Here is a 57671-nt window from a genome sequence, read left to right on the forward strand (position 1 = left end):
CAGAACACGGAAGCCGAGGGACATGCCCAGCTTGATATGGCCCTGGCGCATGGCATCAATTTCATTGATACGGCCGAACTTTATTCCATTCCCCCGCGTGCCGAGACCTATGGCGCGACGGAGCGGATTGTCGGAAGCTGGCTCAGGGCACGTGGGGGACGTGAGCGGCTGATCATTGCCAGCAAGGTGGTCGGACGCGGAACCATGCCATGGTTTCGTCCCGGTGGGGAAGAAACGCGCCTGACACCGCAGCAGATCCGCCACGCGCTGGACGGGTCGCTGCAGCGACTGGGTACGGATTACATCGACCTTTACCAGTTGCACTGGCCCGACCGGAAAGTTGGCCTGTTCGGGGCAGGGGGCAATACGTTCACCACGCCGTCCGATGCGGATGAGGTGCCGATTGCCGAAACACTGGGCGCGCTGGCCGATCTGGTGAGGGAAGGCAAGATCCGCCATGTCGGCCTGTCGAACGAAACTGCATGGGGCCTGTCGCAATATCTGGCCGAAGCCCGCAATGGCGCACCGCGCGTCGTGTCCATCCAGAACGCCTATAACCTGCTGAACCGCACGTTCGAAATCGGGCTGGCGGAAATGTCGCTGCGCGAGGGCGTGGGCCTGCTGGCCTATTCCCCGCTGGCGCAGGGCTACCTGACCGGAAAATACCTTGATGGTGCCCGGCCCGCCGGTGCGCGCACGACCCTGTTCAATCGCGGGCAGCGATATGAAAAACCGGGGGTGGATGATGCCATCCGTGCCTATGTCGCACTGGCGCGCGAACATGACATCGACCCGGTCCAGCTTGCCATCGCCTTTGTCACATCGCGACGGTTCGTGACATCCAACATTATTGGCGCGACCAGCGTGGCGCAGCTTGAGACCATTCTGGGGGCGGAAAACGTGACCATTACCCCCGAACTTGAAGACAGGATCAATGCGATCCATCAGGTCCATTCCAACCCTGCGCCCTGATCCTTTCCCGGCACCGCCTTTTAATCCAAAGGCGGCGTCACCCGATGCTGTCTGAAAAAAATCTTCGTCAGAAAACTTCATCCCGATGGCCGGAATGATCAGCCGCCGTGAGTGTCGTCCTATGGCGGGATCATGCCTTTTTTATCAGCATCCCGGGACAAAGTATAAATGACAGGGATGATCCTGTCTGATTAAACATATCTGTACAGACTTATAAAATGACATGCTATATTGTCTGCCGGTCATTTTATGGGTGTTCCGGTGATTTTGTTTTTTTCTGGCCTGATTGCGCTTGTTCTTCTGGTCGCGCTGAATATTTTCATTTCACTTTCCGAAATATCATTTGCGGCGGCGCGCGATGCGCGGCTGCGGTCCCGCGCCGAGGCGGGTGATGAACGCGCCACCGCGTTCCTGAAGCTGCGGCGCAACAGCGGGCAGGTCATGACCGTCCTGCAGATATGCCTTAACGGTGTGGGCGTGCTGGGCGGCATGATCAGTTCGGAAATGATCGCGCCCTCCCTTACCCATGGGCTGATGGGGTGGGGGCTGCCCCGTTCCACGGCGGAAACGCTGGCCACCCTGTTCGGTTTTGTGCTGGTGACGGGCCTGTTCGTGCTGTTTGCCGACCTGCTGCCGAAACGCGTGGCCATGAACGCGCCGGACAAGATCGCGCTGGCTGTCGGCTGGTTCCCGGCGCTGGCGCTGAGGCTGCTCTATCCCATTGTCTGGGTGTTTTCCAAACTGTCCGACGCCATCCTGCGGGCGCTGAAGATCCCGGCGGCCTCGGCTGTTGAACCTGTCACGCCAGAGGACCTGCGCGCCATCCTTGCCGCAGGCACGGCGTCCGGTGTCCTGCTGGAACAGGAACACCAGATGATCCAGAACGTGCTGGGCCTGCAGGACCGTTCGATCACATCCGCCATGACGCCGCGCGATGAAATCGTGTTCCTCGATCTGCAGGAAACCATCGAGGAACAGAAAACCAAGGTCCGGGCCAAGCCCTATTCACGCTATCCCCTGTGCAATGGCGGGCTGGATAATGTCGTCGGTTCCATCCGCGCCGAGGACGTGCTGGCGGCCGTGGTGGACCGGGACCCGGCGGAAGTTTCCCCGCCGGGACCGCAGGGCGTGCTGTCCAGCGGGAATGCAATTTTCCGGGTGCGCCGGGATGTCCTGTCCGTGCCCGAGACGATCAACCTGTGGGATACGCTGGCGCAGTTTGACACGCATGGCGTGGGATTTGCGCTGGTGGTGAACGAATACGGGCTGGTCGTGGGGCTGATTACCTTCAAGGACATCATGGGTGCGCTGATGGGCGGGCTGGCCAACCCGTTCGAGGAACAGCTGATCGTGCGCCGGGACGCCAATTCATGGCTGATTGACGGTGCCGCTTCCATCGGTGACGTGCGACGCGAACTGGAGGCCGCCGATCTGGATGAAGGCGGCCCCTTTGATACCATCGGCGGGTTTGTCATGCACCGCCTGCGCCGTATGGCGCGCAAGGCCGACCGCGTGGATACGCTTGGCTTCCGGTTTGAAGTGGTTGATGTGGAGGGCTTCCGCATCAACCAGCTTCTGGTCACCCGGCTGACCGGGGCGTAACCACGCCACGGGCCGCAGGATTACGGCCCGCGCATGCCGCCGCCCATATAGGGACCCCGTCCCGGGCCGCCGTACCCGGTGCCATATCCCCCGCGGCCATAACCGTCATCATGTGGGCCACGGTGATGGTGGTGATAGCGACCGCCATCGTGGCAGGCCGCAACGGACAGGCCGATGGCCAGAGCGCAGAGCAGTTTGGTGATACGTGTCATGTTTGCCTCCTGTAATCGCATGACAACGTCACGGCGGCGCGAAGGTTTGGGCGAAACGGCCCGCCATTCCGCCTAACGGCTGCTGCGTTTCCGGACGATCCGGGTATGCATGGCGCGGACTTTCTTCAGAATGGGCTGGAACGTGGCGCGATCTGTCTGTGCAAGGTCGGTCAGCAGCGATGTGGCTTCATGCACCGTATGCAGCGCCCCATCGTATTCCTTGTAGGTCATCAGGTACTGCGCAAGGTCAAGCAGGCACTGCGCAAGCCGCGGGCGGAATTCCTGCGGGTGGTCCGTGGCAAGGGTGCGATACAGGGAAAGTGTCTGTTTCAGCGCAGCTAGCGCAGGGTCCAGCTGTTCCAGCCCGTTATGGCATAGAAAGACCTTGTACAGGCTGTCCGCGTAACCGGCACGGTACCGGGCCGGATCGGCATCATACAGCCCGGCGTAGATGGACGCCGCGTCCTGCGCGGATTGCAGTGCATCCGCCAGCTGGCCCTGCCACTGATATGTGCACAGCAGGACAAGGAAGCGGGCCAGATCGGGCCGGAACCGTTCGGGTCGTGCCGCATCCAGCTTGCGGTACAGCGCCACGGCGTCGTGCATGCAGGTCAGAAAATCATCGCGGCCCGTTACCAGCTGCCGCAGCCGGGGCAGGGCCTGCAGGCACTGGGCAAGGGCGGACGGCTCCACATCATCCGGGTCATGTCCGGCAATCCTGTGAAATACGGCCATGGCGTCCTCGGCCGCCTGTAGCGCGGCCTTATGCTGGCCCAGTGTTTCATGCAGGGCTGCCGCACGGGTCAGGTTTGCCGCCAGCGCGGGTTCGTGCGCCTCCATGCCAGGCAGCAAGTCGGGCGGAGCGTTTTCGATCAGCGCGCGCAGCAGGGCTACGGCACGATCAGTGGAGGCCAGCGCGCTGTCGGCCTGCCCCAGCTGCATCTGGCACACGGCAAGCATGCTGTGTTTCCTGGCCAGTTCCCAGCCAGAGTGCGGCTCCCCCCTTTCAACCAGCTGTTCATGGATGGCGAGCATGGCTTCGACGATGCGCCGCATGTCATCATACCTGCCAAGGGCCCTGTAGATATGGGCCAGTATGTCCATGCTTCGCGCCAGTGCGGCATGGCGGGCGCTGTCATCAATGATCTGCTGGTCCAGACGGCCGTGGTGGATGGATATGGCGTGCTGGATGACCTGTAACGCCGCCGCGGGCTGCCCGGTCTCCACCAGCTGGTGCGCCATGGTCTCCAGCGTGCTGATCAGGGGCGGGGTGAAGGTTGCCGGGTGCCTGTGGGCAAGGGGCTCAAGGCAGTCGATGACCTCACGGTACAGCACCATGCATTGCGCCGCAGGCTGCCCGTCCCGCCTTGCGACATAGGACAGCGTCTCCAGCGCTTTCCTTACGTCCCCGGCAAATGTTTCCGGGTCCAGGGCGGCCAGTTTGGTCCTTATGCGCAGCCCCTCCCGCCATGGTGCGAGGGAGAGTTCATGCCGGCCCAGTTCCATCTCCAGCCCCGCACGCCATATCAGGATCGTACCCAGCTGCGCGCGCTGCTGCATGTTGTCCGGGTTCCGCGCCACGATGTCACGTTGCAGGTCAAGCATCTGCCCCAGCATGACGGTCAGGTCATGCATATGGCTGGTGCCCGCCATCAGGTCCGCCAGGTCGCTGAATGCGTCAGACAGGGCGGCGTGGACAGCATCGGGATCGCGCCGGGCCAGATCCATGTATAGCCGGACCGCGGCGGTGGCGCTGCGGATCGCGTCCTCGATCCGGTCATGCCTTTTCTGGTGGTGTGACAGGGCCATAAGGCTATGGGCCAGCGGGCGTGTGAACCGTTGGGCGTCGTTGTGCGCCAGAGCGGTGTACAGGTCGGCGGCTTCCTGCGCCGCCTGCATGTTTTCTGCCGACAGGACCGGGTTGATGGGCGACATGTCCGTGCTGAACGTGACCAGCGTGCGGGCCAGCGTGGGACGGAATACCTCTGGCCCATCTTCAGCCAGTGCCCGGCACAGGCGCACGGCTTCCCGCAATGCGTGATATGCCTCTTTTCCCCGGTCCATGGCGTTCTGACAGCGTGACAGGGTGATCAGGCTGTCCACGGTTTCCGGCATGCCCGCGTCGTGCCGTTGTTCCGTGATGGCGGTCTGGAGTGAGAAGGCTTCTTCAATGGATTTCAGCGCGGCAGCATGCTGGGACAGCTCAAGCTGACGGAGGGCAAGCTGATGCAGGCTGCCCGCAAGCGCGGGGCGGAATGCATCCGGGTGGCCGTGGGCCAGCGTGGTGTACAGGATAACTGCATCCAGCGCCGTCTCGCGCGCATCGTCATGCTGCTGCATGCTGGCCTGACACGATGACAGCAGCACGAGAGCTGCCGCCAGCCCTGGCTGAAATGTCACCGGGCTGTCATCCGCCAGAATGGTCAGGATGACGATGGCGCGGCGCACTGTTCGCATTGCCGCTGCAGACTGCCCCAGCGCATGCTGGCTGCGTGCGACCTGAAAAAGCCCTGCTGCCCGACCGGGGCGGAAGGTTCCGGGATCATCATCGGCCAGCGCGGTGTAGGCCGCCAGCGCCTGCCGCGCCATGGGCAGGGCCACAGCCGGATTGTCCAGCCCGTTCTCATAGGCTGCGATGTCATGCAGGGTGGCGGCCAGCGCGGGACGAAATGTAGTCGGGTCCCGTGTCGCAAGGCGGTTGTGGACCGACAGCACATCCTGCGCCGCCCTACGTGCCGCGCCGGCATGCCACAGGTCCGCATGGCGGTGGAACAGGGCGGTCAGGACACGGCCCAGTGCAGCCGACTCCTCCCCACCATCACGCAGGGACGTGGCCAGCCTGTCCACTGCGTCCAGCGCGGTGGTTCCGGCCACCGCACCATGGCGGGGCAGGAGGCAGGCAAGAAGCCGGAGGGTATCACGCTCCTGTCCGCACAGGTGCAGCAGGCGGTCCAGCCACGCGATGGGCTGCGGGCCATCCGTCCTGTCCCACAGGCCATGGCAGGCACGGCTTATGCCCGCGACCAGCGGCAGGCGCACCTGCGGGCACGCCCACAGCCGGTCCAGCGCTGAGGTCCCATCGGGGGCGAGCAGGTGTAGCCCAAGCGCCCCGGCGACCAGATCGGGCAGGGGGACGAGCATGCACCCGTCATGCCCCGGCTGGACCAAACGAAGGGCATGCAGGCATGCATCGGCCACAGTAACGGCGGACAGGGACGTGGGCGGCTCATCCGCAATGTCGTGTTCTGCCACCTGCCGCAGCACGTCCGGGGGCAGCCCGCCACACAGCAGGCTGATGCCAAGCAGGTGCAGCGCCCGTGGCCATACGGTTTCGGGCACGTGGCCATCGTGCCAGATGGCCCTGATGCGCCGGATTTCTTCATTGACCACGCGCGACAGGAGGGAGGGAACATCCAGCGTGCGGGCGACCAGCAGCCCTTCGCGTGCCGCGACGGTTCCCAGCGCGGTCAGGAACAGGGTCGATCCCTCACGCGCAAGACTGTCCAGCCTGTGGCGCAGCATGCGTGCGGTCTCGGCGGGCGGGGCCTTGCCCACCGTTGCACGATAGGCGGCGCTAAAAACCGCATATTGCGCGTCCATGTCGGTCAGGGGGGCAAGGTCGGGCCATTGCGCGGTGGACAGCATGGCAGGCAGGGTGGCCGTCTGCGCATCATCGGGTCCGAAAATGTCATTGACCCACAGCGTATCCAGCCCGGCGCGTTCCAGCAGGACAATACGGAACGGGTGGACCGCGTGGGGCTGGTGGCCCAGTTCGTGCAGCCAGGCGCGGATGGGCGTAGTCAGGCTGGCAGCATTGTCGATGATGACCAGCGTGGGCTGGTGCCACACGGTCGTGAAGGGATCATCGTTAAAAACATGCGCGCACGCGGGCGACAGGAACCCCGCCATCCAGCCCTGTTCACGCGCGCGGGCAGCCAGTTCCATGCCCAGCCGCGTCTTGCCCATGCCCGGCCCGCCGGTCACGATCTGGACGGATACGGCCTGCGTCGTGTCCGCCATCCACTGGCCAAGCGCATGAAGTCGCGCCCTGTGCCCGTAAAAGGGGATGTCATGGCCGCGGCCGGGAGGCAGGGCAGGGTCCGTGTCGAACGTCAGGCGCACGTCATGGCTCATGGGGGACGCCGTGGGCGTGGCGCCATTGCGGAGTATTTTCAGGACCGTGTTTCTGGTCCGGGACTCAGGCATGCGAGGGCGACGGCTCATTGCCTGAATATATCCATGGATAAAAGGCGCGATAAGGATTCTTTACATATGTCCCGGCGCTGCATGGTCCTGAAAAAACGCCTGCCCGTAACGCAAGGTTCAGTCACGCGGGGCGGGGGCGGATGATACGGTATCGACCGGCGTGCACCCTTCGGGCGGGTTGTCACGCAGGAAGCGGGCGAATTCACTGAAGGCCGGGCCACGTGGGTCGGACGTGCGCCAGACAAGGCCGATCGTGCGATAGGCTGACGGAAGCGCGGTCACGGTGATCAGCCCCTCCCATGCGGCCCGGTGGCGCAGGGCGAGACGGGGGATGAGGGAATATCCCTCGCCCGCGCCGATCATGTGCCATAGCATTTCCAGGCTGGTGGCCAGACGCGGCTGGTCGCGCTGGGGCGGCATGCCACACAGCGTCAGCGCCTGATCACGCAGGCAGTGCCCGTCTTCCAGCAGCAGCAGGTCCGGTCCCCGCAGGTCGGGCATCGCCAGCGTCCTGCGTTGCGCCAGCGGGTGACCGGCGGGAAAGGCGGCAAGAAAGGGTTCGCGGAACAGGGGCGCGCATTCGAACCCGTCCCCACCGACCGGCAGGGCCGCGAATACCACATCCAGTTCATCATGCCGCAGCATGCGCAGCATCGTGTCCGTCAGGCTGTCGGTCAGCTGCAGCTTCAGCTGCGGATAAGCGCCGCGCAGCAGCGGCAGCAGGTCGGGCACGTAATAGGGGCCAAGCGTTGCAATGACCCCCATGCGCACCAGCCCCTCCAGCGGGCCGGTGCGCACGCGCGCGGCCTCGATCATGGCGCGGGCGGCGGCCAGCACGTCGCGCCCCATCGCGATCAGGCGCGCGCCATCGGGGGTTACGGTCACATGGCGGCGGGAGCGTTCAAACAGCACAACGCCCAGCAGGGATTCCAGCTTGCGCACCTGTTCCGACAGGCCGCCCTGGCTGACGCCGCAGCGTTCGGCCGCGCGGGAGAAGTTGCGCAGGTCATCCACCGCCACCACATATTCGATGTCGCGCAGCGACAGGCCGGAAAGGGGAATATAGCTCATGTCTATAGATAGGACCGATTTCGGGGTGTTTGTAAAAAGGTTTTTCCGATCACACCCATTGACAGAAACGGTTTCTCCCCATTTCGTGTTTGTGGGACAAATGGCCCGTCAACACCTGACAAGCCAAAGTAAGGAGCATTCCGCATGGCACGCATTAATTCATCTCTGAAGCCGTTTGAGACAGACGCTTTCCACAACGGAAAGTTCATCAAGGTGACCGATGCCGATGTGAAGGGTAAATGGTCCGTATTCTTCTTCTATCCGGCGGATTTCACCTTTGTCTGCCCGACGGAACTCGAAGATCTGGCTGACAATTACGAAGCGTTCCAGAAGCTGGGCGTGGAAATCTACTCGGTTTCGACCGACAAGCATTTCACCCACAAGGCATGGCACGACACGTCGCCGGCCATCAGCAAGATCAAATACGTCATGCTGGGTGACCCGACCGCGCACATCGCACGTAATTTTGATGTGTATATCGAGGAAGCTGGCGTGGCTGACCGCGGCACCTTCCTGATCGATCCGGAAGGCAAGATCCAGTACATCGAAATCACTGCCGGCAGCGTGGGCCGCAGTGCCGCCGAACTGCTCGCCAAGATCGAGGCTGCGCAGTATGTCGCCTCCCACCCGGGTGAAGTCTGCCCCGCGAAGTGGAAGGAAGGCGGCAAGACGCTGACCCCGTCGCTGGACCTCGTCGGCAAGATCTGACGCCCATGGTCATGGTCCGGCCCTGCGGGGCCGGGCCAGCCATGCCACCTTTTCCCAAAGAGCGGAGTCCATTCCTATGTTGCAAGATCCCATCAAGACGCAGCTCAAGGGTTATCTGGCCAGCCTTGCGCACCCGATCGTGCTGGAGGCCAGCCTGGATGACACCCCCAAATCGCGTGAGATGCACGAACTCCTGCACGAGGTCGCCGCCCTTTCGGACAAGGTGCAGGTATCCGAGGCAGGTCAGGCTACCCGCCGCCCCAGCTTTGTCATTCGTCGCGATGGCACGAAAACGCAGGTCACGTTCGCCGCCATTCCCATGGGGCATGAATTCACGTCTTTCGTGCTGGCCATGCTGCAGGTCGGCGGTCATCCACCCAAAATCCCCGATGACGTGGCGGCCCGGATCCGCGCCCTGCCGGGACAGTACAGTTTTGAAACCTACGTCGCCCTGTCATGCCAGAACTGCCCCGATGTGGTGCAGGCGCTCAACGCCATGTGCGTGCTGAACCCCAACATCCACAATGTCACGATTGATGGGGCGCTGTTCCCTGATGAAGTCGCCGCGCGCAACATCATGTCCGTGCCGCAGGTGTACCTGAATGGCAAGCTGTTCGAGACGGGGCGCCTGGAAATCGAGCAGATACTGGCCCTGCTGGATGCCGACGCCCCCCGGCAGGCCGCCGAAAAGCTGAAGGACATCGCGCCGTTTGATGTCCTGATCATCGGGGAAGGGCCCGCCGGGGCATCGGCTGCGGTCTATGCCGCGCGCAAGGGGCTGCGCACCGGGCTGGTGGGCGACCGTTTTGGCGGGCAGGTCATGGATACCGCAGGCATCGAGAACTTCATCTCGATCCCTGAAACCGATGGCCCGAAACTGTCTGCGGCACTCGAGGCCCATGTACGACAGTACGATGTGGACATCATTTCCGGCCAGCGTGCAAAGGAACTGTTTCCCGCACCCCAGCCCGGCGGCCTGCATGGCGTGGTGCTGGAAAATGGCGCGGTGCTGCATTCCCGCACGGTCATACTGGCGACGGGCGCGCACTGGCGGCATCTGGGCGTGCCGGGTGAGGAAGAATACCGCAATAAAGGCGTGGCCTACTGCCCGCATTGCGATGGCCCGTTCTACAAGGGCAAGCGCGTGGCCGTGGCCGGTGGCGGCAATAGCGGGGTGGAAGCGGCAATTGACCTTGCGGGTATCGTGGCCCACGTGACGCTGCTGCAGCGCGGGTCGCACCTGAAGGCGGACAAGGTGTTGCAGGACAAGCTGCATACCCTGTCCAACGTCACGGTCCTGACCGAAGCCCTGACCACCCGGATCGAGGGCAATGGCCGCAACGTGACGGGCCTGACCTATCGCGGTGGCGATGGCGCGGACCATCATATCGATCTGGAAGGGGTGTTCGTGCAGATCGGCCTACTGCCCAATACCGGCTGGCTGAAGGGGACGCTGAACCTGAATGACTTTGGTGAAATCATCGTGAATGACCACTGCGCCACATCTATCCCCGGTGTGTTCGCGGCGGGGGATGCGACAATCACGCCTTACAAACAGATTGTCATTGCCGTGGGCGAAGGGGCGACGGCCGCGCTGTCTGCCTTTGATTACCTGATCCGCGTGCCTGCGCCCGCGCCCGTGCCGGAAAAGCTGGTTACGGCCTGATGATCGATCCGTCCGTCCCGACCAGATCATCATGAAGCGTTCCGGATGCCGCCTTTTTTAAAAGGCGGCATTTTTCTTATGTGCGAATGCCACGCAACCCGTCTGCCTCCGGGCCGTTTCGCAGGGGCAGGCGGCATGAAGGTGGCGTTGGTCGATAGGAACCGCGCGGCCGCATGAACCACGCCTGTTGCCTCATGATCCCGACGGAGACAGGCCAATGGCGTACAAGACAGTCAATCCGTTTACCAACGAAACCGTTGCAACATTCCCCGATCTGAAGGATGCGGAACTGGCGCAGAAGCTGGACCGCGCCCATGCGACCTACAGGGACTGGTCGAAACTGCCCTTTGCCCGGCGCGCTGCGATTGTGGGCAAGGCCGCTGATCTGCTGCGCGAACAGAAAGACAGGTATGCCCGCCTGCTGACGCTGGAAATGGGCAAGCTGTATCGCGAAAGCCTGGCGGAAGTTGAACTGTCCGCCGATATCCTGCAATATTATGCCGATAATGCCGAAACCTTCCTCGCGCCGCAGAAACTGACGGAAAAAAGCGGGCGCGGGGACCAGGCCATGGTGGTCAGCCAGCCACTGGGCATCCTGTTTGCCATCGAACCATGGAACTTTCCCTACTATCAGCTTGCCCGCGTGGTGGGGCCGCAGTTCATGGCGGGCAACGTGGTGGTGGTGAAGCATGCATCCAACGTGCCGCAGGCGGCGGCCGCCTTTGAACAGCTGTTCCGTGATGCTGGCGCGCCGGAAGGGCTGTACACCAACCTGTATGCCACCCGTGACCAGACAGCGCGCATCATTGCCGATGACCGCGTGATTGGTGTCGCCCTGACCGGCAGCGAGGGGGCAGGGGCCATTGTGGCGTCACAGGCGGGCAAGGTGCTGAAAAAGACCACCATGGAACTGGGCGGTAGCGACGCCTTCATCGTGCTGGAAGACGCGGACCTCGAAAAATCCGTGAAATGGGCGGTCTGGGGGCGCATGAACAATGGCGGGCAGTGCTGTGTTGCGGCCAAGCGCATTATCGTGGCCGAGCAGATTGCTGATGCCTTTCTCGATCGCTTTGCAACCGAACTGGGAAAACTGGTGCCCGGTGACCCGATGGATGAAAAAAGCGGGGTTCCGCCCCTGTCATCGCAAGGGGCCGCCGACCAGTTGAATGAACAGGTGGAACTGGCGGTAAAGAATGGTGCGAAACTCATGCGGGTTGGCCCCACGCCCCCCAACCGGGGCGCGTTCGTGCAGACCGGCATCCTGACCGATATTGCCCCCGACAACCCGGTGTTTCATCAGGAACTGTTCGGGCCGGTGGCCATGTTCTTCCGTGTTCGTGACGAGGCGGAGGCCATCGCCCTTGCCAATGACAACCCATACGGGCTGGGTGGCTCGGTCTTTACGTCCGATCCGGCGCGCGGCATCCGGGTGGCGGAACAGATCGAAACGGGCATGGTCTATGTCAACCACCCCACATGGACCACGTCCGACCTGCCTTTTGGTGGCGTCAAGCGCTCGGGCTTCGGTCGGGAACTGTCCTCCATGGGTATACAGGAATTCGTCAACAAGAAGCTGATTGACGTCGTGCCGATCGATGCGGGTCCGTAAAAGATGTTTCCGGTGAAGCCGTATTGTTTTTCCAGGACCGGATGATTCTAAAACCTTTCCGTTCAGCCCGTTACGACGGGTTGGCCGGGGCGGCTGGTCCCCGCGTGGCATCAGGTGCCGGTGCGGCGGTGGGGGCGGCCGGCGCAAGCTGCGACGTCCGGGTGTCGGGCGTGGCGGCCGTGGCCACGGCAGGCAGCCATCCCCCTTCAAACCCTGCGCGTTCCAGTCCCGCGCGGATATAGGGATTGCGCTTCATGACAGCCCATACCAGCCCGCTGCGCCAGTTTTCGATCATGAGCAGGATCGGCCCCTGGTCGATGCCCAGATATTCCCTGTCGGTCCAGAAGGTCTGTCCGTTGCGGAAACTGGGGTTGAACGCATCGACGAAACCGTAATGGCCGTAAATATTCTGCCCGTATCTGTTTTTCATGTTGCGCAGCGTCGGCAGTACGATTTCCGGCGCGAATGCAATCGACCCGGCAGCAGCGGTGGGGGCTACGGTGCCATCATCCTGCGTGTAGTCACGGCCCGCGCCACGGGCGGAATAGGACAGGAAATGCCGCGACTGCCCGTCAATCTGCCGTGTGACATCACCGGGACCGTCACATGCGGTCAGGCCCCACATCGTGGCACTGTAATCATGCCATTTGCCGGGGTTGGCAATGGCATAGGCCTGCTGGGCGTAGACGGCGCGGCGGCTGTTTTCAAAATAGTCGATCTGTTTTTCACGCGCCCATGCATCCCGCACGCCACGGAAATCGATCCATGCATGGGTGTACTGGTGGCCGAACAGGGGGGCGAAATTCAGGAAGGTCTGTCCGTAATAATCCCCCCAGCGCTGGTTGTTCGTGGCCAGCCACGCCTGCCATGACGTGGGCGCAAGCGCATGGGTGGGCGACCCCAGGCCAAGGATGTAGGCCATCATCCCCTCGCTGTAGCCTTCCCAGTAGCTGGGAATGAAGCCGTGTTCGGGACTCCATCCCATGCTCAGCCGGTTGTCGGGGCGGGTCATCCACTGCCAGTTGACGCGTTTGTACAGCTGGTCCGCCAGGGTACGGATCTCGGTTTCCTGCGGGGTATCGCGATCGAAAAAGGACTGTGAAAACAGCACGCCCTGCATCAGCAGCGCTGTGTCGATGCTGGACAGTTCGATATCATGGCTGAATCGCAGTCCCGTGTCCTTGTTCAGGAAGTGATAGTAAAACCCCTGATACCCCATTGCCCCGTCTGCCGTGTCGTTCTGGGGTCCATCCATAAGGTAGCGCAGGGTGGCAAGCGTCCGTGTCGCGGCCTGCGTGCGGGTGACATAGCCCCGGCTGACCCCGATGCCGTAGGCCGTCAGACCGAACCCGATGGAGGCCACGCTGCTCAGTGTCTGGGGGGATGGGTACCGGTCTGGCACCAGCCCGGTCTTTGGATCGCCTGCATCCCAGAACCAGCGGAACGTCCGCCGTTCCAGATCGTTCATGAGCGCAGTATCCGCAGTGCTGGCAGCGGCATGAACAACGGATGGCACCGCCGCCGCGCTGGCCGTTACGCCATCGGCCGCCCGTGCGGACAGGGTGGGGGAGGATGAGGCAATAATCAGGGCTGACAGGATGGCACGCGCGTGCCGCCCCCTTGGTCGAGAATGCAAAACCCTGTCTCCCGCCCGTTGCCGTTCGGCTTTTATGAATTCAGATTCGGGCCGTGGCAATATCCCGGCAGGCATCCGGAGGCAGAAGTTTCATTGCGAAATGTAACTGACGAAGCGGGCAGGGCAGTTTTTAACGCCCCGCCGTGCGGACTGTCGCGGGTGACGGGGCAGCGGACTCCCACCCCAGGCCAAGTGCCTTCTGCACGGCAATATAGTCATTGGTCATGCTGGCCTGCGCCTGTGCCTGCTGCTGTTCGATCTGGATGCGCTGGCGCTCCACATCCAGCGCGTCAATGACTGACAGGGTGCCCGCATGCTGGCGCTGCTGCGCCAGTGCCCATGACCGGTCGGATGCCCCGCGCGCTTCATGCAGTTTCAGCACGTATTCCCGCTGGTGGCCAAAGCGTGACAGCGCGCCTTCGGCATCCTGCAGCGCGGACAGGACGACGCCCTGATAATGGGCAAGGGCGGCATCACGCCCGCCCTTTGCTTCGCCCACGCGCGAATTGGTGCGGGCAAAGTTCAGGATGCTCCATTCCAGCGTGGGGCCGCCCATATAGGAAAAACTGTCGCCCGAGAAGAAACGCTGCCCGTTGGCGGCGGTGAAGCCAACCGTACCGAACAGGCTGACCTTGGGAAAATACTGCCCGATGGCCTGCCCGATCTGGGCATTGTTCGCGGCAATGTCGCGTTCGGCCACGCGGATGTCGGGACGCCTGCGCAGCAGGTCGGCGGGGTTGCCGACGGGCACCACGGCAGGCGGCAGGGGAACCGGTGCAGGTATGGATAACTGCGCGTCAAGCTGCCCCGGCTCACGCCCGGTCAGGGTGGCCAGCGCGTCCATGTACCCCGCCTGCTGGGCCTTCATGGGGGCAATGGCTCCCTGGACCTGCGACAGCTGCCCCGCGAAGCGTTCGACGTCTTCCTGCGATGCCGTGCCCTGCGCCCGGCGCTGGCGGGTCAGGTCCAGCATGTTCTGCTCGATTTCGACGGAACGCTGCATAAGCTGGAGCCTGCGCTGCACATCACGCAGGCTGACGTAATTGCGTCCCACATCTGCCGCCAGCCGGACACGGGTATCGGCCAGCTGCGCCATCTGGGCCTCGCTTTGCGCGCGGGCACCTTCGTATCCGCGCCGGTTGCCGCCAAAAGGGTCGATTTCCCAGCTGGCGTCAAATCCCGCGCCATAGGAATCCGACTTGATGGCAGGCGGCAGTGACATGGCTTCCGGTTGTCCGCTGCCCCCCAGGACCGAGGTAATGTCACCTGTGGGCAGGCGCGTACGGTCCCAGAACGCGGCCATGCCGCCGCCGGGGAAGAACCCGGCGAAGCGTTCACGCTGGGTTGCGCGTGCGGTATGCAGCCGGGCCGCCGCCTGCTTCATGTCGGGGCTGTTGCGCAGCGCGGTGGTGACAAGGTCGGTCAGCACCCGATCGTTCAGCCCTTCCCACCAGTGCGACAGGGGGGCCTGCGCCGTGGTCAGCGTGGGGTCTGCGCGATGGAAACCGGCCGCGTGTTCGGCCACGGGGGCGACGTGCGGCGGCCCCTTGTAATCGGGGCCCACGGAACATGCCGCAAGCATTGTGACCAGGGTAATACAGGTAACGGTGCGGCATGCGCGTGCATGACGAAGGGAGGGGAAAGGGATCATGTGCGTCATCCCACCGTCATGCCGGCGTCTTTGGGCATGGGCTTGATAAGAATTACAAGGGGCATCATCACCAGCAGGGCGATGCCGAATATCCAGAACAGGTCGCCATAGGTCATGACCGTGGCCTGCCGCGTGATCAGGGCGCTTAGGCGTGCCAGCCCGTAATGCTGCACGAATTCCTGCCCCAGCGGGGAATTGGCGGTGATTGTTTCCTCGATACGGGCGGTATGCAGGTCCATCCTGCGGTCATGCAGCGTTGCCACCGCCGCCAGCCCGAACGATCCCCCAAGGTTACGCGCGGCGTTGAACAGGCCAGATGCATCTTCCGCATACTGTATGGGCACCGCACTGGTCGCCGCCTGGTTGAGGAACAGGAGCGAGAAGAACTGCGCAAAGCCACGCACCACCTGCGACCAGAAAAAATGCGGTCCCGCGCTGTCGGGCGACAGGTGCGCGTTCATGAAACAGCTGACGACATACAGGAACATGCCAAACGCGATGGCCAGCCGGATATCAAGCTTACGCACCAGAATAGGAAACACCGCCAGCATAAGCAGGGTCGGAATGCCGCTTATGGCCGCGATGATGCCGGACTGTTCGGAATTGTAGTCGGGAACGGCGGCAAGGAACTGCGGGATCAGATACAGGATGCCATACAGTGCGCCACCCACCCCGAGGCTGAGGACAAACACCCCGAAAAAGCTTTTCTGCAGCAGGATTTTCAGGTGGATGACCGGCTGGCGCGACCGGAACTGCCCTACCACCAGCAGGATCATGCCAAGCAGGGACATGATGCTGAGTTCGCGGATCATGTCGGATTCAAACCAGCGTTCGCGCTGCCCTTCTTCCAGCACCACGGTCAGGCCACCCAGCCCCAGTACCAGCCCGGCAAGGCCGTAATAATCGGTGTTGCGGAATTCGCCCCAGTCGATCCTGCCCTTGGGCAGGCCGACAAACAGCAGTACCATCAGTCCGATGCTGATGGGCAGGTTGAGGAAAAAGGCATAATGCCAGCTCAGGTTTTCCGTCAGCCACCCGCCAATGACCGGCCCGATCACCGGGCCAAGGACCGCGGTCATGCCAAACAGCGCGATACCCACCGGCCGTTGCGCCGGTGGCAGGCGCGTGGCCACGATGGTCATGGCGGTCGGGATCATCGCCCCGCCCGTAAAACCCTGTCCCACGCGGCCGATGATCATGTGCATGAGGTTGGGCGACAGTCCGCACCACATGGAAAAGATGGTGAACAGCACGGCTGCGATCAGCAGGAAATTGCGCAGCTTGAATATGCGTTCGAACCAGCCCGCCAGCGGGATCATGACAATTTCGGCCACAAGGTAGGCCGTGGTGACCCATGTGCCCTCGCTGCTTGATGCCCCGATCTCTCCCTGGATGGTGGGCAGCGCCGAATTGACGATGGAGGTATCCAGCGTCGCCATAAGCGCGCCGATGGTGCCCGCGGCCACCGCCAGCCACGCCGCCGCATCCGCTTTCTGCGGGGGCGTGGGACCGCTGGCGTCTGCTGGCTGCGTGCTCATGATCCGCCACCGCCGGGGGCCGGGTCGGTGCCGGCTACCAACGTGTCGACCGCCGCCGTGACCGACAGGCCGGGGATCAGCACCGCACGCTGCGCCACATCGGGCTGGATGTGGATGCGCACCGGCACGCGCTGCACCACCTTGGTGAAGTTGCCGGTTGCGTTGTCCGGCGGCAGCAGGGCGAACTGCGCACCCGTGCCCGGCGCGAAGCTTTCGACCGTGCCGTGTATTTTCTCACCGCCCAGCGCATCGACCGATACCGTGACCGGCTGGCCCGGGCGCATGCGGCGGATCTGCGTTTCCTTGAAATTGGCGACAAGGTAGATGTCCTGCACCGGCACGATGGTCATCATGTGCGTGCCAACGGCGGCATACTGCCCCACGCGGGCGCTGCGGTCGCCTACGCGCCCGTCCACGGCGGCGCGGATGGTGGTGGCGTCCAGATCCACCTGCGCCGAGCGCTGCTGGGCTATGGCCTGTTCAATGCGGGCCTGCGCCTGCAGGATCTCGGCGCGGAAGGTGGCGATCTGGAGCTGCGCGGATTTCAGGGCGGCGGTGGCCTGCGCCAGCTGGGCATGGGCCTGCGCGCTGCTGTTGCGCAACTGATCGTAATGTTCGTTCGTTTCCGCCCCCGTGGCGGCCAGCGCGCGGTAGCGGGCAACCTGCCGGTCGGCAAAATCGACCTGTGCCTGTGCCGCATCGCGCCGGGCCTGCGCCTGTGCGATTTCGGCATTCTGCGCGTCGATCTGGGCCTTGGTCTGGATGATCGCGGCATTACCCTGATCCGCCATCGCGCGGGCCTGTTCAAAGCGCGCGCGGGGGTCGCGTTCATCCATGCGCACCAGTAACTGTCCCTTTGTCACCGCCTGGTTTTCCGCCACCAGAACCTGATCGACAAATCCGGCCACGCGGGTGGACACCGTGACCTGATCGGCCTGCAGGTAGGCATCGTTCGTGGACTGGATGAACCGCCCATGCGTCCACCAGTGGACCAGCCACACCACGAACGCGATCAGGGCAAGACCCGCGATGCCTGCCAGTACCAGCCGGCGCATTGCGGTCCTGCGCGGGTCCGCCGGTTTTTCCGGTGGGGTGTCCGTTGTCGCACTGTCTGGTGCGCGCTGGCCTGAGGAAGAAGGGTTGGTCTGGTGTATATCAGGCATGCGCCACCATCATATGGAACGGTTTGGTACTGTTTTGTTAGGTGGACATCACGATACGGTCAAGCCATCCACACGTTGTGACATCAGTCGGCCATATATACGCCGGAAAACTGCGATCCCGGCCATTCTCCCGACCCGCGCCAGCATGAAACAGCCGCCACCGGCCGTGTCGCCCGGCTTCTGGCAACCGTCTGGCCATTTCCGGGCATATCATGGCGTTGTCGGGACAATCGCCGGGAATGGGCGGATCAGTAATGGTGCGTGGCCCGCGAGCCGCAGGATGCCGTTTGCGTGCGCCCGGCGACCCATGGGTACGGATCACGACAGGTCAGTTGTGTTTTGCAAACGCACCGGCAATGATCAGCGTGACGGTATCGCCCGGTATTGGCATATAGGCCGTGATCCCGAATTCACTGCGGCGGAGTGTGGCCGTCGCCTCGAACTTCACGGTATTGGCCGCTGTTCAGCGGGTTGACGCCCGCGCCGACATAATGGACCTGCAGGACCATCGGGCTGGTCACGCCATGCAGTGTAACATTGCCTGAAATAGCTGCGCCATCCGTGCCAGCGGGCACGACCGATGTGGCGGTCAAGGTCGCATCCGGGTAACGGTCCGCGTCAGACCAGTCCGCATATCCTTCTGTTCCCCGGTCAGCCTGTTGCGGGTGGCCTGAAGGCTGCCGATTGGCACGCTGACCGTCAGCCGCGCGGCGGATGGATGCGCCGGATCAAGCTGCAATGTACTGCTTGCACCTGAAAAATCATGCCTGAAAACATGCCCGAATAATGCGTGAACTCCATGTGCAGCAGGAAAAAGATGATCTGGGTATGGGCTGGATCAACCCGGTAGCATCCGGCCTGTAGCTTCCCCACAGGTGGCACGGCAGCAGCAGGGGCCGCCAGCAGCATGAAGGCTGCGGTCATGCTGGTCATGTAGCGTGTTATGAAACCACTCCATGGACGGGACATCCGCCCCCTTCAGCCAAACCGGAAACCCGACAGCGCCTTGCCCATCACGGTATCGCTGTAATCGCGCACGCCCCGGTCCGTCCCGGCAGCCCCTGCCGCGAACATGAGTGGCAGCAGGTGCTCGGGCCGGGGGTGGCAGATCCGCGCACCCGGTGCGTGCATCCACTGTGTCAGCGCTTCGGTCCGTACGTCCGGTGGGGCTTCCACCGCATGGGCCAGCCATGTGTCGAATTCCCGTGACACGACGTTGGACTGCGGGTTCTGGCCCATGAAATGATGCAGGTTATGATACGTCATGCCCGTACCTACGATCAGGATGTTCTGGTCGCGCAGGGGACGCAGCGTCGCCCCGATCCGTATTTCCAGTGCGGCGTTCAGGTCGCGTTGCAGCGACAGTTCCACAATCGGGATGTCCGCCTGCGGAAACGCCAGCAAGAACGGGATGAACACGCCATGGTCAAACCCGCGTTCGGGGTGCTGCGCGCAGGCAATGCCCGCCCTGTCCAGCAGGGCGCACGCACGGGCCGCGAGTTCCGGCGAACCCGGTGCGGGGTACCGGAGCTGGTACGTATGCGGTGGAAAGCCGGAATAGTCATATATCAGCGCGGGATTCATGCCGGATGTCACCGTGGGCATCCCCGTTTCCCAGTGGCTGGACACGACCACGATTCCGTCCGGACGTTGCGGCAGGCCTGCTGCCACCCCACGCAGGTAGGCCGCCATACGGTCCCACGTATCGGGCCAGTCCATGAAGAAGCACGGCCCCCCGCCATGTGGCAGGAACAGGACGGGCTGGCGGGGCCGTGCCGTTTCGTTGCTGGGGCTTGGGTGCTGTTCCATGCCGGTCACCTTCCTGTTGTGGTCGTCATGATCCCTTCATATCGGGATCAACGCCCCATATGCGCATCCGTTACGGGGCAGGGGCCGCATGTCGGCTACTGGGGCACGGCTGCGTGTGGATGGGGAACGTCAGAATTTTATCTGGAACATCGACATGACCGCATGAAAATGTTCAGGCATGTCACCGCCCGTAATCTGCCCGTATTCATACTGTACGGTCGTGCGGATGATCCCCGTGGGCCACCAGTTTATGGCCAGTGATCCGGTCTGCTGGTCACCGCCGTGTATGGGGCCGGCATCAAGGTCCGCCTGGGAATAGCGGGCCGCGACCTCCAGCACGCCATAGCCGTTGCATAGCATGCTCTGCTTTCTGTCGCATGACGGTGAGGAAAACGCCGCCGTGCGCCCCTTCCACTCCCGTCCCTTTCCATTGATGGTGTAGCCAAGCTGCCCGTACCACCCGTGGAAGCGCAGTTGCTGGCTGCTGCTGTTGACGTGGCTGTTCAGCACGATGTCATAGGCTTCACCCTGAAACAGCAGTTTCTGCCATGATACGGCGGCCTCCACCCCGAAAGCGCCCGCGCTGTCGGACTGGATTTTTCCTGTATTGAGGTATTTTGAAACCGTTCCGGGATTGATTTCCGGGTTGTCGGACAGCGACAGCATGGGGGCCGCATTCCCCGCGGAGGCCGGGCGGAATATCCATTCCCCCGAAAACCCCAGATGGAACAGCAGTGAGCGCGTGCGTACCGGCAGGCCGACCAGTCGGAACGCCATGGCGCGCTGGTTGCCGTTTTCGCCCGGGCCTGCGGTGCCAGCCGTGGCGGACAGGGCAAAATGATATCGTTTCCCATACGTTTCCGCCTGCACCGCCTGCCGTTCGATACCCGTGGCCAGGTTGCGGGTCAGGGTGGAGATGCTGGAACGTTCAATAAAGACGGTATCGCCCTGCGCCTGCATGGATTCAAGGCCGAAGCTGGGTTTGAAAATACCCGCCGTAAACACGAAATGCCGCAGCCCGATATAGGAAACCTGACCTTCAAACAGGCGCATCGGCCCGCCGGGCGCAGGCCCGAAATCCCATATCGCCCCGATTTCGACCTGTTTATGGATATTCAGCCGCACGCCATTGCGCAGGCGCGCGCCACGTGCCCCCGTGCCCGGACGGGCAGGCGACGCGCCGGGAAACCCGCCGACATCAAGCTGGTCCGTGGCGTAGGGTTTTATGGTTATGCCGTGCAGGTCAATGGTGGGAACGTTCTGGGCATGGGCCGCGGCTGCGCCCATCATCACGACGGTGCACAGTGCGGTTCCGGCTTGCAATCGGCATGACAAGGGGCAGTGCTCTCCACGCAACGTCATGAGGCGGGTTTACAGCCCATAGCATGGAAAGGCGGGGGGAGAAGCCATCAAATCTGTGCAGCGGCGCGTTGCCCATCAGGGAACAGGGCGTGGCGTTCACCGGGCATGGTCCTTCGTGCGCATGACCCGGCCAAAGGGAACCTGTCCAAAATCATGGGTATAGCCGCCATCGGTCCACGCGGTCCGGCCTGCGATCATGACATGGCGCACGACGCCGGGCGGCCGGTTGATGACCTGACGGCAGCCGAATGCGCTGCGATACACGAACTCATAGGTTTTTTCCGGATCCCACCGGTGCAGGGCACCGGGGTCGATGACGCACAGGTCCGCCTGTGCCCCGATCTTCAGCACACCGGTATCAAGGTTGAAAAAGGCCGCGGGCAGCCCGGTCAGCCGATGGACGGCAATGGCCACCTGCTGCGGCCCGTCAGGCTGGGCGATCTTCAGGGTGCGCAGGTTGCCGTCATAAAAGCCGATATTGGCCAGATGCGCCCCACTGTCATTGAATCCCGGTAGCGTGTGGCGGCTGAACAGCAGTTTTTTAAGGGTGACCGGGTCGTTGTTGGCAATGACCGTTTCCCACCGCAGGTCCGTATCCCACTGCCGCAGCAGGTGTATGAAAAAGGCGGCGTCATCCTCGATGGGGTTGGGAAAGGTCGCGAAGAACGCGGCTTCCGCCGGGTTGGCGGCGCCATGGCGGCCCCGGCCTGCCTGCCACCGGCGCAGGCGGTGATAGGGCTGCTGCAGCGTCTCGCCTTTCCAGTGGGGCAGGGGGCATTCGGCCACCCGCATGTCCGACAGTCGGCGCGTCAGCACGGTGTCCTCCAGCCGCAGCAGCCGTCGCAGCCGTGCGATGGACCATCCCGCCTTGCCCTTCATCCACATCGCGCGAAAGGCCGCGATCCATTGCGGGCTGTCCAGAATACGCAGGCGTCCCGCCCGGTCATCAAGTTCCAGTTCATTCAGGGCGCGCAGTTCGGGAATTTCATCCGCAATGGGGTTGATCGCCCCGTCGCTCCATATCCGGAATGGACCTGGCAGCACCTGAAAACGGAAGATGCCGCGCAGCAGCTTTGAATTGAGGATGGCCGACAGCATGAGGCACATCGTGACCGCCGCGCGGTTGGTGCGCAGATCGATTGCCGCCAGCACCGTGGTCCGCAGCGGCCGGCCATACAGCCGCCCACTGCTGAGCAGGAAGGTGCGCACTGCCCTGAAGATATGATCCTTGGGTGGTGTCGCCTGCCATACGCGCCCGTAGCGGCGCACGATGCGGGTCAGGCGCGACAGTTCGCGAAAACTGGCGTACTGCGTGGGGATCCGGCGTTTTTTGTGCGGGGCATTGGCCAGGAAATGAAAGGGCAGCGCATCGGTGGAAAACCCGGCATAGCCCTGCGCCATGCCAGCCTCAAGCAACTGCGCCATCTTCGCGCGTTCGCGGCGGCTGGGCCGGCGTTCAATGGACCGCCGCAGCCCCATTACCGCAATGCGCAGCATGGAATGGGGAATGAGCGGCACGACATTGGCACCCAGCGGCAGGCGGGACAGGTGATTGAGATACCCCTGTGAATCCGTCCATGTGCAGGCATCCGCCACCCGGGCCAACACGGATTTGGGCATGTTTTCCACCCGGGCGAAACAGTCCACTATGGGGTCTTCCCCCCCATTGCGCAGGTGCCCATAGGTCACGCCGATGGAACAGTTGCCGATGACGACCGTTGTGGTCCCGTGCCGCACGACCTCAGGCAGTTGGGGGGCCAGTTCCAGTTCAAGGTCAAGGTGTGTGTGGATATCCAGCAGCCCCGGCATCAGCCACAATCCGGTGCAGTCCACCTGTATGGCGTTTTCATCCCACTGCAGGTCGGGTGAGATCGCCGCGATGCGGCCATGGGATACGGCAATGTCTGAAATGACGGGACAGCCACCGGTCCCATCAAAGAAAAGCGCGTTGCGGTAAACGGTATCGGGCACGCGGGCCTCCATGCATCAGGGCGCAGGTACGACCGGGTATGGCCTGCGTCCCGTCTTCTGTATGACAACAGTATGGCGCGGATGCGGTTGCGTTACGGTTTGCCGGGACGACATAAAACCCGGCCCGTACGGGCGTGTACGCTCTGGCCATATCACGCGCCCATGCGTATGGAGATGCCCCACATAATCATGACGCAGGTCCGGCCATCCCGCATGGCCGGGCAGCACGGCGCAGGTGAGGAAATGATGCACGCACGGAAAATGACATGTCGGTCCTGACGCGGCTGTTCCCGCTATGGGCGGTGCTTGTTTCGGTTGCAGCCATTGCCTATCCCGCGCCGTTTCTGGTGCTGACGCCCGCCATCACGCCACTGCTCGCCTTCATCATGTTCACCATGGGGGTGACGCTGACGGCAGGGGACTTCGTGCGTATCGCGCGCAGGCCGATGCCGGTGGTGGCGGGGGTCGTGCTGCATTACCTCGTCATGCCACTGGCGGCGTGGGGGATCGCGCATGTACTGGGCATGCCGCCCATGATCGCCACCGGCATGATACTGGTGGGCTGTGTGTCCAGCGGCACGGCGTCCAATGTCATGATCTACCTGTCACGTGGTGACGTAGCACTGTCGGTCAGCATCAGCACGCTGTCCACGCTTGTCGGTATTATCGCAACGCCGGTGCTGACGCGGTTTTACGTCTCGTCCGGCGTCAGTGTCGACAGTTGGGGGCTGTTTCGCAGCATTATTGAAATTGTTGCCCTGCCGGTCATGGGCGGGGTGATTGTCAATACCATGTGTGCCCGACTGGTCCGGCGGATTGAACCGGTGCTGCCGCTGGTGGCCATGGTGTCGATCATGACGATCATCGGCAGCATCGTAGCCGGCGTACGTCCGTCACTTGCGGCGGTGGGGCCGCTGGTGCTGGTGGGCGTGGTGCTGCATAACGCGATCGGGCTGCTGGGTGGGTACTGGGGCGGGCGACTGCTGGGGTTTGACGAGGCCGTGTGCCGCACGCTGGCGCTGGAGGTCGGCATGCAGAATTCAGGTCTGGCGGCGACATTGGGGCGTCTGTATTTCTCCCCGCTGGCGGCCCTGCCGGGGGCGGTGTTTTCCGTCTGGCATAACATATCGGGTTCGGCCCTGGCCGCCCTGTGGGCGGGACGGCCCCCGCGCGACGGCCGCCCATGACCCCCTGACGCGCCACCATCATGGCGGCGGCGCGCTACCAGGCGTATGCAGCAACAAAAAAAGCGCGATGACCAGCAGGATGATCGGCAGCAGCCCGAGGCCGTTGAAACCGGTTCCCCTCGGGCCGCCGTACCAGCCGGAGCGGTAACCATAGCCACCCCCGCCAATGGCGAAGATGATAAGGGCAATGATAAGAAGGGTCAGCATGGGATATACTCCACAGAATGCCTGCTGACCCAACGACCCATCAGGGGGATGGTTCCTGTATTCGGCCCCGTTCTGCCGGACTGTTTTTGCCGAAAGTATTTCACGATAACCCGGCGGATGGGAAATAACCGGCGATTCAGGTGTATTTTTTCTGAAATGACAGTGTTTCCAGATGCTTTTGGAAAAAAGCTTCACCAGAAACTTCTGTATGCCCCGTGCTGGATTTCATGCGGATCCGTTTCCATATCTACCTGACCTTCCGTGTTTCATGTGTGCCGAGGTGCTGGTGTGATCCCGTTTTCCGTCCTTGACCTTTCCCTGATCACGCGCGGCGGCAGCGTGGGAGATGCCTTTCGCAATACGCTGGATCTGGCGCAGCGGGCAGATGATCTGGGGTTTGCGCGGTACTGGCTGGCTGAACACCATGCCATGCCGGGTATCGCATCGGCCGCGACGGGAATCCTGATCGGGCAGGTGGCGGCCGCGACGCACCATATCCGCGTGGGGGCAGGGGGCGTCATGCTGCCCAACCATTCCCCACTGGTTATTGCCGAACAGTTTGGCACGCTGGAAACCCTGTTTCCCGGACGGATCGACCTCGGGCTTGGCCGCGCGCCGGGGGCGGACCAGCGCACGGCCCGCGCCCTGCGCCGCGATCCGCACGCGCCCGAACGCTTTGCATCCGACGTGGTTGAACTGCTGCAGTATTTTGAACCGGCAGCCCCTGAAGACACCCACCTGATCCATGCCATACCCGGCATGGGCCTGCGGGTGCCGGTGTGGCTGCTGGGGTCATCCCTGTTTTCGGCGGTTCTGGCCGCGCGGCTTGGTCTGCCCTATGCCTTTGCGTCCCATTTCGCGCCGGGCCAGATGGCGGAGGCGGTCAGCCTGTACCGCGCACGCTTCGAACCCTCGGCCCGGTGTCCGGCGCCCCATGTGATGCTGAGTGTCAATATCATCGCGGCGGATGATGACGCGCAGGGCGCGCTGCTTGCAACGTCCCTGCAACAGTATTTCATCGCCCTGCGGCGCGGACGTCCCATTGCCTTCCCGCCGCCGGTGGCGGATACGTCCGGCCTGTGGTCGCCTGCGGAACAGGCAATGGTGGACCATACCCTGTCCTGCACGTTTGCAGGTTCGGCCCGGTCCATCATGCCCCGCCTGCGTGATTTCATCGCCCGCCATGAACCCGATGAACTGCTGGTTGCACTGCCCATTCATGACCATGGGCTACGGTGTCATGCGCTGGAACTGACCGTCGGCATGCGGACCGTTCTGGCAGCCGGTTCCCCCACCGGTTCGTGAGATGCACGGCACAATGATCCGCCGGTTTCAAGAACGCTTCCGGCGAACCCTATTTCCAAAGATCCCGCAGACATCGCCGTTGTGGAAAAAGACGATACCCGGAAGCCCTGATTCCCTACCTGACCGTTCAGAGCACCGGGGTGAGCAGCGGCTGGCCCGCGAAATGGGCGGCAAGGTTGCCTACGACCAGATTGCCCATCGCCAGCCGGGTTTCCACCGTGGCGCTGGCGCGGTGGGGTTGCAGGACCGTGTGTGGCGAGGTTCGCAGGCCGTCGGGCACATCGGGTTCATGTTCGAACACATCAAGGCCCGCGCCGCCCAGCGTGCCGTCGGCCAGGGCTGCGACAAGGGCTGCTTCGTCCACCACCGAACCCCGCGCCACGTTGATCAGGACACCATCCGGCCCCAGCGCATCCAGCACCTGCCGGTTGACCAGATGCCGCGATTCCGCGCCGCCGGACGCTGCCACGACCAGCACGTCGCTGTGGTGTGCAAGTGTTGGCAGATCCGGCACGAATGTATAACCGGGCAGGGCCTTGTCGCGTCGGTCGGTGTAGGACACCGGCATGCCAAATGCGCGTGCACGCGTGGCCACCGCCTGTCCCACATGGCCCATGCCCAGTATGCCCAGCCTGCGCCCCGATACCCTGTGGCCCAGCGGTGGCGAGGGGGTGCTGCCCCATGCGCCGTCACGCACGTAACGGTCCGCTGCCGGCAGGCCGCGCAGCAGCGACAGCAGCAGGCCCATGGCCATGTCCGCCACGTCATCGGTCAGTACGCCCGGCGTAGTGGTGACATGAATGCCGCGACGTCTGGCCTCATTCAGGTCGACCGCATCCGTCCCGATCCCGTTTATGGCAATGATTTCAAGGTGCGGCAGGCTGTCCATGGCCGCGCGCGGCACACCCGTGCCGCCGCCGGTGGCAATGCCGCGGATTGATCCGGCAATTTTTTCCAGCTGTTCGGGTGTGGCGGCACGGTAGACGGTATAGGCAGCATCAAGCTGTTTCTCGATTTCAGGCATCATGGGTTCAAGCAGCAGGATGGCAGGCTTCATGACAGACCTTTCATATAAAGGGCGCGCGTTCAGGCAAGATGGGTGCTGACCTGCCCCATTGCGGGAAAGCTGGCGGTGACATCCGTGCCATGCGGCACGAATATGGTGCCGGTGGTGGACCCGGTGGTGACCAGGCAGCCTGTACCGATGCCAATTCCCCGGCGGGATGCATGGTTGGCCAGCCAGACCAGCATGCGTAGCGGGTCGCCCGCTGAATTGCCGCCCGTGTGGTCTTTTACGACCCTGCCATCAATGCGCAGCACCACGGGTTCGTGGACCGGGTCCAGCGTGCGCCATGCGGTGGTGCCAGGGCCTACGATCAGTGCGCCGTGGCTCTGGTGGTCCGCGGCATGCAGCAGCCTGTGCTGTGATCCGGGCTGGTCGAAACGGGTATCAAGAATTTCGATTACCGGATGCGCGGTGCCAATGGCGCCCAGCACGTCTTCACGTGTCCACGGCGTGGCCCGTGGGGGCAGGGCACGGGCGAAACGGTAGCCAATCTCCGCCTCGACCCCCAGATGACGGCATGTGCCTGCCGGCACGGTCCCGCCGTCCCTGAAGATGGTCGCGGCATGAATGGGTGCGCAGGCGGGTTCGGCATCCGGGCCGGATGCGCCGACCTTCCAGCCTTCGATCGGTCCCAGATGGCGCGCGACCGCATCCTGCACTGCATATGCCGCTGCTTCCGTGACTGGCACCAGCGCCTGATCCACGGCCGCGGGAGGGGAAAGCTGGCCACGCCGGATGGCAAGGAACAGGTCAGGCAGGCTGGTGGTGCTGGGCATGAAAACTTTTTTCCCGGTACAGATCATGGCCCCGGCACGATGGCACATCCCACCTCCGCATGCCATGTCACGACCGGGGATGTGCCCTGTGGTTGCGGTTAACTGGCGGGGATTTGACAGGACGATGGCGTATTTCAGACGCCCATCCGGAAATCCGGCCTGATCCGGAAACTTTTATTTTTCAGCGGATTGTTTCCGAATATTTTCTCAACGCCCTGTCACGACGGGGCAAGGGGAAAATGACAGGCGGCTTCATGGCCTGGCCGGATGGGGCGCAGGGCAGGTTCATCCACCCGGCAGCGGTCCTGCGCATACGGGCAGCGTGTATGGAAACGGCACCCGGCGGGGCGGTTGACGGGACTGGGTATGTCACCACCCAGTGGCGGTGGAGGGCGTGCGCCCACTACGGGTCGGGGCACGGCGGCGGTCAGGGCGGCGGTATAGGGATGGACGGGATGATGCAGCACGCTGTCCGTAGGCCCGATTTCGACGATCGTGCCCAGATACATGACGGCCACGCGGTTGGAGACCTGACGGACCACGGCCAGGTCATGCGCCACGAAGACATAGGTCAGCCCAAGCCGCGCCTGCAGGTCGGCAAACAGGTTGACGATCTGCGCCTGCACCGACACATCCAGCGCGGAAACCGGTTCATCCGCCACAATCAGCCGGGGTGACAGGGCAAGCGCGCGGGCGATGTTGATGCGCTGGCGCTGGCCGCCCGAAAATTCATGTGGATACCGCGCCAGCGCGGTGGCGGACAGGCCGACCAGATCCATAAGGTCGTGCACGCGCCGGTCAATGTCCGCACCCGGGCGCCTGCGTCCGTCCGGGCCGGGATGGACCCGCAGGGGTTCGACCAGAAGGTCCCTGACACGCCGGCGCGGGTTGAGACAGGCGCTGGAATCCTGAAACACCATCTGCATGCGCGGGCGTAGCGGGCGCAGGTGGCGTTCGGGAAGGGTGGTGATGTCGCGCCCTTCAAACATGACCTGTCCTGCCGATATGTCCGTCAGCCGCAGCATGCACCGGCCCAGCGTTGACTTGCCGCAGCCGGATTCCCCCACCAGTCCCAGCATTTCGCCCGGCATGACCGACAGGGATATACCATCCACTGCCGTCAGGTGCTGCCCATGTCCCACGCGGTAGGTCTTGGACAGGTTGCGTACCGCCAGCAGTGCTGTGGGGGCAGGTGGTGTTGCGGTCATGGGCATGTGTCGTTGCTGGCGCGGAGAATGCGCGGCGGCAGGGGCGTTCCCTCGGCTGGCAGCACGCAGGCCGCGGCATGGTCGGGACCAAGCGGGACCAGCGCGGGCGGGGTCGTGGTGCAGGCTGCGTGGACATGGGCACAGCGCGGGCCGAAGGCGCAGCCGGCGGGACGGTCCATGGGCGAGGGGGGCGTGCCGGAAATGGCGGGCAGCCGGTCGGGCCGGGGGCCACAAAGCGGCGGGATGGAATCCAGCAGGGCCGCGGTATAGGGGTGGCCGGGCCGGTCAAACACGCGCGCCGTTGGTCCCGTTTCCGCCACCCGGCCGGAATACAGTACCAGCGTGCTGTCGCAGGTCTGGGCCACGACGCCCATATCATGCGTGATCAGCAGTACGGACGACCCATGCATGCCACGTAGTGAGCGGATCAGGTCAAGGATCTGTGCCTGCACCGTAACATCCAGCGCCGTTGTCGGTTCATCGGCAATCAGCAGGGTGGGGTTGCATGACAGCGCCATGGCGATCATCGCGCGCTGGCGCAGCCCGCCCGACAGCTGATGGGGATAGCGCTGCGCCACGCGTTCGGGGTCGGGCACGCCCATTTCCCCCAGTATCCGCACGGTGCGCGCACGGGCCTGCGCGCGGGTCAGGCGTTCATGGGCGCGGATCTGTTCATCGATCTGCCAGCCGATGGTGTAGACGGGGGTAAAGGCTGTCATCGGGTCCTGAAAGATCATGGCGATGTCACGCCCGCGCAGGCGGCGCATCTGCCGTGGGGGCAGGCCGATCAGTTCGCGCCCGCGAAAACGCACCGACCCGCTGATCCGCACCCCCGGCGCGTCGATCAGCCCCATGATCGCCATGGCGGTAACGGACTTTCCGGATCCGGATTCCCCCACCAGCCCCAGTATCCCGGCCTCGGGCATGGTGAAGGACACATGATCCACGATCGGCACCATGCCCCCCCGCGCGGGGAAACCGATGCACAGGTCGCGTACGTCCAGCAGCGGGGCGGACCTGTCAGCGGGCATCACGCACCCTTGGGTCAAGGAACAGGTAGATCACGTCAACCGCCGCATTGGCCAGCACCACGAACACGGCGGAATACATGACGGTGGCCATGATGACGGGCAGGTCCAGCGTGGTCAGCGCGCGATAGGTCAGCCGCCCGACACCGGGCAGGCCGAATACCACCTCCGTCAGCAGCGCGCCACCGCCCACAAGCTGCGCGAAATCCATCCCGAACAGGGAGACAAAGGTGACCATGGACGTGCGCAGCCCATGCCACAGCAGGATGCGCACGGGCGACAGCCCCTTGGCGCGCGCCGTGCGCATGAAATCCTCGCCCGCCAGTGCGACAAGGTCCGTGCGCAGCACGCGGCTGTAGATGCCGATGAACATGACCGCCAGCACGATCCACGGAATGACCAGTCCCCTGAACCACCCCGACGGGCTCTGGCTGAACGGCACGTAACCCAACCCCGGCACCCACGAAAACAGCCATGTGTCGTGATAGCGGCTCTGGGTTACAAGGTTGGCGACTTCCCCCAGCCAGAACACGGGAATGGAAATCCCCACCAGCCCCAGCATCATCAGTCCCCGGTCCACCCATGTTCCTTTCATGGCGGCGGCCATCGTGCCCATGGCGATGGACACCGTAACCCAGATGAACGCCGCCCCGCAGACAAGACATGCTGTAACGGGGGCGGCCTGCAGGATTTCGGGCACCACCAGTTCGCCCCGGTCGGCATAGGATGCAAGGTCGCGGGTGATGAACAGTTTCTTCATCATGATTGCGTACTGCACCGGCAGTGGTCGGTCGAAGCCGTATTCGTGGCGTATTTTTTCCATGATCTGTGGTGATGCGTTCCGCCCGGCAATGCGCGCGGTCGGGTCCGCGCCGGGCGTGGCGAAAAACACGCCAAACACCAGCACCGACACGCCCAGCAGCACTAGCAGCGTCTGGCCCGCGCGGCGCAGCACGGCGGTCATGACCGCCGCCCCCCGTCACGCACATCCAGCGCGTCGCGCAGCCCGTCGCCCAGAATGTTGAGCGCAAGAACCACTGTCACGATTGCAAGCCCCGGCGCTACGGCCACCATGGGGCGGGTATAGATCAGGCCCTCGCCATCCTGAATGATGGTGCCCCACGAAGGCTGTGGCGCCTGCACCCCCAGCGAGAGGAAGGACAGCGCACTTTCCGCCAGTAGCGCCAGCGCCATCAGCAGCGGGCCAAGTGTCACCAGCGTGGTCATGACATTGGGCACGATGTCACGCAGCATGATCCGCCACCCCGGCACGCCCAGACAGCGTGCGGCGGTGACGAATTCCGCCTGGCGCAACGCCATGACCCGCCCGCGTATCGGGCGCGCGGCATAAGGCACGTAAACCAGCGCGATGATCAGGACGGGAACAAGCAGGCTGTCCGCCCGCAGCACGAACGGGCCAAGGCGCATCTGCTGGCTGACCATGACAATGGACAGCGATATGGCGAACAGATAGACCGGCACCGCCCACATGATGTCCATGAGCCGCGACAGGACAGTATCGACAATCCCGCCGAAAAAACCAGCAACAATCCCTACCGTTGCCGCCAGCAGAAGGCACAGTACCGCCGCTGCCGCTGAAATCACCAGCGAATTGCGGCCACCATACAGCAGTCGTGCCATCACGTCGCGCCCCTGGCTGTCCGCACCCAGCAGGTAGGTGGCGCACCATGTCGGCCCGATGGGGCTGAGGCCAAGGTGCAGCGGGTTATCATCGGGCTGCATGATATCCACCTCCCGCCCGTCCAGCATGATGGTACCCGCAACGGTGGACTGGAACGGATTGGTCCGCGCTACATCATGGGCATAGACCGGCGCCAGCAGGCACGCCACCATCACGGCCACAAGCACGCCCAGCGCCACCATGGCCGACGGCGTGCGTGCAAGCTTGCCTGCGGCCTGCCGCCATGGGCCGGGGGATACGGGCTGGGTCGGGGCGGGCATGGTGGTATGGCACTCGGACACTTGGGATCAGGACGCACGCACAAAGTGACACCATATCCCCCGCTTGCGAAGGGGCGGGGTATGGTCAGGGCCATGTCTTATCGCATTTTACCGTCCCGTCACAGCCACGGGGCCGTGCCGGGCGGGATGGCCACGGTCGCGGTATGGGCAGACAGCGCGGCAGTCGCGGCGCGCGGATGCCGACCATGTTCCGTACGGGCGGGGGCGTATCCGGTTACCCTCCGGTTGCGTCAGCCATCTGTGGTGTCCTGTGCCTGGTCAGGTATCGTACCATGGTTTTCCAGCAGGGCCACGGCGGTCGCGAAACTGGGGGCAAGGGGCAGCAGCGGGGTCATGGTGGCCTGCCATGCATGGTACAGGTCGGCCTTGCCTTCGTACACCACGGCGGACGGGCGGTTGTCGCGGTCCAGTTCCTGTATCCAGCCGCCACGCCTGCGGTCAATCATGAAGGTGTCGATATAGTCCCACAGGGTGCGGTACCACTGTTCATACCGCCGGTGGCCCGTGCGTTTCAGCAGGGCGGCCGCCGCGGTCATGGCCTCTGCCTGGCACCAGTGGGGACGGTTATGCACCATGGGGTCGTGGTTCCAGTCGATGGTATACAGCAGACCCGGTGCGCCATCACGTGCCCAGCCCGCCGTCATGCCGGCCTGGAACAGCTCGACGGCATCTTCCATCAGCCATGATGGCGCACGCCCGTCCGCACGCAGCAGGGCGGCTTCCAGCTTGAGCAGCAGGTGCGCCCATTCGGTGAAATGGCCCGGCGTCATGCCATACGGGCGCAGGGCATCGGTGGGCCGGTCGCGGTTATAATCCTTCAGCATGCGCCAGTCGCGGCTGTAGTGTTCGGGCAGGCTGTATCCGGCATTGCGCGCCAGTATGTGGATGAAGCGTTCAGCCACCCGCACGGCCCTGTTGCGCCACAACGGGTCGCCCGTTACATCCGCGGCCGCCATGCAGGCCTCGACCGAATGCATGTTGGCGTTTGCGCCCCGGTAATCTTCCTCATCCGACCAGTCTGCGGCGAAGCTTTCGCGGAAAACGCCTTCGTCCTCGCTCCAGAAGTGCCGTTCCCAGACCGCCAGCGCCTTGTCAAGCAGCCTGCGCGCGCCAGCAATCCCGCAACAGTGGCGGATGATGCGGCCAGCACGACAAACGCATGCAGGTAGGCCTGCTTGCGTCCGCCACCGTGCTGCTGCCCGTCCGTGGGTGGGGCAAGGAACCAGCCCCCGTTTTCATGATCCGCCAGCGGACCCAGCATGGACGTGACCCCATGCGTCGCCAGCGGCCCGCAACCGGGCAGCCCGCGCCCCGCCGCCACGGCATACACATGTGTCATGCGCGCGCCCAGCGTGGCATCGGACACGGCACCCGGCTGCAGGTTGCCACAGTCATCCAGCGCGGCGAACCCGTCAGGCACCCGGGCGGCCCTGTAGAAATCCAGCAGTCGCTGCCCCTGCATGTCCAGCCAGCGCTGGTGCGGCCCACGGCGCAGCCACGAGGAAACCGGCACCATGAGCGCGGGCAGGGTCTCACCCATTGATGATCATGCCCCCGTTTACATGCAGCGTCTGTCCCGTCATGTAAGAGGAATCCCGGGCCGCGAGGTAGACATAGGCCGGACCCAGTTCACTGGGCTGGCCAATGCGGCCCAGCGGCGTATCCTTGCCAAGACTGGCCACGGCCTGCGGGTCCACCGGTCCCCAGCTTGCGGGTTGCAGCGGCGTCCAGACCGGGCCGGGGGCAACCGCATTGACCCGTATGCCCCGTGGCGCAAGCTGGAGCGCAAGGGCGCGGGTAAAGCCCATTTCCGCGCCCTTGGTCGTGGTATAGGCAACCAGTGACGCATTGCCCGCAAACGCGTTGACCGAAGACGTGTTGATAATGACGCTGTCCCGCCCCAGATGCGGCAGCGCCGCACGGGTCAGGTAGAAATAGCCGTTGATGTTGACATCCATATGACGCTGCCAGACCTCATCCGAAATATCGGTCAGGTCATTGCTGACGTACTGGACGGAGGCATTGTTGACCACGATATCCAGCCCGCCAAGGGCCTGCACCGTGCGTGTGACCGCGTCATCGCAGGTGGCGCTGTGGGCGACGTCGCCCCGTATGGCCAGTGCGTGCACGCCTTCGGCCTGTGCCAGACGGACGGTTTCATTCGCGTCCTCGTCTTCATCCAGGTACACGATGGCGATATCCGCCCCTTCACGGGCAAAATGCAGGGCCGCGGCCCGCCCGATGCCGCTGTCGCCGCCGCTGACCAGCGCCCTGCGGCCCTTCAGCTTGCCGCTGCCCTGATAATCGGCGCGGATGTGTTCGGCCGGTGGGTCAAGCAGTCGTTCAAGACCGGGCTGGTGGGGCTGGCTCTGGGCGGGAATGCTGCGGGGCATGTTGTATTTCCATCAGGAGATGACAGGGGGAAGGAGCGCCCGTCGGGCGTGCATGCAGGTTCAAACGTCGTGATGGCGGGAGATGTTGCACGCCGGAATGCCTGCCCCTTGCAGGGTAAGGGAATATGACCGGCTGCCTGCCGTGCCTGTTACCGGGATATCTGGCAGACCATAAAAAAAGCGTTACGAAATTCTGCGTCTGTCATGAAAAATGTGGCCTTCGGACTGACAGCGTGCCTGAAAGAACATCCTGCAATCATGAGAAGTTCCTGGCGCAGCTTTTATGAAAAATCGACATCCAAAAAACTTTTGTTATTTTTCATGAACGGGCTTTTTGAAACAATTTCCTTTTATGTTCTGCTCAATGGACGGCTACGAAGCCATCCTGTTGCCATCAGGCCCCCATGCCAGCTTTTCTGATGGTCTGCGCACAGGCATCGCGCCGTGCCGGGATGTCGAAATCCGTCATGCGGGGGGAACCGTGCGTACCGGGCTGCAGGACGCCTGCCGTGCCATATGCATAATCCATGTTGCCCCGTTCATCGGCCGGCACGGCGCCTGTATTATGGATCAGCGTGTCCAGCAGCGGGGTTGCGCCCGCATGGTCCGCAAGGCCATTGCCAATGCAGAAATTCAGGTAACCTGCCAGCCGCGCCCCCGGCGCGGCGTCAATCATGGCCTGCGGTATGGCGGTGGCAGGGGGGGCGGCCATGTCACGGGCCATGGCGGGCAGGCCGCCACCGGCCAGCATGAGGCCAATCGTCATGACAGGCAGGGTTATGATCGGACGGTACGACATCTGGTGCATCCTGCTGCGGGACGTAGAATGACGTTGTGGCGTGGGAGGGCGGTACGCTGGATCATGTCCTTCACCCCTCCAGCAACCGCGGTCATAAACCCGCGACAGGGCAGCAGGTTGCATCGGCCCTGACAGGAAGGTGCCTGACCATGATGCCGTACGTCGCATGACAGGTACATGGACACCGGCATGATCCGTCCGGGAACCTTTCGGTGGCAGATTGCGCGGAATAAATGCAGGTGACAACGTGGCCCGGTTGTCCCTGATCTCTGGCACAGGAAAGAACAGTCCGGTTGTGGTTCCGCGCCGGAATGTCGGGAATAACACCCCACCATGGCGTCAATCGTAGCGAATCAGGCCGACCATCGTGGCGGACATGACCAATATCATGATCACAATTCCCGGGCGATTGGCCCGGCAGGCCCGAATGGAGAATAGGCTGGTGCTCAAACCTTTTCAGGGGCAGGCGCCTGTTACCCCGGTTCCTGCGGCCATTTTGCCCGTGATGCTGCCCTGGCGGTCGAAATCACGGTAATGGTCAGGACGCATGAGAGAATTGACGGACAGTGTGATGCTGATCGTCTGCTGTTTGAGCGTTTTTTTGCGGGAATGATCGCATCATGCCAGAAATAATCCTGTGCCTGCGCAGGCGGGCACGTGCCGTTTTCGCATGATGAAAGGGGATTGATACGGCACCGCATAGCATGAAAGGCGGCATGCCGCCCCCCATGTCATGTCGGGTTGAGTGGGTTACTTCTTTGCCGCTGCGCGCTTGCCCAGAAGCTGGATTTCAGCGGCATTGACGCCGTCGGGGTCAAGCGCGGCCCGTTTGGCGATTGCCTGCTCCTCTTCCGTGGCGTGTTCGCCGCCTTTCAGCACGTGTTCGGCCAGACGGATGGTTTCCGCCTTTGTCATGATGGCAGGCGAATGTGTGGCCTTGCGTACCAGGTCATGAATGGAACCGGCGGCATGGGGAACTTTATGTTCGGGCATGTTAAGATAACTCCTTATGATATCAATATATGTTGATGGTCAGAGGGAGCGCTTCAATGCATGAACATAAATATTTTCCATAAGTATTCCGGATCAGTATATAATTATATATCTGATATTCCATGTCATGAATACCACCACATATATGCACCAGACCGGGCGCACCAAATGAATCCGCCCGGTGTTGTATCAGGGCAGTAGGGTGATCAGGTCGCCAAGCAGGTTATCAAGGAACGTGCGGGGCGAAGCCGTATCATCCGGCGTTGGTGCCGCTGTCGTCGTGGGGGCGGCCGCAGGTGGTGGCGGGTTCTTGCCCGATGCAAGCTGCCACAGATATTCGGCCCACTGCCGTTCGGCCTGCATGGACACCGCCGCCTTGCGCAGGTTGCCCAGTGCCTGGACGGCGTTCTGGTCGCCGCGCCGGACAAGGGGGATCAGTGCTTCGGCTGCATCACTGACGCGCGCCTGACTGTCCTCGATATGGGTGCCCAGCGTGAAGTAGGCTTCGGCAATGGTCTTGGGGTCCATAATGTAATCTCTCCACGGCAATCGGGGTGCCAGCCTAACGTACCGGCGACAGCGACGCCAATCAGGGGAGGTATGACACCCCGACGCGACAGCACGTAACAGGACAGCAGAAAGCCCGGCAGCGCTGTGCCACCGGGCTTCCCGGAAAAAGGGATGAGGAGGGTGTCAGAACAGGAATATCATGGCCGTGGACAGTGCGAACGCGGCGGCGATCAGCGCTGGTCCCATAATATCCCATCTGCCCATCCATCCTGTCCGTGGTATGCCAGCCAGATGCTGGCGTCGCAGGTGTGTCCACATTGCAGCCTCCGGTAGATGTAGTGCGGCAGGGCAGGCGATGCGTCCATGGGACGCGCCTGCACCATCAGATGAAAATGAACGACAGCCATAGGGCAAGGGTCAGCAGGACCATGCCAATACCGATCATATCGATCATGTCGGGGTTTGAGCGGTAACGGGTTTCCCTGACCATGGTGACCTCCAGTCCGGACGGAAAGAATCCGTCCGATGGATGCCATGTAGGTAGCCACTATTTACCCCGAAAGGGGGGCATGGTCCCCGCAAGCGGGCAGGCGGGCAGGATCTGCCATCACGTTTCCGGCATCATGCCGGCCGCCCCGGCACGATGGCCGTGCATGGGGAGGGAACTGGGGCGACAGTCGGCCGGATCAGTCCCCGGCCTGTTCCAGTTCGTCGTTGATCTTCAGCGCCAGACGCGCCATCTGCAGCGCGCCTTCCCTGCTGCCTGCCCCGCAGATGAAGCGGGCGGGATGGGCAAATACCGCGTCAGCCACGCCTGATACCTTGGCCAGTGCCGGGCCGTCCAGACCACGCCATGCCTCGGGCAGGGAAACGCGCTGCCCGAAATCGCCGCGTGTGGGGGGCACGGCCTTGACGTTCCAGCGGTCGGGCGCGGCGGGCGAGACGACATAGACGACAGGCAGGTCATTTTCAAAAATGACCTTTTCGGTCGGCATGCCCGTATCCATCAGCAGGATGCGCTTGTCTTCGGCGGCTTCATAGGCGGCCATGACCCGGTTTGCCGCCTTCAGGCTGGCGCGCACGCGGTCCACCACGTTGACCAGATGGCCGGCAACGATTGTCGCGGCATTGGCGAAGCCCAGCGTTTCACGCCGCTTGGCTTCTTCCGGGCCATACAGTTCGGTGGTGTCCCATGCCGGACGACAGGAGGAGACGATATCCGCCAGCGACAGCTTGCCCATCTTCACGACGCCATTGTCGTCCTCGTCAATCGGCAGGACCAGCGACCTGTCGATGGCCTGCCATATGGCGGCGACATCCGTATCCTCGGCCGGCACCTGCAGGATATTGCGAATGGCGGCCGTGCCGTAATCCTTCCACAGCAGGCCTGCGGCGCTGTAGGGCGTTCCATCATCACGCAGGGGCTTGTCCTTCATGTGATGGTCGTATCGCCCCCTGTCCGGGGCATACTGGCCGCCGACGTCAAATACGATATCCGATGCCGCGATCCGCTCGGGCGAACGCGAACGGGTGAACGCCAGCCGGTCTGCAGGTGCGTCCCCCAGAACGCGCCCGCGCAGGTCGCCTTCGGGTGCAAGGGCATAGTGAAGGATGACATATCCCAGCGTCTCATCAACGTGGAAATTCCCCGAATGGGTCAGCGCCCGGACGGGGGCGGCCGCGTTATCAAGACCAATGGGCGTATGCTCGGACATATAAAAACCTGCTGACAGACAAGAATTGGAGTGCTGGTACGCACCCTCATGCCGCAAAGGCCACGTCAAGACAACAGGCTTCATGGCTGCCTTGGTGCCACATGCAGGGCAGGGTGCCGCCGTCCTTGATACATGTCCGGATATCTGTTCCGGGGCCATCCGCGCATGGACCGTCCTGCTGGAAGCATGCTGTTTTTATAAAAAAAGCACCTGCCGGTTTATTTTGAAATGACACTCTGCCCCGCTGCCTGCGCAGCGGGGTGACCTATGGGCGCCGCGTCCGGGTGCGCGGTCCGGTGCTGCACTTCATGCCAGTACAGGGGACGTTCACGGTGCTGGTCCTGACAGCCTGCAAGGCAGGAGGTGGCAGCGCAGAGCATGATTGTGTTCAGGATACGGCGCATGACAGGCCCCCGGTCGCTGCGGGTGCAACGCCGGATATGGGCGATGGTTCAGGGGTGCGAAGCCGTGCCGGTTTCGGTCTGGTCAGATACCGGGATGCAGTCAGGACGCCGTGCGCCAGGCGCTGACGGCCTCCATGCCGGTTTTCAGCAGTTCGGCCGTGCGTTCCGGACTGTCGCCCTCCACATAAACCCGCAGTTCCGGCGCGTTGCCCGATGGGCGCAGGTGCACGATTTCACCATTGTCGAAGGTCATGCGCAGGCCATCGGTTTCATCGACATGCGCAAGCCCGCCGCAGGCATCAAGCAGCCCTAGTGATGCCGCCCCCGTGTCCGGGTCCTGCCGCAGGGCTGCGATCTGTGCCTGGCTGCGGGCCGTTGGCATTTCTGCCAGCCGGTCACTCAGCGTAAAGCGCCGGGGCAGGGTGGCCACAAGGCCCGCCAGATCCACCCCCTGCTGCCGTGCGGCGACAAGGGCGCAGATCATGGGCAGGATGGAATCCCGCGTGGGCAGCGCCCGAAGGGTGCGCGTGTCCCGCGTTACGTCACTGGCCAGCAGGAAACCGCCATTGGCTTCATACCCGACGGAGGGAAGCAGCCCGGCTTCGGCCGCTTCGGTCATGGCGGCGACGACAAAGGGGGAACCGATGCGGGTGCGCCGGATATCCCGCGCAAAACCCGCCTGTTCCAGCGCGGTATTGCTGCTGACCGGTGTGGTCACGGCGGCTGCGCCAAGGAAACGCGCGGCAATGATCCCCAGTACATCCCCCCGCAGCCAGTTGCCGTGCCGGTCCGCCAGCAGCGGACGGTCGGAATCGCCATCGGTCGTCAGGATGGCGTCCAGCGTGCCATCACTGGCCCATTCGCGCGCCAGTGCCGCGTCTTCAGGCCGCACGGCTTCGGTATCGACGGGAATGAAATCGTCCTTGCGGCCCAGCGGCACGGCGGTGCCACCCAGTGCTTCGACAATTTCCACCATCACGTCCCGCCCCACGGCGGAATGCTGGTAAATGCCGAGTTTCAGCCCGGACAGGGCATCGGGACCAAAAAAATCACGGTAACGGGCGACAAAGCCCGGCACGACATCCGTTATGACCGGCAGCACGATGTCACGCGCAAGTGCGCCGTTGGCATCGAACCAGCCATCAGGCAGGGTGACGTCCTGTTCGCGCATGGCGGCTTCGTCGGTCTTGAGGAATTCGCCCCGCGCGCGATTGAACTTGATGCCATTGCGGTCCGCCGGGATATGGCTGCCTGTTACCATAAGCGAGGGGATACCCAGCGTGAACGCATGCAGGCACAGCGCGGGCGTGGGCACGAACCCGCAGAAAACCGGCACGCCCCCCATATACGTAATGGCTGCGACACAGGCCCGCAGGATGTGCGGCGTGCTGGGCCGCAGGTCACCTGCCACTGCAACCTGCGTGCCCGGCCCGAATTCCCCCAGCGTACCCAGATGCTCCAGATAACCCACCGTGTAGGCGAAGCAGACGGAATCCGTCATGGCGGTTACAAGGCCACGCGCGCCGCTGGTCCCGAAGGCGACACCGGACTGCTTCATCCACTGGGCTATTTTCATGTGGTTCTCTCAACAACTGTGATGGGGTTCGGGGCGGGGACCGGGCAGTTCGCATGCCCGGCCATGAACACATGGAACGTGTCGCGGTTGACGCACATGATCGTGGCCGCCCGGCATGGCGCTGTCGTGGCAGGCGGGATTTCGCACGTCAATCCCATCAGGGCGGGCGGTGTCATGTCACCCTGTCGCCATATTCCATCCTGATCATGCTGTTCAGTGAATCATGAAAATGCGGCCAGAAAAAGCCCCGTCGCCCGTGGCGGCCGGTCATGGCGCAATATCAGGCCGGACGCGATAAAGACCGGGGCAGGGATCAGTCCAGTGTTGCCGGGATGGCGGCAGCCCCGGCGCCGGGGCACGATTTCGCGACCTGCATGCGCTGGATGGCTTCCATCTTGCCCTTTTCACGTGCCAGCACGCCCGCCACGTCCGATCCCGTCATTTCCGACAGAGGCACGCCCAGCGCCAGGACACCCCATGTATCGGTCTTGTGCGCCCGACGCTGCTTGTTGGTCAGGGTTTCCAGTGTATCCCCTTCCTTCAGTTCCTCCTGCCCCAGCTGCTGGCAGTCCAGGCTGGAATAGGCGGTATCGGGAATATAGGTGGGCTGGATGCGCATCCGGCCAGTACTGCCAGACCGGACAGGACAAGAAATCTTTTCATTCTGTTCTCTCTTCGTAGACGAAGAGCGGGTGTTACATATCGTCACATGGGCAGGTAGCCGCATACTGCATGGCAGTAACGCATGCCGGATGGATGGCCGGATGACAGCATGAGTAACTGAACCGTACCTGACGGCACGGGCGGGCATCCGCGCGCCAGCCGATGCGGCGGGTGCCTGTGCCGGACCTCTCCATATTGTGTAGCCCGCGACCAGTTTTATGGGGTGGGCTGCGCAGCCCGCAGGCAGGCATGCGAGGCCAGAGGCACCGGGTGGCGGTCAGACACCACCCGGTTCGCAGGGCGGTCGCGGGCATCCCGCCCACCCGCCATCAGGCGAGTGTATCGACCAGGATGATCTCGCTATCTTCCAGCGCGCGGACATGCAGCGTTTCGGTGTCGGAAATGGCGGCGCCATCACGCTCACCGACTGTCGTGCCTTCAATGTCCACCCGGCCCCGCGCGGGAACCAGATAGCCAAGCCGCGTGGCGCCCAGCGGGTACTCCACCACCTGTCCCGCCTTCAGCGTGGCCCCCAGCACGCGGGCATCGGCATTGATCGGCAGGGCGTCTCCATCGCCCGTACGGCCGGATGCCAGAACCACGAACTGCCCGGCCCGGTCTGCCTTCGGGAACGAGCGCGTACCCCATGAGGGCGCATGGCCCGCGCGGTCAGGCATGATCCAGATCTGGAACAGGCGGGTGGCCACGTTTTCACGGTTGTGTTCGGCATGCCGGATGCCGGTGCCCGCCGACATGACCTGCACATCGCCCGCTTCCGTCCGCCCCGTGTTGCCCAGGCTGTCGGTATGGGTGATCGCGCCTTCGCGGATATAGGTAATGATTTCCATATCCCGGTGGGGATGCGTACCAAAGCCGGTGCCCGGTGCAATCATGTCATCATTCCAGACCCGCAGCGCGCCCCAGTGCATGCGCGCAGGGTCGTGGTAATGGGCGAACGAAAAATGGTGGCGGGCATCCAGCCAGCCATGGTTGGCGTGACCCAGCCGGTCAAAGGGACGTAATTCAATCATCGGGTTTTCTCCATATGCCAGTGTTGGCCATGGACAGCACGGTATCGTCCCGACATGGTTGCGAATATAGAAACAAAGGAAAGTCACTGTTTCCATTTATTGACCATAAATAACCGGGGTGGGGAGACAGGCACCGGACGATCAGTTATGGAAACAAGCAGTGGGAACCAGTGCGCGGGACGATGCAATGCGGCTGCCGGATTTTGAGGCATGGGCCATTTTCGCAAAAGTGGCCGAACGGGGTTCCTTCGCCCGCGCGGCGGAGGACATCCAGCTATCGAAACCCACGGTGTCCAAGGCCATAGGCCGGCTGGAGCAGTCGCTGGGCGTTGCGCTGTTCAACCGCAATTCACGACAGATGTCCCTGACCGAAACCGGGCGAAGGCTGCTGGGGCATGCCAGCCGTATCCTGGTTGAGGCGGAGGCCGCTGAAATGGAGGCGCGTGGCGGCACCCTGACGCCATCGGGCCTGATACGGGTCGCCGCCCCCATGGTGTTCGGGGGGCGGCACCTTGCGCCCCTGCTGCCGGATTTCCTGATGCGTTACCCGGAAATAGACATCACCATAGATTACAGCGACGCCATCGTGGATCTTGTGGCCGGTGGCTACGACATGGCGCTGCGTATTGCGTCATTGGCTGATTCCGCCCTGCTGGCGCGGCGGCTGTGCACGGTGCGGCTGCTGCTTGTGGCCACGCCGGAATATCTGGATCGGATCGGCCATCCGGATGATCCGCGTGCGCTGGAAGGCCACAAGAGCTTCGTTTACACCAATACATCTGCCCCGGGCATGATCCGCCTGCGGCAGGTGCCGGACGGGCGGGAGGTTGTCCTGTCACAGACCGCGCGCCTGCGGGCGGATAATGCCGAGACCTTCCTGCCGGCACTCGAGGCCGGGCTGGGCTTTGGGCTGTTTCCGGAATTCATGGTGTGGGACGGGCTGAAATCCGGCAGGTTCGTGCGTGTCCTGCCGCAGTGGGAGGCGCCTCCCGTGGCCCTGTACCTGGTTACGCCCGCCAGTAACCTGCGGCCCATGCGGGTGACGGCCTTCATCGATTATCTGGCCGGGGCGTTTGTCCATCCGCCCTGGGCGAAGGACAGGGCGCCGACCGGGACATGACACGCCCGGCGGCCGGCCGGGCGTGGCGTGCGGGTCAGGCCAGCTTTCTGGCCAGTTCCGCGACATGCTGGCCCAGGAAGCGTGCGCCATCCAGTTCGGTGGCGCTGGGCTGGCGGGAACCGTCGCCCGCGGCGATTGTCGTCGCGCCATAGGGCGAGCCGCCAGTCACTTCATCCACCTTCGTCTGTCCCTGGAAACTGTAGGGCAGGCCGCTGATCACCATGCCATGGTGCAGCAGATTGGACATGAGTGAGAACAGGGTCGTTTCCTGCCCGCCATGCTGTGACGCGGTGGAGGTAAAGACCGCGCCAACCTTGCCAATCAGCGCGCCCTTCATCCACAGCCCGCCCGTCTGGTCCCAGAAATTCGCCATCTGCGATGGCAGCCGCCCGAAACGTGTGGGCGCACCGACAATGATCGCGTCATATTCAGGCAGTTCCGCCGTGGTGGCGACGGGAGCTGACTGTTCTGTCTTGAAATGGTGGGCTTTGGCCACATTCTCCGGCACCAGTTCGGGCACGCGTTTTACGTCTGCCTCCAGCCCTGCCGCGCGGACGCCTTCCGCCACCGCATGAGCCATGGTTTCAACGTGGCCGTAAGTGGAATAGTATAATACGAGAACCCTGAACAATGTCGTAACCCCTTGCTGTGTCATGGATCGTTTCCAACTGGAACCTTCCTGACAATACGGCCCGTCACGCAGGTGCATACGCCAAAATCGGAAATGCTTCGTTTCCTGTCTTTGCGCCGGTCACGCGCGGGCAGGGGGCATTATGTGCCCGCAAGCGGCTCCCATCCCCCTGCGCTTCGGCCAAACATGGGAATATGGCCAAGGGCATGCACCAGTCCGGGCATATCCTCTCCTACCTGCTGCAGCGCGTCGCGCCAGGCCCAGCCTTCGGTCAGCACTGCCGTAATGCCGACGATGCGTGCCTGCACCCGCTGCATGAGCCCGATGGCGGCAACCGCCGTCCGGCCTGTGTTCAGCACGTCATCCATAACCAGAACGCGCCTGCCGCGAACCCGCTCGATCAGGGCGGGATCAAGGTACAGGCGCTTGGCCTGATCGGGACTGGTGGAGGATGTGAGGGGCTGCGACAGGGCGTCGTCATACCAGAATTTGCGCGAGTGACCCAGTGCGACATAATCGTCAAAACCAAGGTTTTCCGCCACGGGCCGGGCATAGGCCAGACCCATGGTGGGCACGCCGACAATGACCTCCGGCTGAAGTTCCCGCGCCAGATCGGTCAGCAGGCGGACCAGCGCGTGTTCAACCGCAAATGCCGTCTGGTTGGACATGAGCAGCGCGATGGCCTTTTCCCCGTCCGGCAACGGACGTAATGGCAGGACCAGCGTGGACCCGTCACGCAGGCGGACGGGATAGGTGGTGTCGTGGCAGGGCCGCTCCCCGGTCATGGGGGACGGGTAAAATCGGGTCTGGTAGGGTGCTATGGACACGGATGCTTCCGGCTGGGGCTGACAGGATCATGGACCGGCAGCGGGATGGTGGCTGCCGGTCCGTTACGATAGCCGTATGGTCTGCCGCGCGCCAGTCCCGGATTAGTGCCATGCTCCGCTTTCAACCATGCACTGGGCATAGAAATTGCGGCGCGATGCCATGCTGACGCCAACCGTCACGCTTTGCGACGTGACATTATCCAGCCCACGGGCAGAACATTTTGCATCTATGTTGCGATATTCGCTGCTGTCGGGCGGCAGGGCGGCTGTATGGCCATGGAAGTGGCCGAATTCCGTATTGACCTGCCGTGGATGACGTTCCGTCGTGGGAACGTGGATACGGTGCGTCCGGCCCAGTGCGGGCGCACCCATCAAAACAATCCACAAAACGGGCAGGACAGACAGTATGGTTTTCATGATCACACGGGCACCTTGGGATATGTCGGGTGCAGTATATGCGGGCAACGTGACCAGCCTGTGTTTCGATCCTGTCGTTATGTATCTGGCAGATTAGGAATTGTTCATGTCGTGGAAGTACGCCGCCCGTCCCTGCGGACGGACGGCGCGGGTGATGCGCCTTACACGCCCACCATGACATCGGACGCCTTGATGATGGCTGTCGCCGGTTCGCCGACCTTCAGATTCAGGTCGGCAACCGCTTCATTGGTGATCGATGCGGTGACAATGGTGCCGCCACCAATGTCGATGCCAACATGGGATGTGGTCGCACCCTTGGCAATGGATGTGATCTTGCCCGCGATCTGGTTGCGTGCGCTGATTTTCATTTTATGTCCTTTCCCTGGGTTTTGGCCTGCCGGCTGTAATCACGAAATGGGGCGCAATGCAGACCATGGCCACGGCAGCGGCCACGGGCATTCGCCTGCATTGTAGTGGCGGAACGGTCCTTTACGCGCCGGTCTGTGCGATCACGACCGAGGCCTCGGTCGTCAGTACGCGGAACGTGAAGCTTTCCTGCAGGTACAGGTCCACCGACGTGTCGGAATGGCTGGTATAGCCGATCGAGACATCCTGCCCGATCGACAGTTCGAAATCCCCGCCGCGGGTGGACACGATATAGGCGCCTTCAATGGCCGGGGCGCAGATGATCTTGCCTTCGGTCATCCGCTCGATATGGCGCAGCACGGGATAGCCTTCCTCGTTCCCGCCACTGACGGCGGCAAAGGCGCGCGCACCCAGTACGACGGCGTACGGGCCGTTCACGCCCGCAATGCGCAGTTCATTCAGGCCATCGGCAATGATGGCGGGATAGTCACGCGCGGATGCGGGCAGGGTGAACTTCGCGTTGGATGTATCCTGCCCGATGCCGGTGATCCCGGCGGCGGCATAGCCGTCGAATATGGCGCGGTCCTCGGCATAGGCGATTTTCTTTGCCGCGTCCTTCAGCGGCTGCCAGTCGGAATCCAGTGCGCCGCGTTCCACGTCGTCAATGGCGTCACGGTCCAGCGTAAAGGGCACGCGCAGTTCAACCAGCGGCAGCACCTTGCGCTGCAGCGCCCGCACGCCCTCTGCTGGGCTGTCGATACGGGCCGTGTGGCCGGTATCCACCGCGGCGAAGCCGACACCGCGGGCATCAGGCACGTCCACCACGCGCCGCCCGGCAAGGTAGCGGCGCAGCGTGCGGGACGCCTCCTGTTCAATTTCCGCCCATGCGGCGTCGGAAATGGGGGCAAGGTTCCGGTGCAGGTTGTTCATGTCAGGCTTCTTCCTTCAGTGACCCGATGCCAAGTGATCCGGCCGGTACGGGGCGTGTGTCTTCGTTGGTTTCCGCAGGCGCTGCTGCCGTGGCGTCATATGCCGGGGCGGCGTCAAGGAAATCGGCGGTGGGAATGAAAAACAGCGTGCCCGTCACCGCGCGGCTGACATCCAGCAGGCGGTCGTAATTTCCCGGCGGGTTACCAATGAACATGTTGTCCAGCATCCGCTCGACCCGGGAAGGGGATTTTGCGTAACCGATGAAATAGGTCCCGAATTCTCCCCGGCCGACTTCGCCAAAGGGCATGTTGTCGCGCACGATCTGCAGCTGTTCGCCATTTTCCTCGATATTGGTCAGGACGTTGTGGGCGTAGCTGGGCTTGGCGGCTTCGGGCAGTTCAATGTCCGACAGCTTCCTGCGGCCAATGATCTTTTCCTGCTGCTCGACGGGAATGGCGTCCCACTTCTTCAGGTCATGCAGGTATTTCTGGGTAATGACGTAGCTGCCACCGGCAAAGTCCGGGTCCTCGTCGCCGATCACGGTCGCATCGGTCGCGGCCTGGTTGACCGGGTTTTCCGTGCCATCGACAAAGCCAAGCAGGTCGCGGGCATCGAAATACTTGAAGCCATGCACTTCATCGACCACCCGTGCCGCCCCGTCCAGCCGGGCGGTAATGGCGGCGGCCAGTTCAAAACACAGGTCCATGCGGGTTGCGCGGATGTGGAACAGCAGGTCACCAGGGGTGGAGGGTGCTTCATGGACGCCATGTATGGCGCGGAAGGGGTGCAGTTCCCTGGGCTTCGGCCCCTTGAAAATACGTTCCCACGCATCCGCCCCGAAACCCATCACGCAGGACAGTCGCCCGTCGGGAATGCGGAATCCTACGCCACGGACCATGGCCGACAGATCCCCGCACAGGTCGCGGACCGTAGTGTCATGTCCCTCTCCGGGGTCAAGCGTGAAAACGAGGAAAATCGCCGCACTGGTCAATGTGGTGTCAACGGGCTGTGGTGTCGCTGAAGGCACGCCTTACTCCCTGCATGGCGCCATGAAGAACATGCGGCAGACCCGGCGCGGCGTAGGTCTGCGGTTGACAGGGGATTCTATATGGTTCGGCCCGCCAGCAAAAGGGCCGCCATAATGATTTCCCCCTGTGTTCTGACATGATGCGCGTGCATCCCTGCGTCCGCCCGGACGTTTGCAGGCAGTTTTCCGCGCCTGTGCCGGGATGTGTGGCGGCCAAGCGACGGGTGGCCATGTGGGGAAGGGCGCGGGAGGGATATTCAGGCATGCCTGGCCGGAATATATTTCCGCGCGTCTGCTCAAGGAGGGAGAGGGAATGGCGAAAAAGAAGACCATCTATCATCTGACAAAGGGTCTGCGGGACAGGGTCGATGCCTTTGTCATGCGGTTTTCCCTGCTGCCGGATCAGGCTCTTTTTGATCCCTACATCATGCAATGGGTTCGTGACCTGGAGCAGAACTGGGAAAGAATTCGCGACGAGGCGCTGTGCATGGCGGCGTCCGATATTCCCTCGCTTGGTGAGATTTCCCCCGATCATGGCCGGATCGCGGCGGATCGGCGCTGGCGGTCCTTCTTTCTGGAAGGTTACGGCTACAGGCGGCAGGAAAACCGCGCCCGTGTTCCCACGACGGCGGCGCTGATCGACCGGATCCCCAATTTATGCACCGCCAGCTTTTCCGTGCTGGAACCCGGCTGCCACATTCCCCGCCACCGGGGCATGACCAAGGGCATGCTGACCTATCACCTTGCGCTGCAGGTACCTGCCGACCGCGAAAACTGCTGGATCCAGTTCGAGGAAGGCGACAGGCTGCATGTCTGCCCCTGGACGGCGGGCAGGTCGATCCTGTTTGACGATACCTATAACCACGAGGTGTGGAACAACACGACCGACACACGCTACGTCCTGCTGATCCAGGTCCGGCGTCCGTGCCGGTGGCCTGCGCGCCTGCTTATGGATGTCTTTTTCCAGGGTGTCCGGTATTCACGTTTCGTTCAGGATATCCGCAAGAACCTGGACCGTCGCGGCACATAACGCGCGTTCCCCCAATTGCCCTTTCCGTGGTCCGGCCTGCGGGGCGCAGGGACGGCATGATGTCCATGCTCCCGCTGCTCCCGGTAAGCCGTGCCAACATCGCAGTCATCCATTGTTGCCCGCATGGCATGGTGGTGGGGCACTGTGTCCGGAATAACGGCCGGCCCCCGCGGGCGCGACGGCTGAATGCCTTTGGGGTTTTTTCGTAGATATTATTAAAAAACAGCATATTGGACTGGATCGGGACGAGGGGTCCCGCCTGCTTTTTCCATGGCGATCCGCCTTGTGAACATTTTGTATCTTCCGGTGCGCTGAAACGCGAAATACGTCTATTCCATCCGGATGTGGAAAGTGCCACAAGGCAGCGGAAAACCGGCGTCATGACACGGACGCCATTCAAAGCAGGTGATCATGCTGTTCAAAACCCTTCCTCCGGGCGCCGTGGTCGGGCTGTTTGCCCTGTTTGCCTGCACCTTTACCGCCCTGACCAGTGAGGTCGCCCCTGTCGGCATCCTGATCGAGATGGCGCAGGCCTTCCATATCCGCGAAGGTCAGGCCGGGCTGGCCGTCAGTGCCTTTGCGTTGATGGTCATGATCGCGGCGATACCCCTTACGATCATGACGGCGCATATCGACCGCAAGCGGCTGGTCGTTCTGTCCCTGCTGGGTTACGTCGCATCCAACCTGGCGGTGACCGTGGCGCCGACCTTCCTTATCCTGTGTGCCGGTCGCCTGATCGGGGGGCTGGCGCATGCGCTGCTCATGTCGATCGCGGCGGCCTATGCCGCGCGGCTGGTGCCGCAAAACATGACGGGACGTGCCATTTCGTTCGTATATGGCGGGACGTCGCTGGGCATGGTGCTGGGTGTGCCGGGGGCTGCGGCCATCGGGCACATGGTTGGCTGGCGCATGGCCATGGGTATCATGACCGTGCTGGCGGTGGTGCTGACGATCTGCATTGGGTTTTTCCTGCCGCCGGTCTCGTCACCAGTGCAGGTCAGGGAAGGGTTGCCGGCAATGGCAGGCCAGCGGGCGATGCGGATATTCCTTGTTGTCGTGGTAGTGGATGCGGTGTTCTTCTTTGCCCATCACCTGCTGTACACATACATCACGCCGCTGCTGCTGGCGCATGGGCTGTCAACCGGGACACTCAGCATCGCGCTGCTGATGACGGGCGGGTTCAGCATCCTTGGCCTGTGGGCGGCGGGGCTGGTGGTGGACCGCTGGCCCGCCGCCGGGCTGTTGGGCAGCGGGCTGGCCATGCTGGTGGGCATGGGGCTTATGTACGGGCATATCCTGTCGGGCTGGATGGCCGTGGCGGCGGTGGGCCTGTGGTGTATCGGATATTCCGCCGTCGTGCCCTTTGTCATGTCCGGTGCGATCCGGGCGCGCGCCACGCGGCCTGATGTCGCGGGGGCGGCGATCAATGCTGCGTGCAACATGGGCATATTGCTGGGATCGGCCGTAGGGGGAGAGGTACTGTCCAACGGGGGATTTGCCCTCCTGACCCCGCTATCCTGCGCCATGGTGTTGCTGGGCATGATCGTGGCCATGCTCAATCCCGCCGCTTTCCCCCGCGCGCTGACCCCAGCCGAGGAAGAAGGCTGAAAAGCTTTCGGGTGTCCCTTCTTTCAAAAAGGCGATGTCCGGGGAAGCTTGCGGGATAGGCATGCCGCCCCAGGGAACAAGGACGGCATCCGGAATGTTGGTAGGGTTTTTGTCAGTGGATTCCGGCTCGGCCCATCAGTGAATGGCCACCTGCGTCGCAGCGGACAGAGGCATCGGCGCCGTGGGGATGGGGGGCTGCGTGGCAATCCGGGCGACGTTGTCCCCCGTGACGGGGAGCAGGCCGTCTATCCGCGCCAGCAGAAAATCGGCCCCGCCGCGCGACAGATGCTGCTGGTCTACATAAAACGGGTCATTCCCCGTGCGGAATTTGCACCCGGCTGGCGAACACAACCCGTCCGCAAGGGAAAAATAGGTCACATCCGTCGTGTCCGCCACCGCTTGGCGCATGGTGTCGGCAATGGGCTGTCCGGGGACGGATAGCAGCGGGACCGGGGCGATATCCCCCGCAGTCAGGAATGACGGGTCCAGCATATGCTCGACATGCTGGCGCACGGGCATGAACGCCGTAACGGCTTCGCGTGCGGGATCAAAGCGGAACTGCGGCACATCCCCCAATATGATGACATGCTTGTGCGCGCGGGCCAGCACCTGTGTTGTGGTACGTACCGCGACATCCAGCCGCGCAAGGCTGGCTGCCACGCCGTGGTTCATCCTGTCGCGTGGGTCGATATAGGCATCCCCCCCGGCGTCAGCTGCGAAAGGGGCGGCCCAGTAACCCGCCAGCACGACCGTCTGAACACGCGGGTCGCGCATGACGGCAGCGAAGGCCCGGTCATTGTAAAGCGCGCACTGTGCGGCATGTCCCGGATGGGACGGCATGAGGCGTGTGGTCCCCAGTAACGGGGGGCAGGACGATTTGGTAAACTGAACGAAATCAAATCCCGCCTGATCGGCCAGATGCGACAGCGATGCAGCAAGTGCCGATGCGTGGCTGTCACCCAGCAGGGCGATGCGCGGCCGTCCCGCATCATGCACGCAGCGCGGGGACACATTGGGTTCGGATACCCCGTAATTGGCCAGGCAGGCTTCCCCCCGTCCTTCCGCCAGCACCAGTTCCGTCAGCATCAGGCTGCGGTCAAAACGCCGGGGCAGTCCATCGGCGACATAAACGGTCGCCAGCATGCCGACACCCAGCGCCAGCGCCCCACCGTACCGGAGGACGACGCCACCATCCGCCCCGCCGCCACGGCGGAAGGGCTGTTCGATGTAGCGCCATGACAGCACGGCCGGAAACAGTGATACGATCCCCGCCCCAAGCAGCAGCAGTGGCGCGGGCGGCTGGGGCGAACACACCCAGATGAACGCCATGAGCGGCCAGTGCCACAGGTACCATGAATAGGATATGCGCCCGATCCATATGAATGGCCGCGTGGACAGGATGGCGCGGTTGACAAAGCTGCCATCGGACAGCAGCAGCGCCAGCGTGCCACCGACAGGCAGCAGCGCCGCGATACCCGGAAACGGCGTATGTTCGTCAAATACGAATATGGACAGCCCGATAAGAAAAAGCCCCATCCAACCAATGAAATGATTGACGGGGCGGGGAAAGGACAAAGTATAATTTGATTTTGCCACAGCAAGGAATGTGCCCATGCCCAGTTCCCACGCCCGCGTGGGCAGCAGGTAGAACGCGGCGGCAGGCCACCGGCCCACGCCGATCTGGGCAATGCACAACGACCCGATGCACAGCGCACCAAGCATGCAGAGCACATAAATCCCCCGCAACTGGCGAAACGCAAGTATCAGCACGGGAAAGAACAGATAGAACTGTTCCTCCACCCCCAGGGACCACGTCATGAGGAATGGATTGAGGTGCGCATCGGGGGAAAAGTAACTGATCTGTTTCCATAGCAGGACGTTCGACCATCCAAGTAGCGCGCTAATGGCCCCCAGACTGTTCTGACGTAATTCCGTCGGGCTTGAAAGTAACAGCCCGAGCAGCATGACACAGGTGACAGTGACCATGAGCGCGGGCAGGATACGCCGGGCCCGGCGGGCGTAAAACCCAAGGAAACTGAATGTGCCCAGGCTGACATCCCTGTAAACGATGCCGCCGATCAGGAAACCGGAAATAACGAAGAATATATCCACCCCGACAAATCCGGACTGCACGGGGTAAAGATTGGCATGGAAAAGCACCACGGCGGTGACCGCGATTGCACGCAGTCCATCAATATCGCGCCGGTAATTGGCGTGTAAATTCAGGCTCATGGGATCACCCTACAGAAGCTGCATGACAACAGATTGGGGGTGACCTTGCGATCCCGCACAATTTGTCAACTGTAATAAAATGTAAAGTTAACGCTGGTTTCACCGGACTTGTAAAATTTTTTACAAATAAAAGCCGTGTGTTTGTTTTACATCAGCCCACGATATGGCGCGGCAGGACGACACCGACCTGCGGCATCGCGTGGACCCCACAATCTTATGAAAAGCCTGGCAGGCCCGACCCGCCTAATATGCCCCGACATCTGCCGCAGAAACCGGAGCGTACGACCCCATGCTGCTCAATACCATCGAACTTGGTCCTGAAAACGGTGACCTGTCCCTGCCACCCGTTGTATTCCTGCATGGACTGTTCGGGCGGGCGCGCAATTTCGGCTTTTTCCAGCGCCGCATTGCCGCAACCCGCCGCACGCTGGCGCTGGACCTGCGCAACCATGGGCAGAGCCCACATGGCCCCATGGATTATCCGTCCCTTGCGGCGGATGTGTGCGAAACACTGGCCACCCATGGCGCATTGCCCGCGACCGTGGTGGGGCATTCAATGGGGGGCAAGACCGCCATGATGCTTGCGCTCAGCTTTCCTGCAGACGTGCATTCGCTGATGGTAGTGGATATTGCGCCGGGCGAGGGCGGTTTTTCGCAATCCCACCAACTGGCACGGAAGCTTGCGGCACTTCCCCTGCCGGATTTCCTTGACCGGGCAGGGGCGGAATCATGGCTGGGTCAGGTCATTTCTGAAAAGCCCGTGCGTGACCTCATGCTGATGAACCTGGAACTGGGGGAAAAGCCACACTGGACGATCGGGCTGAAGGACATAGCGGCCTCGATGCCAGCGATTATCGGCTGGCCTGACGTGCTGCCCGGCGTTCACTATGACGGGCCAACCCTGTTTGTGGCCGGGGGACGGTCCCATTATATCCAGCCGGACAACTATCCTGCCATGCGCAGGCTTTTTCCGCATTATCGACTGGACGTCATACCGGATGCAGGACATTGGGTGCATGCGCAGGCGCCACAGGCGTTTCTGGAGACGCTGGAGTATTTCCTGCACGTTGCCTGATGGCGCGACGTTTACTGGTGGTCAGTGGTCGGTATGGGGACCGCGGCTCCAGTGCTGGTGGGGATTGCGGTAATCATCCGCCAGGTTCTGGTCGATGTCAGGACGATCATGGGCATGGTGGTGACATCCCGCGACTGACAGGATGACAAGGGTGGCGAAAATCCTGCTGGCATGACGCATCTGTGGCCTCCCGTATTGGTGCGGGCTGAACGTGCATGGCATGGGAAAGTTCAGGGACCTGTATATTTAGGCTGTCTGAAACTTTTGTCCGGGAAAAACCAGAAATTATAAGTAAGATTTGGAAGTCGTTGCCTTGACATACATGAAATCCGAGAGCGTGTTTCCTCGTATCATGTAAAAAATTAAGTTCAGTTGATGATGTGTTTTTAATGCCCTGCCGTAATTAAATAGATCACTCACAAGACAGTACGGAGATTGATAATACCCGCAATGGCTGATCAGAAAATATGGATTCCAGAATTTGCGCGACCTGCCCGCAGGCACGCGGGCAGGAACATCGGGGTTACGCTTTTGTGCGCATACCGTCACGCGGCATCATGATCCATACGCTTTCCACCGCCGGGCAGACGCCCTTCAGGCCGCCCGGTATGGGTTGGCGGGCCATGCAGGTCAGACCGAACGTCTGGGCATAATAGTGCCGTAGCGCCTGTTCATCGACGCAAAATGGTGGGCCCGCCTTGCGGGACTGGTCATATTCCATGCAGACCACAAGTTCTGGGGCGGCCCGGGTAATGGACACCAGATGCACGGCGTATTGCGCGCGGACGAGGGCAGGCAGGGCAATCAGCGCCGCGCGGTCATATACGGCATCGACCGGCCCCAGTTCTTCACGTGTCAGGTCGAAGATATTGCCGACGAAAACACATAGCCCCGCAGCCTCAAACCGCTGCAGCTGCCCGACGGTGGAGATGCGCGGCGTCAGATCAAGTTCGGCAAAAAGCTGTGTGACGGCAATAGGACTCAGTTCAATGCCGACCACCTGATACCCGCGTTCCAGCAGCCAGTGGATATCTCGGCTTTTCCCACATAACGGCACAAAGACCCGTGCCCCCGCAGGCAGATGCAGTGCCGCGAAATGATTGGTCAGCAGCGGGTTGGGTTGTGGTTCGTGAAAACCGATTTCGTTGTGCTGCCATTTGGCATGCCAGAAGGCTTCATCCATCGCGTTGTATTTCCATTTCCCTGTGCCCGCGTCCTGTCCAGACTGGCGCGGCCACGATACCGGCATTGGCAACGCAGCGAAAGGTGGGGGTGACCGGACCCGGTCGCCTGCCGGGCGGGTTGTGCCAGACGGGGAATAATGATTTCTGGGGCCCGTCAACCCTGTGTTCGAAGCTGATGGATCGGTGCGGATATACAAGAAAAATATTTGGTATCGGTTCTGCAGTATATTTCTGGCCACAATCGGGGCTGCTGGCGGGGCTCTTTATCTGTTCGTGGTACTGGTTGACCCATGGGGTGGACTGCCGCTGTCGTTGCCCCTGCACCGGTGGCCGGTCACGGGCAATGCGCGGTTCACCATGCCCATGCTGGCGCGCGACGGGCGTTTTGATTCCGTCATGCTGGGGACATCCACGGGCCGGTTGATGCAGCCGGCGGTGCTGGACGGCCCGCTCAACGCGCATTTCCTGAACATGTCGATGAACAATGCCCAGCCGCATGAACAGTATCGCCTGCTGCGTGAATTCCTGCGCCACCATCCGGACCCGAAGGTCATGATGGTGGACATTGACCGTTCATGGTGCCTGTATGGTCCCAAGCAGGTCCCCCTGAACCCCGAACCGTGGCCTGACTGGATGTATCGGGGGACGCCATGGATGGGTTACCTGCAGATGGCTAACCTGTATGCGCTGCAGGAAGCGGTCAACCAGTTCATGCTGCAGATCGGCCTGCGCCATGACCATTACGGGGCCGATGGCTACACCAGCTTCGTCGGTGCGGACAGTACCTATACCCGTGCGCGCGCCGACAGGCTGTTTGTGCACTGGGGACCGGACCACATGCGTCCGCCATCGGGTGGTGTCGCAGCCGCCCCCGTCATGCAGGCATACCTGCCGCTGGTCCTGCATGCCGTGCCCGACACCACATTGCGCATTGTCTGGTTCCCGCCGGTACAGGCCATACGGCATAACCCGCAGGGGTCGATGTATGACAGCATGTTCGCCGCCTGCCACCGTTATGTGGCGTCCTTGGCGGGACATATGCCCAATACGCTGGTGATCGATTTCGATATTCCCGGCCCGATTGTCGATAACCGTGACATGTTCTGGGACCCGATCCATTACCGGCTCATGACGGCGGACCGCATCATGGGTGATATTATCGCGGCCGTTCATGACCGGACGCGGCCATCGCCGGATTATGTCGTCATTCCGCCCCCTGATCCGGTCAGGCCTGCTCCCGTTCATTAAAGGGGCGACATCCTGTTTTATCGTGATATTTAAAACAGGTAACCCGGCAGCATATCAGGCCGTCCCATCCGGTATGGGTGGCGGCTTCTTTTGCATCCATAACTATATGTCCTTTGGCTACAGGCAGTGCAGATGAACATGTCTTTCCTTACATCGGGTATGATGCTGGCCTTTGCCGCGTTTTCCTCGTTTTCGATCAGTGATGCGTATTCCAAGCTGCTGGCCGGTCAGCTTGACCCCTTCGAGGTCGCTTTTTCGGGCGGAATATTCGGTTTCCTGATCATTCCGTTCATCCGCAGGCCGGACGAATCCTACCGTGACATTTTCTCCCCCCAGCGACCGGGCATGTGGCTGGTGCGGGCGGTCGCCACCTTTGCCTCCACCGCCGCCAGTGTCGAAGCCTTCATGCTGCTGCCGATGCCCGAGGCGCTTTCGCTCATGTTTCTCATGCCGTTTTTCGTGACGGTCCTGTCGGTCACGCTGCTGCATGAAAAGGTGTCTGGCTGGGCATGGCTGTCCGTTATTCTGGGTTTCATCGGTGTGCTGATTGTGCTGCGGCCGGGCATGCGGGAGCTGCATCTGGGGCATCTGTGCGCGGTGATCGCGGCGGTGGCCAATGCTGTGGGGGTCATTGCCTACCGGCTGGCGGGTAATGATACGCCGCGGCTGTCGCTGTTCGGGTCCAGCCTGTTTGGCCCGCTGGTGGGCGATGGCCTGCTTATGCTGGCGCATGCGCACTGGCCGCATGGGCTGAAGACCTGGCTGTTCCTGTTCGGTTACGGGTTTCTGGCGGCGCTGGGGCAGTTGCTGATGATGATGGCGACAGCCCGCGCACCGGCCAACCGGGTTGCCCTGCCGCAGTACAGCCAGATGTTATGGGCCGTGGCGTTCAGCTACTTCTTGTTTCACCAGCCGCTGGATAACTGGACGATTGCGGGCATTATCGTCGTGACCCTGTCGGGCATGCTGAACTGGATCCGACAGCGTATCAGCTTTGAACGCCTTGCCATACGGGAAAGGCGGGAGCGGCGGCGGCATCTGCACGATCCGCAGGCATCGACAGGACGGGGGTGAGCGCCGCCGTAAAACCACATGGCCCGTGCGGGGCTGGGCGCGCATGATCGCTACCGCCGGACACGCGGTCAGTCAGGCCACGCCCGCACCATCGGTCCCTGCGCCCCCATGACCGGGTCGGAACGGGGAAAGGGCAGGGACGCCAGCCTTGCCCGCTGCACGCCATCGGGGGCGCTGCGCACGATGTCGAAATCCTGCCCTGGCGGATACGCGCCCACCACCGCGAAATCAGCACTGCCGGACAGCTTCATATGTCCCGTTCCGGCGGGAAGCAGGACAATGTCCCCGGCCCGGACATCAACCACCCGCGCATCCGGCCCACCCAGCATCAGCCGGGCCTGACCGCCATAAAAGCCCAGAACCTCGTGCCCCATGGTGTGGTAATGGTGGAAGGAATAGACACCGTTGCGCCATTGCGGCGGCCAGCCATTATGCTGGAACATCGCTTCGAACACGGCTGCAGGGTCGTCGCCGGAAGGGGGCAGGACGTTGCGGTAGATGATGACCGGCAGCTTCGGGTTGTTGGGAACCCAGCCATTGGCCCGCAGGACAAAGCTTTCGGTCCGCGCTGGTGTCGCCCCGGCAGCCTGCACACGGCCTGCGCCAAGTGAAAGGCCCAGCCCGGCAAGGATGGAATTGAACGAACGTCGCTCCATCATGTTGCTCCCCCAAATATCAACGTCCCATGGTTGGTCGGACGGGATGGATGACGGATATGACCCGCAGGTGCACTATAGCCGGTTCATGCCACCGTTTCATTGCATCACTGTTCAAGATACCGTCGTGCCGTCTGCCCTATGGGGCCAGGGTGGCATGAAACTGAAAGGATTCAGATGATCATACTTTACGGCATGCCGTTATCGGGCCATGTGCATCGCGTCC

General features: G+C 62.6%; 52 protein-coding genes and 1 pseudogene (2 of these 53 only partly in view). 15 read left to right on the top strand and 38 right to left on the bottom strand.

From position 1 onward, the window contains the following. Positions 1-972, top strand: the 3' portion of a protein-coding gene (locus HNO79_RS07375) for an aldo/keto reductase (protein ID WP_214165079.1). 75 nt of this gene lie to the left of the window's left edge; 972 of the gene's 1047 nt are visible here — the last part of the coding sequence; the start codon falls outside the window, past its left edge; it ends in the stop codon at positions 970-972. Between the two features lie 261 nt (positions 973-1233). After that, the gene (locus HNO79_RS07380) at positions 1234-2574 is read left to right on the top strand and encodes a hemolysin family protein (protein ID WP_244987460.1); all 1341 of its coding nucleotides are present in this window, start codon (positions 1234-1236) and stop codon (positions 2572-2574) included. A 20-nt stretch (positions 2575-2594) separates the two neighbouring features. Here HNO79_RS07380 and HNO79_RS07385 read toward each other — a convergent pair whose 3' ends face one another. From HNO79_RS07385 to HNO79_RS07395, 3 genes are all read right to left on the bottom strand, one after another. Next, positions 2595-2786, bottom strand: coding sequence for a hypothetical protein (locus tag HNO79_RS07385; RefSeq protein ID WP_010513355.1), 192 nt, complete (start codon positions 2784-2786; stop codon positions 2595-2597). 72 nt (positions 2787-2858) lie between these two features. After that, entirely contained in the window at positions 2859-7010 is a 4152-nt protein-coding gene (locus tag HNO79_RS07390; protein ID WP_214165081.1) for a tetratricopeptide repeat protein, read from the bottom strand. 99 nt (positions 7011-7109) lie between these two features. Further along, on the bottom strand, positions 7110-8063 hold the full coding sequence (locus tag HNO79_RS07395) for a hydrogen peroxide-inducible genes activator (RefSeq protein ID WP_010513353.1): 954 nt from the start codon (positions 8061-8063) through the stop codon (positions 7110-7112). Between the two features lie 144 nt (positions 8064-8207). Here HNO79_RS07395 and ahpC point away from each other — a divergent pair, with 144 nt between their 5' ends. From ahpC to HNO79_RS07410, 3 genes are all read left to right on the top strand, one after another. Then, positions 8208-8771 (top strand): alkyl hydroperoxide reductase subunit C, encoded by a 564-nt coding sequence (gene ahpC / locus HNO79_RS07400; protein WP_010513351.1) that lies wholly within the window; start codon positions 8208-8210, stop codon positions 8769-8771. Positions 8772-8847: 76 nt separating this feature from the next. After that, positions 8848-10437 carry an alkyl hydroperoxide reductase subunit F gene (ahpF, locus tag HNO79_RS07405; RefSeq protein WP_214165082.1) on the top strand — a complete coding sequence of 530 codons (1590 nt, stop codon included), beginning with the start codon at positions 8848-8850 and terminating at the stop codon, positions 10435-10437. A gap of 217 nt (positions 10438-10654) precedes the next feature. Next, the gene (locus HNO79_RS07410; RefSeq protein WP_214165083.1) at positions 10655-12046 is read left to right on the top strand and encodes an NAD-dependent succinate-semialdehyde dehydrogenase; all 1392 of its coding nucleotides are present in this window, start codon (positions 10655-10657) and stop codon (positions 12044-12046) included. A gap of 70 nt (positions 12047-12116) precedes the next feature. Here HNO79_RS07410 and HNO79_RS07415 read toward each other — a convergent pair whose 3' ends face one another. The 9 genes from HNO79_RS07415 to HNO79_RS07450 all read right to left on the bottom strand — a co-directional run bounded on the left by HNO79_RS07415 (position 12117) and on the right by HNO79_RS07450 (position 23176). Next, positions 12117-13682 carry a glucoamylase family protein gene (locus tag HNO79_RS07415; RefSeq protein ID WP_214165084.1) on the bottom strand — a complete coding sequence of 522 codons (1566 nt, stop codon included), beginning with the start codon at positions 13680-13682 and terminating at the stop codon, positions 12117-12119. Between the two features lie 130 nt (positions 13683-13812). After that, positions 13813-15333 (bottom strand): efflux transporter outer membrane subunit, encoded by a 1521-nt coding sequence (locus HNO79_RS07420; protein ID WP_244987461.1) that lies wholly within the window; start codon positions 15331-15333, stop codon positions 13813-13815. 5 nt (positions 15334-15338) lie between these two features. Beyond that, entirely contained in the window at positions 15339-16871 is a 1533-nt protein-coding gene (locus tag HNO79_RS07425) for an MDR family MFS transporter (protein WP_200408985.1), read from the bottom strand. Beyond that, positions 16868-18034, bottom strand: coding sequence for an HlyD family secretion protein (locus HNO79_RS07430; RefSeq protein WP_244987462.1), 1167 nt, complete (start codon positions 18032-18034; stop codon positions 16868-16870). Before HNO79_RS07430 ends, HNO79_RS07425 begins: the two co-directional genes overlap by 4 nt. Positions 18035-18444: 410 nt before the next feature. Next, a complete protein-coding gene (locus HNO79_RS17225) occupies positions 18445-18627 on the bottom strand; it encodes a YceI family protein (RefSeq protein WP_244987463.1) in 183 nt (60 codons plus the stop codon). Between the two features lie 106 nt (positions 18628-18733). Then, positions 18734-18967: a hypothetical protein gene (locus tag HNO79_RS17230; protein ID WP_244987464.1), complete on the bottom strand. Its 234-nt coding sequence runs from the start codon at positions 18965-18967 to the stop codon at positions 18734-18736. Between the two features lie 45 nt (positions 18968-19012). Beyond that, positions 19013-19843 carry a DODA-type extradiol aromatic ring-opening family dioxygenase gene (locus HNO79_RS07440; RefSeq protein WP_214165086.1) on the bottom strand — a complete coding sequence of 277 codons (831 nt, stop codon included), beginning with the start codon at positions 19841-19843 and terminating at the stop codon, positions 19013-19015. A 129-nt stretch (positions 19844-19972) separates the two neighbouring features. After that, complete coding sequence (locus HNO79_RS07445) at positions 19973-21133, bottom strand: OprO/OprP family phosphate-selective porin (protein WP_408885671.1); 1161 nt, start codon at positions 21131-21133, stop codon at positions 19973-19975. Positions 21134-21301: 168 nt separating this feature from the next. Next, positions 21302-23176 (bottom strand): N-acyl-D-amino-acid deacylase family protein, encoded by a 1875-nt coding sequence (locus HNO79_RS07450; protein ID WP_214165088.1) that lies wholly within the window; start codon positions 23174-23176, stop codon positions 21302-21304. A 266-nt stretch (positions 23177-23442) separates the two neighbouring features. On the opposite strand from HNO79_RS07450, the gene panS reads away from it, so the two are divergent. After that, on the top strand, positions 23443-24363 hold the full coding sequence (gene panS, locus HNO79_RS07455; protein WP_048855922.1) for a ketopantoate/pantoate/pantothenate transporter PanS: 921 nt from the start codon (positions 23443-23445) through the stop codon (positions 24361-24363). A gap of 18 nt (positions 24364-24381) precedes the next feature. Here the strand turns inward: panS and HNO79_RS17235 are convergent, their stop codons facing one another. Further along, positions 24382-24765 (bottom strand): hypothetical protein, encoded by a 384-nt coding sequence (locus HNO79_RS17235; protein ID WP_242405368.1) that lies wholly within the window; start codon positions 24763-24765, stop codon positions 24382-24384. Between the two features lie 93 nt (positions 24766-24858). Here HNO79_RS17235 and HNO79_RS07465 point away from each other — a divergent pair, with 93 nt between their 5' ends. Further along, positions 24859-25875 carry an LLM class flavin-dependent oxidoreductase gene (locus HNO79_RS07465; protein WP_214165089.1) on the top strand — a complete coding sequence of 339 codons (1017 nt, stop codon included), beginning with the start codon at positions 24859-24861 and terminating at the stop codon, positions 25873-25875. Positions 25876-26002: 127 nt separating this feature from the next. On the opposite strand, the gene HNO79_RS07470 is transcribed toward HNO79_RS07465, so the two are convergent. The 13 genes and pseudogenes from HNO79_RS07470 to HNO79_RS07530 form a co-directional block, all read right to left on the bottom strand. After that, positions 26003-26932 (bottom strand): 2-hydroxyacid dehydrogenase, encoded by a 930-nt coding sequence (locus HNO79_RS07470; protein WP_214165090.1) that lies wholly within the window; start codon positions 26930-26932, stop codon positions 26003-26005. A 29-nt stretch (positions 26933-26961) separates the two neighbouring features. Continuing rightward, the gene (locus HNO79_RS07475) at positions 26962-27765 is read right to left on the bottom strand and encodes a 2-keto-4-pentenoate hydratase (protein ID WP_214165091.1); all 804 of its coding nucleotides are present in this window, start codon (positions 27763-27765) and stop codon (positions 26962-26964) included. Between the two features lie 170 nt (positions 27766-27935). Continuing rightward, positions 27936-28931, bottom strand: coding sequence for an ABC transporter ATP-binding protein (locus HNO79_RS07480; protein ID WP_408885673.1), 996 nt, complete (start codon positions 28929-28931; stop codon positions 27936-27938). Further along, on the bottom strand, positions 28922-29956 hold the full coding sequence (locus HNO79_RS07485) for an ABC transporter ATP-binding protein (RefSeq protein WP_214165093.1): 1035 nt from the start codon (positions 29954-29956) through the stop codon (positions 28922-28924). The genes HNO79_RS07480 and HNO79_RS07485 overlap by 10 nt, the downstream gene beginning before the upstream one ends. Further along, positions 29946-30917 (bottom strand): ABC transporter permease, encoded by a 972-nt coding sequence (locus HNO79_RS07490; RefSeq protein WP_010513331.1) that lies wholly within the window; start codon positions 30915-30917, stop codon positions 29946-29948. The genes HNO79_RS07485 and HNO79_RS07490 overlap by 11 nt, the downstream gene beginning before the upstream one ends. Beyond that, entirely contained in the window at positions 30914-31915 is a 1002-nt protein-coding gene (locus HNO79_RS07495) for an ABC transporter permease (RefSeq protein ID WP_214165127.1), read from the bottom strand. The genes HNO79_RS07490 and HNO79_RS07495 overlap by 4 nt, the downstream gene beginning before the upstream one ends. A gap of 251 nt (positions 31916-32166) precedes the next feature. Then, a pseudogene (locus HNO79_RS07500) lies at positions 32167-33476 on the bottom strand (AGE family epimerase/isomerase). Further along, entirely contained in the window at positions 33469-34329 is an 861-nt protein-coding gene (locus tag HNO79_RS07505; protein WP_214165094.1) for an SDR family oxidoreductase, read from the bottom strand. The pseudogene HNO79_RS07500 and the gene HNO79_RS07505 overlap by 8 nt, the downstream one beginning before the upstream one ends. A gap of 394 nt (positions 34330-34723) precedes the next feature. Then, positions 34724-35128 (bottom strand): hypothetical protein, encoded by a 405-nt coding sequence (locus tag HNO79_RS07510; protein ID WP_214165095.1) that lies wholly within the window; start codon positions 35126-35128, stop codon positions 34724-34726. A gap of 750 nt (positions 35129-35878) precedes the next feature. Continuing rightward, the gene (locus HNO79_RS07515; RefSeq protein WP_010513324.1) at positions 35879-36121 is read right to left on the bottom strand and encodes a hypothetical protein; all 243 of its coding nucleotides are present in this window, start codon (positions 36119-36121) and stop codon (positions 35879-35881) included. Positions 36122-36310: 189 nt separating this feature from the next. Beyond that, a complete protein-coding gene (locus HNO79_RS07520; RefSeq protein WP_010513323.1) occupies positions 36311-36649 on the bottom strand; it encodes a hypothetical protein in 339 nt (112 codons plus the stop codon). A 668-nt stretch (positions 36650-37317) separates the two neighbouring features. Next, a complete protein-coding gene (locus HNO79_RS07525) occupies positions 37318-38346 on the bottom strand; it encodes an MYG1 family protein (protein ID WP_214165096.1) in 1029 nt (342 codons plus the stop codon). A 504-nt stretch (positions 38347-38850) separates the two neighbouring features. Further along, positions 38851-40308 carry a phosphomannomutase gene (locus tag HNO79_RS07530; protein WP_214165128.1) on the bottom strand — a complete coding sequence of 486 codons (1458 nt, stop codon included), beginning with the start codon at positions 40306-40308 and terminating at the stop codon, positions 38851-38853. 71 nt (positions 40309-40379) lie between these two features. On the opposite strand from HNO79_RS07530, the gene HNO79_RS07535 reads away from it, so the two are divergent. Further along, on the top strand, positions 40380-40553 hold the full coding sequence (locus HNO79_RS07535) for a hypothetical protein (RefSeq protein WP_187294158.1): 174 nt from the start codon (positions 40380-40382) through the stop codon (positions 40551-40553). Positions 40554-40639: 86 nt separating this feature from the next. On the opposite strand, the gene HNO79_RS07540 is transcribed toward HNO79_RS07535, so the two are convergent. After that, entirely contained in the window at positions 40640-40945 is a 306-nt protein-coding gene (locus HNO79_RS07540; RefSeq protein ID WP_244987465.1) for a hypothetical protein, read from the bottom strand. 373 nt (positions 40946-41318) lie between these two features. Continuing rightward, positions 41319-42020 (bottom strand): pirin family protein, encoded by a 702-nt coding sequence (locus tag HNO79_RS07545; protein ID WP_214165097.1) that lies wholly within the window; start codon positions 42018-42020, stop codon positions 41319-41321. A gap of 187 nt (positions 42021-42207) precedes the next feature. Here HNO79_RS07545 and HNO79_RS07550 point away from each other — a divergent pair, with 187 nt between their 5' ends. After that, complete coding sequence (locus tag HNO79_RS07550) at positions 42208-43140, top strand: LysR family transcriptional regulator (RefSeq protein WP_214165129.1); 933 nt, start codon at positions 42208-42210, stop codon at positions 43138-43140. A gap of 34 nt (positions 43141-43174) precedes the next feature. Here the strand turns inward: HNO79_RS07550 and wrbA are convergent, their stop codons facing one another. The 6 genes from wrbA to HNO79_RS07580 all read right to left on the bottom strand — a co-directional run bounded on the left by wrbA (position 43175) and on the right by HNO79_RS07580 (position 47338). Continuing rightward, entirely contained in the window at positions 43175-43771 is a 597-nt protein-coding gene (gene wrbA / locus HNO79_RS07555) for an NAD(P)H:quinone oxidoreductase (RefSeq protein WP_214165130.1), read from the bottom strand. Between the two features lie 140 nt (positions 43772-43911). Then, positions 43912-44598, bottom strand: a complete 687-nt coding sequence (locus tag HNO79_RS07560; protein ID WP_244987466.1) for a phosphoribosyltransferase — start codon at positions 44596-44598, stop codon at positions 43912-43914. A gap of 102 nt (positions 44599-44700) precedes the next feature. Continuing rightward, positions 44701-45015 carry a hypothetical protein gene (locus HNO79_RS07565; protein WP_148371080.1) on the bottom strand — a complete coding sequence of 105 codons (315 nt, stop codon included), beginning with the start codon at positions 45013-45015 and terminating at the stop codon, positions 44701-44703. Between the two features lie 161 nt (positions 45016-45176). Then, entirely contained in the window at positions 45177-45383 is a 207-nt protein-coding gene (locus HNO79_RS07570) for a TOBE domain-containing protein (protein WP_010513310.1), read from the bottom strand. A gap of 121 nt (positions 45384-45504) precedes the next feature. Beyond that, complete coding sequence (locus HNO79_RS07575) at positions 45505-46311, bottom strand: family 1 encapsulin nanocompartment shell protein (protein ID WP_214165098.1); 807 nt, start codon at positions 46309-46311, stop codon at positions 45505-45507. Position 46312: 1 nt separating this feature from the next. Beyond that, the gene (locus HNO79_RS07580) at positions 46313-47338 is read right to left on the bottom strand and encodes a Dyp-type peroxidase (protein WP_048855908.1); all 1026 of its coding nucleotides are present in this window, start codon (positions 47336-47338) and stop codon (positions 46313-46315) included. Between the two features lie 313 nt (positions 47339-47651). Between HNO79_RS07580 and HNO79_RS07585 the strand changes: the two genes are divergently transcribed. Further along, on the top strand, positions 47652-48368 hold the full coding sequence (locus HNO79_RS07585; RefSeq protein WP_010513307.1) for an aspartyl/asparaginyl beta-hydroxylase domain-containing protein: 717 nt from the start codon (positions 47652-47654) through the stop codon (positions 48366-48368). A 411-nt stretch (positions 48369-48779) separates the two neighbouring features. Then, entirely contained in the window at positions 48780-49976 is a 1197-nt protein-coding gene (locus HNO79_RS07590) for an MFS transporter (RefSeq protein ID WP_214165099.1), read from the top strand. A 135-nt stretch (positions 49977-50111) separates the two neighbouring features. On the opposite strand, the gene HNO79_RS07595 is transcribed toward HNO79_RS07590, so the two are convergent. Next, entirely contained in the window at positions 50112-52208 is a 2097-nt protein-coding gene (locus HNO79_RS07595; RefSeq protein WP_214165100.1) for an acyltransferase family protein, read from the bottom strand. A 289-nt stretch (positions 52209-52497) separates the two neighbouring features. Here HNO79_RS07595 and HNO79_RS07600 point away from each other — a divergent pair, with 289 nt between their 5' ends. Next, positions 52498-53283: an alpha/beta fold hydrolase gene (locus tag HNO79_RS07600; RefSeq protein WP_214165101.1), complete on the top strand. Its 786-nt coding sequence runs from the start codon at positions 52498-52500 to the stop codon at positions 53281-53283. Between the two features lie 21 nt (positions 53284-53304). On the opposite strand, the gene HNO79_RS07605 is transcribed toward HNO79_RS07600, so the two are convergent. Both HNO79_RS07605 and tmpT read right to left on the bottom strand, forming a co-directional pair. Next, entirely contained in the window at positions 53305-53463 is a 159-nt protein-coding gene (locus HNO79_RS07605; protein ID WP_214165102.1) for a hypothetical protein, read from the bottom strand. Between the two features lie 343 nt (positions 53464-53806). Continuing rightward, positions 53807-54466 carry a thiopurine S-methyltransferase gene (tmpT, locus tag HNO79_RS07610; RefSeq protein WP_214165103.1) on the bottom strand — a complete coding sequence of 220 codons (660 nt, stop codon included), beginning with the start codon at positions 54464-54466 and terminating at the stop codon, positions 53807-53809. Positions 54467-54740: 274 nt separating this feature from the next. Between tmpT and HNO79_RS17240 the strand changes: the two genes are divergently transcribed. Continuing rightward, on the top strand, positions 54741-55715 hold the full coding sequence (locus HNO79_RS17240; protein WP_244987467.1) for a hypothetical protein: 975 nt from the start codon (positions 54741-54743) through the stop codon (positions 55713-55715). A gap of 132 nt (positions 55716-55847) precedes the next feature. Then, positions 55848-56789 (top strand): DMT family transporter, encoded by a 942-nt coding sequence (locus HNO79_RS07620; RefSeq protein ID WP_214165104.1) that lies wholly within the window; start codon positions 55848-55850, stop codon positions 56787-56789. Positions 56790-56857: 68 nt separating this feature from the next. Here the strand turns inward: HNO79_RS07620 and HNO79_RS07625 are convergent, their stop codons facing one another. Next, positions 56858-57445 carry a cupin gene (locus HNO79_RS07625; RefSeq protein WP_048855953.1) on the bottom strand — a complete coding sequence of 196 codons (588 nt, stop codon included), beginning with the start codon at positions 57443-57445 and terminating at the stop codon, positions 56858-56860. 177 nt (positions 57446-57622) lie between these two features. On the opposite strand from HNO79_RS07625, the gene HNO79_RS07630 reads away from it, so the two are divergent. After that, positions 57623-57671, top strand: the beginning of a protein-coding gene (locus HNO79_RS07630) for a glutathione S-transferase family protein (RefSeq protein WP_214165105.1). 539 nt of this gene lie beyond the right edge of the window; the window shows 49 of its 588 coding nt (coding positions 1-49); its start codon is at positions 57623-57625; its stop codon lies off the right edge, out of view.

The organism is Komagataeibacter oboediens, from assembly GCF_018491655.1.
Classification (GTDB): Bacteria; Pseudomonadota; Alphaproteobacteria; order Acetobacterales; family Acetobacteraceae; genus Komagataeibacter; species Komagataeibacter oboediens.

Bases quoted from the DNA above. Each gene is read 5' to 3' on its own strand.
- HNO79_RS07385 (WP_010513355.1), bottom strand. From the start codon at position 2,786: ATGACACGTATCACCAAACTGCTCTGCGCTCTGGCCATCGGCCTGTCC.
- HNO79_RS07390 (WP_214165081.1), bottom strand. From the start codon at position 7,010: ATGAGCCGTCGCCCTCGCATGCCTGAGTCCCGGACCAGAAACACGGTC.
- HNO79_RS07395 (WP_010513353.1), bottom strand. From the start codon at position 8,063: ATGAGCTATATTCCCCTTTCCGGCCTGTCGCTGCGCGACATCGAATAT.
- ahpC (WP_010513351.1), top strand. From the start codon at position 8,208: ATGGCACGCATTAATTCATCTCTGAAGCCGTTTGAGACAGACGCTTTC.
- ahpF (WP_214165082.1), top strand. From the start codon at position 8,848: ATGTTGCAAGATCCCATCAAGACGCAGCTCAAGGGTTATCTGGCCAGC.
- HNO79_RS07410 (WP_214165083.1), top strand. From the start codon at position 10,655: ATGGCGTACAAGACAGTCAATCCGTTTACCAACGAAACCGTTGCAACA.
- HNO79_RS07420 (WP_244987461.1), bottom strand. From the start codon at position 15,333: ATGATCCCTTTCCCCTCCCTTCGTCATGCACGCGCATGCCGCACCGTT.
- HNO79_RS07425 (WP_200408985.1), bottom strand. From the start codon at position 16,871: ATGAGCACGCAGCCAGCAGACGCCAGCGGTCCCACGCCCCCGCAGAAA.
- HNO79_RS07430 (WP_244987462.1), bottom strand. From the start codon at position 18,034: ATGCCTGATATACACCAGACCAACCCTTCTTCCTCAGGCCAGCGCGCA.
- HNO79_RS17230 (WP_244987464.1), bottom strand. From the start codon at position 18,967: ATGACCAGCATGACCGCAGCCTTCATGCTGCTGGCGGCCCCTGCTGCT.
- HNO79_RS07440 (WP_214165086.1), bottom strand. From the start codon at position 19,843: ATGGAACAGCACCCAAGCCCCAGCAACGAAACGGCACGGCCCCGCCAG.
- HNO79_RS07445 (WP_408885671.1), bottom strand. From the start codon at position 21,133: ATGATGGGCGCAGCCGCGGCCCATGCCCAGAACGTTCCCACCATTGAC.
- panS (WP_048855922.1), top strand. From the start codon at position 23,443: ATGTCGGTCCTGACGCGGCTGTTCCCGCTATGGGCGGTGCTTGTTTCG.
- HNO79_RS07470 (WP_214165090.1), bottom strand. From the start codon at position 26,932: ATGAAGCCTGCCATCCTGCTGCTTGAACCCATGATGCCTGAAATCGAG.
- HNO79_RS07475 (WP_214165091.1), bottom strand. From the start codon at position 27,765: ATGTGCCATCGTGCCGGGGCCATGATCTGTACCGGGAAAAAAGTTTTC.
- HNO79_RS07480 (WP_408885673.1), bottom strand. From the start codon at position 28,931: ATGCCCATGACCGCAACACCACCTGCCCCCACAGCACTGCTGGCGGTA.
- HNO79_RS07485 (WP_214165093.1), bottom strand. From the start codon at position 29,956: ATGCCCGCTGACAGGTCCGCCCCGCTGCTGGACGTACGCGACCTGTGC.
- HNO79_RS07490 (WP_010513331.1), bottom strand. From the start codon at position 30,917: ATGACCGCCGTGCTGCGCCGCGCGGGCCAGACGCTGCTAGTGCTGCTG.
- HNO79_RS07495 (WP_214165127.1), bottom strand. From the start codon at position 31,915: ATGCCCGCCCCGACCCAGCCCGTATCCCCCGGCCCATGGCGGCAGGCC.
- HNO79_RS07505 (WP_214165094.1), bottom strand. From the start codon at position 34,329: ATGCCCCGCAGCATTCCCGCCCAGAGCCAGCCCCACCAGCCCGGTCTT.
- HNO79_RS07510 (WP_214165095.1), bottom strand. From the start codon at position 35,128: ATGTCGTACCGTCCGATCATAACCCTGCCTGTCATGACGATTGGCCTC.
- HNO79_RS07515 (WP_010513324.1), bottom strand. From the start codon at position 36,121: ATGCCCGAACATAAAGTTCCCCATGCCGCCGGTTCCATTCATGACCTG.
- HNO79_RS07520 (WP_010513323.1), bottom strand. From the start codon at position 36,649: ATGGACCCCAAGACCATTGCCGAAGCCTACTTCACGCTGGGCACCCAT.
- HNO79_RS07525 (WP_214165096.1), bottom strand. From the start codon at position 38,346: ATGTCCGAGCATACGCCCATTGGTCTTGATAACGCGGCCGCCCCCGTC.
- HNO79_RS07530 (WP_214165128.1), bottom strand. From the start codon at position 40,308: ATGAAGCAGTCCGGTGTCGCCTTCGGGACCAGCGGCGCGCGTGGCCTT.
- HNO79_RS07535 (WP_187294158.1), top strand. From the start codon at position 40,380: ATGCCCGGCCATGAACACATGGAACGTGTCGCGGTTGACGCACATGAT.
- HNO79_RS07540 (WP_244987465.1), bottom strand. From the start codon at position 40,945: ATGCGCATCCAGCCCACCTATATTCCCGATACCGCCTATTCCAGCCTG.
- HNO79_RS07545 (WP_214165097.1), bottom strand. From the start codon at position 42,020: ATGATTGAATTACGTCCCTTTGACCGGCTGGGTCACGCCAACCATGGC.
- HNO79_RS07550 (WP_214165129.1), top strand. From the start codon at position 42,208: ATGCGGCTGCCGGATTTTGAGGCATGGGCCATTTTCGCAAAAGTGGCC.
- HNO79_RS07565 (WP_148371080.1), bottom strand. From the start codon at position 45,015: ATGAAAACCATACTGTCTGTCCTGCCCGTTTTGTGGATTGTTTTGATG.
- HNO79_RS07570 (WP_010513310.1), bottom strand. From the start codon at position 45,383: ATGAAAATCAGCGCACGCAACCAGATCGCGGGCAAGATCACATCCATT.
- HNO79_RS07575 (WP_214165098.1), bottom strand. From the start codon at position 46,311: ATGAACAACCTGCACCGGAACCTTGCCCCCATTTCCGACGCCGCATGG.
- HNO79_RS07585 (WP_010513307.1), top strand. From the start codon at position 47,652: ATGGCGAAAAAGAAGACCATCTATCATCTGACAAAGGGTCTGCGGGAC.
- HNO79_RS07590 (WP_214165099.1), top strand. From the start codon at position 48,780: ATGCTGTTCAAAACCCTTCCTCCGGGCGCCGTGGTCGGGCTGTTTGCC.
- HNO79_RS07595 (WP_214165100.1), bottom strand. From the start codon at position 52,208: ATGAGCCTGAATTTACACGCCAATTACCGGCGCGATATTGATGGACTG.
- HNO79_RS07600 (WP_214165101.1), top strand. From the start codon at position 52,498: ATGCTGCTCAATACCATCGAACTTGGTCCTGAAAACGGTGACCTGTCC.
- HNO79_RS07605 (WP_214165102.1), bottom strand. From the start codon at position 53,463: ATGCGTCATGCCAGCAGGATTTTCGCCACCCTTGTCATCCTGTCAGTC.
- tmpT (WP_214165103.1), bottom strand. From the start codon at position 54,466: ATGGATGAAGCCTTCTGGCATGCCAAATGGCAGCACAACGAAATCGGT.
- HNO79_RS07620 (WP_214165104.1), top strand. From the start codon at position 55,848: ATGAACATGTCTTTCCTTACATCGGGTATGATGCTGGCCTTTGCCGCG.
- HNO79_RS07625 (WP_048855953.1), bottom strand. From the start codon at position 57,445: ATGGAGCGACGTTCGTTCAATTCCATCCTTGCCGGGCTGGGCCTTTCA.